The 56,239-nt window shown below is 71.8% G+C and carries 50 protein-coding genes and 1 pseudogene (2 of these 51 cut by a window edge); 29 read left to right on the top strand and 22 right to left on the bottom strand.

The window, feature by feature from the left end:
* On the top strand, window positions 1-857 hold the 3' portion of the coding sequence (locus OHB00_RS17485; RefSeq protein ID WP_406435829.1) for an NAD-dependent epimerase/dehydratase family protein. 1 nt of this gene lie to the left of the window's left edge; the window shows 857 of its 858 coding nt (coding positions 2-858); only part of the start codon is in view: it crosses the left edge, with 2 bases visible at window positions 1-2; the stop codon is at window positions 855-857.
* A 125-nt stretch (window positions 858-982) separates the two neighbouring features.
* Here the strand turns inward: OHB00_RS17485 and OHB00_RS17480 are convergent, their stop codons facing one another.
* The 4 genes from OHB00_RS17480 to OHB00_RS17465 all read right to left on the bottom strand — a co-directional run bounded on the left by OHB00_RS17480 (window position 983) and on the right by OHB00_RS17465 (window position 4,988).
* On the bottom strand, window positions 983-2,239 hold the full coding sequence (locus OHB00_RS17480) for an MFS transporter (protein ID WP_406435828.1): 1,257 nt from the start codon (window positions 2,237-2,239) through the stop codon (window positions 983-985).
* Window positions 2,236-3,561 carry a GH1 family beta-glucosidase gene (locus OHB00_RS17475; protein ID WP_406435827.1) on the bottom strand — a complete coding sequence of 442 codons (1,326 nt, stop codon included), beginning with the start codon at window positions 3,559-3,561 and terminating at the stop codon, window positions 2,236-2,238. The genes OHB00_RS17480 and OHB00_RS17475 overlap by 4 nt, the downstream gene beginning before the upstream one ends.
* A gap of 71 nt (window positions 3,562-3,632) precedes the next feature.
* Window positions 3,633-3,899 carry a protealysin inhibitor emfourin gene (locus tag OHB00_RS17470; protein ID WP_406435826.1) on the bottom strand — a complete coding sequence of 89 codons (267 nt, stop codon included), beginning with the start codon at window positions 3,897-3,899 and terminating at the stop codon, window positions 3,633-3,635.
* A gap of 21 nt (window positions 3,900-3,920) precedes the next feature.
* Window positions 3,921-4,988: a M4 family metallopeptidase gene (locus OHB00_RS17465; protein ID WP_406435825.1), complete on the bottom strand. Its 1,068-nt coding sequence runs from the start codon at window positions 4,986-4,988 to the stop codon at window positions 3,921-3,923.
* A gap of 370 nt (window positions 4,989-5,358) precedes the next feature.
* Here OHB00_RS17465 and leuA point away from each other — a divergent pair, with 370 nt between their 5' ends.
* From leuA to OHB00_RS17425, 8 genes are all read left to right on the top strand, one after another.
* Complete coding sequence (gene leuA / locus OHB00_RS17460; RefSeq protein ID WP_406435824.1) at window positions 5,359-7,080, top strand: 2-isopropylmalate synthase; 1,722 nt, start codon at window positions 5,359-5,361, stop codon at window positions 7,078-7,080.
* A 185-nt stretch (window positions 7,081-7,265) separates the two neighbouring features.
* Window positions 7,266-7,961, top strand: a complete 696-nt coding sequence (locus OHB00_RS17455) for a TerB family tellurite resistance protein (RefSeq protein ID WP_406435823.1) — start codon at window positions 7,266-7,268, stop codon at window positions 7,959-7,961.
* Window positions 7,962-8,209: 248 nt separating this feature from the next.
* Complete coding sequence (locus OHB00_RS17450; protein WP_406445827.1) at window positions 8,210-9,385, top strand: exo-alpha-sialidase; 1,176 nt, start codon at window positions 8,210-8,212, stop codon at window positions 9,383-9,385.
* Between the two features lie 326 nt (window positions 9,386-9,711).
* Window positions 9,712-11,337, top strand: a complete 1,626-nt coding sequence (locus OHB00_RS17445) for an ABC transporter substrate-binding protein (protein WP_406435822.1) — start codon at window positions 9,712-9,714, stop codon at window positions 11,335-11,337.
* A gap of 4 nt (window positions 11,338-11,341) precedes the next feature.
* Window positions 11,342-12,301 carry an ABC transporter permease gene (locus tag OHB00_RS17440; protein WP_406435821.1) on the top strand — a complete coding sequence of 320 codons (960 nt, stop codon included), beginning with the start codon at window positions 11,342-11,344 and terminating at the stop codon, window positions 12,299-12,301.
* Window positions 12,298-14,340, top strand: coding sequence for a dipeptide/oligopeptide/nickel ABC transporter permease/ATP-binding protein (locus OHB00_RS17435; RefSeq protein WP_406435820.1), 2,043 nt, complete (start codon window positions 12,298-12,300; stop codon window positions 14,338-14,340). The genes OHB00_RS17440 and OHB00_RS17435 overlap by 4 nt, the downstream gene beginning before the upstream one ends.
* Window positions 14,337-15,338 (top strand): oligopeptide/dipeptide ABC transporter ATP-binding protein, encoded by a 1,002-nt coding sequence (locus OHB00_RS17430; protein ID WP_406435819.1) that lies wholly within the window; start codon window positions 14,337-14,339, stop codon window positions 15,336-15,338. The genes OHB00_RS17435 and OHB00_RS17430 overlap by 4 nt, the downstream gene beginning before the upstream one ends.
* A complete protein-coding gene (locus OHB00_RS17425) occupies window positions 15,335-16,261 on the top strand; it encodes a dihydrodipicolinate synthase family protein (RefSeq protein ID WP_406435818.1) in 927 nt (308 codons plus the stop codon). Before OHB00_RS17430 ends, OHB00_RS17425 begins: the two co-directional genes overlap by 4 nt.
* A gap of 35 nt (window positions 16,262-16,296) precedes the next feature.
* Here OHB00_RS17425 and OHB00_RS17420 read toward each other — a convergent pair whose 3' ends face one another.
* Complete coding sequence (locus OHB00_RS17420) at window positions 16,297-16,869, bottom strand: class I SAM-dependent methyltransferase (protein ID WP_406435817.1); 573 nt, start codon at window positions 16,867-16,869, stop codon at window positions 16,297-16,299.
* A gap of 56 nt (window positions 16,870-16,925) precedes the next feature.
* Here OHB00_RS17420 and OHB00_RS17415 point away from each other — a divergent pair, with 56 nt between their 5' ends.
* The 7 genes from OHB00_RS17415 to OHB00_RS17385 all read left to right on the top strand — a co-directional run bounded on the left by OHB00_RS17415 (window position 16,926) and on the right by OHB00_RS17385 (window position 21,826).
* Window positions 16,926-17,735, top strand: coding sequence for an AraC family transcriptional regulator (locus OHB00_RS17415; RefSeq protein WP_406435816.1), 810 nt, complete (start codon window positions 16,926-16,928; stop codon window positions 17,733-17,735).
* A 72-nt stretch (window positions 17,736-17,807) separates the two neighbouring features.
* Window positions 17,808-18,023, top strand: a complete 216-nt coding sequence (locus OHB00_RS17410) for a hypothetical protein (protein ID WP_406435815.1) — start codon at window positions 17,808-17,810, stop codon at window positions 18,021-18,023.
* Between the two features lie 49 nt (window positions 18,024-18,072).
* Entirely contained in the window at window positions 18,073-18,198 is a 126-nt protein-coding gene (locus OHB00_RS17405) for a hypothetical protein (protein ID WP_406435814.1), read from the top strand.
* Entirely contained in the window at window positions 18,195-18,944 is a 750-nt protein-coding gene (recO, locus tag OHB00_RS17400) for a DNA repair protein RecO (protein ID WP_406435813.1), read from the top strand. The genes OHB00_RS17405 and recO overlap by 4 nt, the downstream gene beginning before the upstream one ends.
* Before the next feature lie 30 nt (window positions 18,945-18,974).
* The gene (locus OHB00_RS17395) at window positions 18,975-19,826 is read left to right on the top strand and encodes an isoprenyl transferase (RefSeq protein ID WP_406435812.1); all 852 of its coding nucleotides are present in this window, start codon (window positions 18,975-18,977) and stop codon (window positions 19,824-19,826) included.
* Window positions 19,827-19,912: 86 nt separating this feature from the next.
* Complete coding sequence (locus OHB00_RS17390) at window positions 19,913-21,265, top strand: histidine-type phosphatase (RefSeq protein WP_406435811.1); 1,353 nt, start codon at window positions 19,913-19,915, stop codon at window positions 21,263-21,265.
* Window positions 21,266-21,289: 24 nt separating this feature from the next.
* Window positions 21,290-21,826, top strand: coding sequence for a YcxB family protein (locus OHB00_RS17385; RefSeq protein WP_406435810.1), 537 nt, complete (start codon window positions 21,290-21,292; stop codon window positions 21,824-21,826).
* A 1-nt stretch (window position 21,827) separates the two neighbouring features.
* Here the strand turns inward: OHB00_RS17385 and OHB00_RS17380 are convergent, their stop codons facing one another.
* The 4 genes from OHB00_RS17380 to OHB00_RS17365 all read right to left on the bottom strand — a co-directional run bounded on the left by OHB00_RS17380 (window position 21,828) and on the right by OHB00_RS17365 (window position 24,946).
* On the bottom strand, window positions 21,828-22,250 hold the full coding sequence (locus tag OHB00_RS17380) for a Fur family transcriptional regulator (RefSeq protein ID WP_406435809.1): 423 nt from the start codon (window positions 22,248-22,250) through the stop codon (window positions 21,828-21,830).
* Between the two features lie 61 nt (window positions 22,251-22,311).
* Window positions 22,312-23,214: a metal ABC transporter permease gene (locus OHB00_RS17375; protein WP_406435808.1), complete on the bottom strand. Its 903-nt coding sequence runs from the start codon at window positions 23,212-23,214 to the stop codon at window positions 22,312-22,314.
* Entirely contained in the window at window positions 23,214-23,978 is a 765-nt protein-coding gene (locus OHB00_RS17370; RefSeq protein ID WP_406435807.1) for a metal ABC transporter ATP-binding protein, read from the bottom strand. The genes OHB00_RS17375 and OHB00_RS17370 overlap by 1 nt, the downstream gene beginning before the upstream one ends.
* Window positions 23,979-23,989: 11 nt before the next feature.
* Entirely contained in the window at window positions 23,990-24,946 is a 957-nt protein-coding gene (locus OHB00_RS17365; protein WP_406435806.1) for a metal ABC transporter substrate-binding protein, read from the bottom strand.
* A 162-nt stretch (window positions 24,947-25,108) separates the two neighbouring features.
* Between OHB00_RS17365 and OHB00_RS17360 the strand changes: the two genes are divergently transcribed.
* On the top strand, window positions 25,109-26,491 hold the full coding sequence (locus OHB00_RS17360; RefSeq protein ID WP_362334123.1) for a glycine--tRNA ligase: 1,383 nt from the start codon (window positions 25,109-25,111) through the stop codon (window positions 26,489-26,491).
* Window positions 26,492-26,640: 149 nt separating this feature from the next.
* On the opposite strand, the gene OHB00_RS17355 is transcribed toward OHB00_RS17360, so the two are convergent.
* Both OHB00_RS17355 and OHB00_RS17350 read right to left on the bottom strand, forming a co-directional pair.
* Window positions 26,641-27,771, bottom strand: a complete 1,131-nt coding sequence (locus OHB00_RS17355; RefSeq protein WP_406435805.1) for an endonuclease/exonuclease/phosphatase family protein — start codon at window positions 27,769-27,771, stop codon at window positions 26,641-26,643.
* A 163-nt stretch (window positions 27,772-27,934) separates the two neighbouring features.
* A pseudogene (locus OHB00_RS17350) lies at window positions 27,935-28,617 on the bottom strand (chitinase); the annotation flags it as partial.
* Window positions 28,618-28,682: 65 nt separating this feature from the next.
* On the opposite strand from OHB00_RS17350, the gene OHB00_RS17345 reads away from it, so the two are divergent.
* Together OHB00_RS17345 and OHB00_RS17340 are read left to right on the top strand one after the other, a co-directional pair.
* Window positions 28,683-29,693, top strand: coding sequence for an aldo/keto reductase (locus OHB00_RS17345; RefSeq protein WP_406435804.1), 1,011 nt, complete (start codon window positions 28,683-28,685; stop codon window positions 29,691-29,693).
* Between the two features lie 35 nt (window positions 29,694-29,728).
* Window positions 29,729-30,316, top strand: a complete 588-nt coding sequence (locus OHB00_RS17340; protein ID WP_406445825.1) for a TetR family transcriptional regulator — start codon at window positions 29,729-29,731, stop codon at window positions 30,314-30,316.
* On the opposite strand, the gene OHB00_RS17335 is transcribed toward OHB00_RS17340, so the two are convergent.
* The gene (locus OHB00_RS17335; protein ID WP_406435803.1) at window positions 30,303-30,713 is read right to left on the bottom strand and encodes a hypothetical protein; all 411 of its coding nucleotides are present in this window, start codon (window positions 30,711-30,713) and stop codon (window positions 30,303-30,305) included. The genes OHB00_RS17340 and OHB00_RS17335 overlap by 14 nt on opposite strands.
* Before the next feature lie 197 nt (window positions 30,714-30,910).
* On the opposite strand from OHB00_RS17335, the gene OHB00_RS17330 reads away from it, so the two are divergent.
* Window positions 30,911-31,045, top strand: coding sequence for a hypothetical protein (locus tag OHB00_RS17330; RefSeq protein WP_406435802.1), 135 nt, complete (start codon window positions 30,911-30,913; stop codon window positions 31,043-31,045).
* A 132-nt stretch (window positions 31,046-31,177) separates the two neighbouring features.
* Here the strand turns inward: OHB00_RS17330 and OHB00_RS17325 are convergent, their stop codons facing one another.
* Window positions 31,178-31,396 carry a hypothetical protein gene (locus OHB00_RS17325; RefSeq protein WP_406435801.1) on the bottom strand — a complete coding sequence of 73 codons (219 nt, stop codon included), beginning with the start codon at window positions 31,394-31,396 and terminating at the stop codon, window positions 31,178-31,180.
* A gap of 340 nt (window positions 31,397-31,736) precedes the next feature.
* On the opposite strand from OHB00_RS17325, the gene OHB00_RS17320 reads away from it, so the two are divergent.
* Complete coding sequence (locus OHB00_RS17320) at window positions 31,737-33,992, top strand: SpoIIE family protein phosphatase (RefSeq protein WP_406435800.1); 2,256 nt, start codon at window positions 31,737-31,739, stop codon at window positions 33,990-33,992.
* A 21-nt stretch (window positions 33,993-34,013) separates the two neighbouring features.
* Here the strand turns inward: OHB00_RS17320 and OHB00_RS17315 are convergent, their stop codons facing one another.
* On the bottom strand, window positions 34,014-35,441 hold the full coding sequence (locus tag OHB00_RS17315) for an MFS transporter (RefSeq protein ID WP_406435799.1): 1,428 nt from the start codon (window positions 35,439-35,441) through the stop codon (window positions 34,014-34,016).
* 101 nt (window positions 35,442-35,542) lie between these two features.
* Here OHB00_RS17315 and OHB00_RS17310 point away from each other — a divergent pair, with 101 nt between their 5' ends.
* Window positions 35,543-36,448: a helix-turn-helix transcriptional regulator gene (locus tag OHB00_RS17310; RefSeq protein ID WP_406435798.1), complete on the top strand. Its 906-nt coding sequence runs from the start codon at window positions 35,543-35,545 to the stop codon at window positions 36,446-36,448.
* A 118-nt stretch (window positions 36,449-36,566) separates the two neighbouring features.
* On the top strand, window positions 36,567-36,908 hold the full coding sequence (locus tag OHB00_RS17305; protein WP_406435797.1) for an SCO4225 family membrane protein: 342 nt from the start codon (window positions 36,567-36,569) through the stop codon (window positions 36,906-36,908).
* Window positions 36,909-36,948: 40 nt separating this feature from the next.
* Here the strand turns inward: OHB00_RS17305 and OHB00_RS17300 are convergent, their stop codons facing one another.
* Window positions 36,949-38,400, bottom strand: coding sequence for an MFS transporter (locus OHB00_RS17300; protein ID WP_406435796.1), 1,452 nt, complete (start codon window positions 38,398-38,400; stop codon window positions 36,949-36,951).
* A gap of 109 nt (window positions 38,401-38,509) precedes the next feature.
* Here OHB00_RS17300 and dusB point away from each other — a divergent pair, with 109 nt between their 5' ends.
* On the top strand, window positions 38,510-39,652 hold the full coding sequence (gene dusB / locus OHB00_RS17295) for a tRNA dihydrouridine synthase DusB (RefSeq protein ID WP_406435795.1): 1,143 nt from the start codon (window positions 38,510-38,512) through the stop codon (window positions 39,650-39,652).
* Window positions 39,653-39,755: 103 nt separating this feature from the next.
* Here dusB and OHB00_RS17290 read toward each other — a convergent pair whose 3' ends face one another.
* From OHB00_RS17290 to OHB00_RS17280, 3 genes are all read right to left on the bottom strand, one after another.
* Entirely contained in the window at window positions 39,756-41,327 is a 1,572-nt protein-coding gene (locus tag OHB00_RS17290) for a sulfatase-like hydrolase/transferase (protein ID WP_406445823.1), read from the bottom strand.
* 876 nt (window positions 41,328-42,203) lie between these two features.
* Window positions 42,204-44,141 (bottom strand): glycogen debranching N-terminal domain-containing protein, encoded by a 1,938-nt coding sequence (locus OHB00_RS17285; RefSeq protein WP_406435794.1) that lies wholly within the window; start codon window positions 44,139-44,141, stop codon window positions 42,204-42,206.
* Window positions 44,142-44,205: 64 nt separating this feature from the next.
* Window positions 44,206-45,678, bottom strand: coding sequence for an MGH1-like glycoside hydrolase domain-containing protein (locus OHB00_RS17280; RefSeq protein ID WP_406435793.1), 1,473 nt, complete (start codon window positions 45,676-45,678; stop codon window positions 44,206-44,208).
* 120 nt (window positions 45,679-45,798) lie between these two features.
* Here OHB00_RS17280 and OHB00_RS17275 point away from each other — a divergent pair, with 120 nt between their 5' ends.
* The 3 genes from OHB00_RS17275 to OHB00_RS17265 all read left to right on the top strand — a co-directional run bounded on the left by OHB00_RS17275 (window position 45,799) and on the right by OHB00_RS17265 (window position 50,647).
* Window positions 45,799-47,019, top strand: a complete 1,221-nt coding sequence (locus OHB00_RS17275) for an ROK family protein (protein ID WP_406435792.1) — start codon at window positions 45,799-45,801, stop codon at window positions 47,017-47,019.
* Window positions 47,020-47,439: 420 nt separating this feature from the next.
* Window positions 47,440-50,160 carry a pyruvate, phosphate dikinase gene (ppdK, locus tag OHB00_RS17270; protein ID WP_406435791.1) on the top strand — a complete coding sequence of 907 codons (2,721 nt, stop codon included), beginning with the start codon at window positions 47,440-47,442 and terminating at the stop codon, window positions 50,158-50,160.
* A 265-nt stretch (window positions 50,161-50,425) separates the two neighbouring features.
* Window positions 50,426-50,647 carry a hypothetical protein gene (locus OHB00_RS17265; RefSeq protein WP_365791150.1) on the top strand — a complete coding sequence of 74 codons (222 nt, stop codon included), beginning with the start codon at window positions 50,426-50,428 and terminating at the stop codon, window positions 50,645-50,647.
* Between the two features lie 311 nt (window positions 50,648-50,958).
* On the opposite strand, the gene OHB00_RS17260 is transcribed toward OHB00_RS17265, so the two are convergent.
* Window positions 50,959-51,687 carry a rhomboid family intramembrane serine protease gene (locus tag OHB00_RS17260; protein WP_406435790.1) on the bottom strand — a complete coding sequence of 243 codons (729 nt, stop codon included), beginning with the start codon at window positions 51,685-51,687 and terminating at the stop codon, window positions 50,959-50,961.
* Between the two features lie 311 nt (window positions 51,688-51,998).
* On the opposite strand from OHB00_RS17260, the gene OHB00_RS17255 reads away from it, so the two are divergent.
* Entirely contained in the window at window positions 51,999-53,162 is a 1,164-nt protein-coding gene (locus tag OHB00_RS17255) for an alpha-hydroxy-acid oxidizing protein (RefSeq protein ID WP_406435789.1), read from the top strand.
* A gap of 282 nt (window positions 53,163-53,444) precedes the next feature.
* Window positions 53,445-54,011, top strand: a complete 567-nt coding sequence (locus OHB00_RS17250; protein WP_406435788.1) for a YciI family protein — start codon at window positions 53,445-53,447, stop codon at window positions 54,009-54,011.
* Between the two features lie 16 nt (window positions 54,012-54,027).
* Here the strand turns inward: OHB00_RS17250 and OHB00_RS17245 are convergent, their stop codons facing one another.
* The 3 genes from OHB00_RS17245 to OHB00_RS17235 form a co-directional block, all read right to left on the bottom strand.
* Window positions 54,028-54,966 carry an aminoglycoside phosphotransferase family protein gene (locus tag OHB00_RS17245; protein ID WP_406435787.1) on the bottom strand — a complete coding sequence of 313 codons (939 nt, stop codon included), beginning with the start codon at window positions 54,964-54,966 and terminating at the stop codon, window positions 54,028-54,030.
* A gap of 75 nt (window positions 54,967-55,041) precedes the next feature.
* Window positions 55,042-55,815, bottom strand: coding sequence for an SDR family NAD(P)-dependent oxidoreductase (locus OHB00_RS17240; protein ID WP_406435786.1), 774 nt, complete (start codon window positions 55,813-55,815; stop codon window positions 55,042-55,044).
* A gap of 62 nt (window positions 55,816-55,877) precedes the next feature.
* Window positions 55,878-56,239: the 3' portion of a TetR/AcrR family transcriptional regulator gene (locus OHB00_RS17235; protein ID WP_406435785.1), read on the bottom strand. 223 nt of this gene lie beyond the right edge of the window; only the last 362 of its 585 coding nucleotides appear in the window; its start codon lies off the right edge, out of view; it ends in the stop codon at window positions 55,878-55,880.

Below are 56,239 nucleotides of genomic sequence, written 5' to 3'. Positions count from 1 at the left end.
TGATCACTCTTGTCACCGGTACGACCGGGCAGGTGGGGCGGCGGTTCGTCCCCCGGCTGATCCAGCAGGCGCAGGCGGATGAGCGGGTACGGGTGCTCGTGCGGGACGCGGCCCGGGGCGAGCCGTTCGCCGTGCTGGGCGCCGAGGTCGTCGTCGGCGATCTGCGGGACGAGGATGCGCTCGGCAAGGCCGTCGCCGGGGTGGACGCCGTCGTGAACGTCGCCGCCGCCTTCCGCGGGGTGCCGGACGAGGAGGCCTGGGCCGTCAACCGGGACGCGGCCGTGGCCCTGGGGAAGGCCGCGGTCTCAGCCGGGGTACGGCGGTTCGTGCAGGTCAGCACCGGGAACGTGTACGGCACCGGACGCGGCCGGCCGCTGACCGAGGACGACGAGAGCCGGCCCGGCGGTGAGATGTGGGGTGCGTACCCCGAGTCCAAGGCGGCCGCCGAGCGGGAGCTGCTCGCGCTGGCGGGCGGCATGGAGGTGCGGATCGGGCGGCTGCCGTTCGTCTACGGCGAAGGGGACCCGCACATCGCGAACGCGATGCCCTGGGCCGCGCGCTGGGCCCCCGCGCAGCGGCTCCAGATGGCCCACCACGCGGACGTCGGGCAGGGGCTGATGCGGCTCCTGTACGCCCCCGCGGTGAACGGCCCGGTCTACAACATCGCCGACGACGCACCCGTCACGACCGTGGAACTGTACCGGCTGGCCGGCGTCGAGCCGCCCGAGGACCTGTCCACCCATACCGACCGCGACCCATGGCACGGGATCATGTCGAACCAGAAGATCCGCCGGGATCTCGGCTTCCGACCGATCTACCCGAGCGCCTGGACGGCCTGGGACGCCGGAGCCCTGTAGGCCGCGCGATGCGTCGTCGGTCGGCTGCGGCGCCGTCGTGGCCGGTCGCGCAGTTCCTCCCCCAGCCTTCGGGCGGGGGTACCCCCAGCGCCCCTTTCGGGGCGCGCTGCCGGTGCCGGACGTGTTCAGTCGACCCCTCTGATCCGCCGCACCAGCCACGCCCCCGCCAGTCCGATCACCGCCGCCACCAGGTACAGGACCCGGTAGCCGCCGAGGTAGGTGACGATCGGCGCGGCGAGGGCGGGGGCCGCGACCTGCGGCAGGGCGTTGGCGACGTTGATGACGCCGAGGTCCTTGCCGCGGTCCAGGGCCTTCGGCAGGACGTCGGTCATCAGCGCGAAGTCCACGGAGGTGAACACCCCGAAGCCGATGCCCAGCACCGCCGCGGCCACGATCGCCCCCGGCCAGGTCTGCCACACCGACAGCAGCGCCGTCGCCACCGCCATCAGCATCCCCGACCAGATCACGAACGGCTTGCGGCGGCCCGTCCGGTCGGACCAGACCCCGCCGACCACGACCGTCGCCATCAGCGTCAGCCCGTTGACGGCGGTCAGGATCAGCACGCCCTGGTCGGGATCGGAGTAGTGCAGGCGGTCGCGGAGGTAGTAGAGCAGGTAGAGCAGGACCAGCGCGTTGCTGAGGTTGATCAGGAAGCGGGTCAGCCACGCCCAGCCCAGGTCGGGGTGGCGGCGCGGGCTCAGCCAGAAACCGGCGAGGAAGCCCCGCCAGGACCACTCCGGCCGGTCGTCCGGTGCCAGCCGCAGGTCCGGGTGGCGCAGCACGTACGGCAGGACGCCCAGCGCCGTGAACACCGCGCACGCCACATAGCCCGCCCCGACGCCCCCGGCGGCCGTCGCCAGGCCGGTGCCGCCGACCACGCCCAGGATCTGCGCGGCCCCCAGCCAGCCGCCCACCGAGCCCCGCTGAAGTCTCGGCACCCGGTCCGGCACCGCCGCCGTGACCGCCGCGAACGCCGCGTTCAGGGTCAGCTGGACCAGGCACCAGCCCAGCATCATCGTCCACATGCCGCCGGCGCCCGCGAGGAGCAGCAGGGACAGCGCCCCGCCCCCCGTACCGGCGACGATCCACGGCGTACGGCGGCCCCAGCGGGACGTCGTACGGTCCGACAGGGCGCCGAAGACCGGGTTCGCCGCGAGGGACGCCACCGCGCCGACGCCGGTCACCCACGCCAGCATCGTCTCCTTCGACATCCCGGAGCCGGGCGCGAAGTCCTTGGCCTGGGAGGCGAGCAGGATCTGCAGGGGGCCGTACCAGCCCACCCAGATCGCCCCGTTGGCGAGACTGAGCGCCGACGTCCAGCCCCGCCCCACCCGCTCGACCGGCTCCGCCAGGGCGGCGGCGGGCTCCCGGAGGGTCGTCATCTCTGCGCCCGCAGGACGTCCCGGTACCAGGTGTACGACGACTTCGGGGTCCGGGCCTGCGTCGCGTAGTCGACGTGGACCAGGCCGAAGCGGCGCGCGTACCCCTCGGCCCACTCGAAGTTGTCGAGGAGCGACCAGACGAAGTAGCCGCGCACGTCCACCCCGGCCTCGACGGCCCGGTGCAGCGCCCGGATGTGGCCGTCCAGGTAGACGATGCGGTCCCGGTCGTCGACGCCCTCGTACGAGCAGCCGTTCTCGGTGATGACGACCGGCGGGAGCCGGTCGCCGTAACGGTCCCGGAAGCCGGTGAGGAGTTCCGTCAGCCCGTCCGGGACGACCGGCCAGCCGAAGTCCGTCACCGGGACGCCCTCGATGTCCTGGACGGAGAAGGGGAGTTCCGCGGGGAGGGTGAGCCCGCCGAACTCGATCTCGGTGCCCTGCGGGGCGCCGACCTTCGTCGGGGCGTAGTAGTTGACGCCGTACCAGTCGAGCGGCTCGGCGATCACCTTCAGGTCGGCGGCGACATCGCCGGGCATCAGGTCGCCCATGCCGTCCGGGTACTCGCCGAGCAGGACGGGCTCGGCGAACAGGCGGTTGAGGAGGAGGTCGTAGAAGGCGGCCGCGTCCAGGTCCGGCTGGTCCCGGGAGGCCGGCCAGGTCGGGCCGTGGGAGTTGGCGATGCCGATGTCGGCCGCGCCGGCCGCGCGCAGCGCCCGTACGGCCAGACCGTGCGCGAGGAGCTGGTGATGGGCGACCGGGAGCGCGTCGAACATCAGCTGCCTGCCGGGGGCGTGGGCGCCGAGGGCGTGGCCGAACAGGGTGTGTTCGGCCGGCTCGTTGAGAGTGATCCACTTCTTGACGCGGTCGCCGAGCCGGTCGGCGACGGTCGAGACGTGGTCGGCGAAGCGGGACGCCGTGTCCCGGTCCAGCCAGCCGCCGTGCTCCTGCAGTGCCGTCGGCAGGTCCCAGTGGAAGAGGGTCGGGACCGGCCGTACGCCCGCCGCGCACACCTCGTCCACCAGGCGGTCGTAGAAGTCCAGGCCGCCGGCCGAGCGCACCCGCGGCCAGGAGACGGAGAAGCGGTACGCGTCCACGCCGAGGCCGGCCAGGAGCGCCACGTCCTCGCCGTGCCGGTGGTAGTGGTCGCAGGCCACCGCCGCCGTGGAGCCGTCCTTGATCCGGCCCGGCTCCGCCTCGAACACGTCCCACACGGACGGCTCGCGCAGGTCGGCCGCGCCCTCGATCTGATGGGCCGAGGTCGAGACTCCCCAGAGGAAGCCGTCGGGGAAGCGGGGGATCGGATGGACCGCGTCTGTCGCCATGGCCGGGATCATCCTTACCCCCGGTAACGTAAGTCAACGCCCGGGCGTGAACTACCCGTCACGGACCCCGGTCACGCCCCTTCCTTCAACACTCGTGAGATCAACTCGCGTTGCTCCTCGGACAGCTGCGGATCGGCCGCGTACGCCGTCCGGCCGTCCACCGTGATCTCGTACGCGAACCCGTCCGGCACCCCCGGTGGCGGTGTGTCCCGGCCGGTCGCGAGCGCGCGCTCGGCCAGGGCCTGCCACTCGGCGGCGTCGGGCCGGTCCGAGGTGTCCACCTCGGACCGGCGCTCGATGCCCGCGAACCCGCCCGTGCGCCTCACCTGAATACGCATGGGTCCCTGTGTAGTACGGATTCAGGCGGCCTGCACCCCCACCTGGGCCCACGCCTTGAGAGCCGCCTCGCTCTCCTCGCCCGCCCCGTAGCGGGCCTTGGCCGCGGCGGCCGTGAGCTTCGCGAAGTCCACGAACGTGGCGTCCGACCGCAGTTCACCGCCGGTGAGCACGTCGTACCAGATCTGCCCGGCCCGCTCCCAGGCGTTGCCGCCGAGGACGGTGGCGAGCAGGTAGAAGGCGTGGTTGGGGATGCCGGAGTTGATGTGCACACCGCCGTTGTCCCGGCTGGTCCGCACGTAGTGCTGCATGGTGGCCGGCTGCGGGTCCTTGCCGAGGCGGGGGTCGTCGTACGCCGTGCCCGGGGCCTTCATCGAGCGCAGCGCCACACCGTGCACGCCGGGGGCGAGCAGGCCCTCGCCGATCAGCCAGTCGGCCTGGTCGGCGCTCTGGCCGAGCGAGTACTGCTTGATGAGCGAGCCGAAGACGTCGGAGACCGACTCGTTGAGGGCGCCGGACTGGCCGTAGTACTCCAGGTTCGCGGTGTACTGGGTGACGCCGTGCGTGAGCTCGTGGCCGATGACGTCGACGGAGCTGGTGAAGTCGGTGAAGATCTGGCCGTCGCCGTCGCCGAACACCATCTGGTCGCCGTTCCAGAACGCGTTGTCGTAGTCGACGTCGTAGTGCACGCTCGCGTTCAGCGGCAGGCCGTCGCCGTCGATGGAGTCGCGCCCGTACGCCTTCAGGTACAGCTCGAAGGTGGCGCCGAGACCGGCGTAGGCCCGGTTGACGGTGGCGTCCTGGCCGGGCTCCGAGCCCTCCTGGCGGACCTCGGTGCCGGGGAGGTCGGTGCGGTGGCCGGCGTCGTAGATCGTGCGGTGGGGCGCGCTGTCGGCGGTGGCCGGGGTGGCGGCGGCCGCCAGGGTGCGGACCGCGGTCACGCGGCGGCGGGTGCGCTGGGCCGAGTCGTGCTGGAGGGTGCGCAGCGCGGAGTCGGCGAGTGCCTGGTCCTCGTGGGTGGCGAGGTGGTCGAGGATGTGCGGCGGCACGATGGTGCAGAAGACGGGCCTGTAGCCCCCGTTGGTCGTCATGCTCCACGATTGCACTGCGTTAGCCCCGTGTCACTAGGGGCGAGCATGATTGGTGAAAAATGCGGATGCTCCTGCCGTGGATGGTTGCGCTGTGTTATTCAGCGCGGGCTGTGGGGGGCTGGTCGCGCCCACGCGGCGGAGCCGCACATGTCACAGCCCCGCGCCCCTGACGGGCGCTGTGGTCCCGCATGCTGATACAGAACCGCTTCGTCATGAGGGCTCGGTTACAGTTGCGTGCATCATGCGTTTCGGGCTGCTTCTTCTTAGCTGCCGCGGCGAGGGCCTGTAGTCCAGGTCGACTCCCTCCCCGCGGAGCTTCGCGTTGCGTCGTCGGCCGTCCTTCCGGACACCCACTAGGAGCCCCGTCATCATGGCGAACCGCCAGCAGCCCAGCACCATGCCGATCCACAAGTACGGCCGGTACGAGCAGGTGGACATCCCGGACCGCACCTGGCCGGACAAGCGGATCACCGTCGCTCCCCGCTGGCTCTCCACCGACCTGCGGGACGGCAACCAGGCCCTGATCGACCCGATGTCGCCCGAGCGCAAGCGCCGGATGTTCGACCAGCTGGTCAAGATGGGTTACAAGGAGATCGAGGTCGGCTTCCCCGCCTCCGGTCAGACCGACTTCGACTTCGTGCGCTCGATCATCGAGGAAGAGGGCGCGATCCCCGACGACGTCACGATCTCCGTGCTGACCCAGGCCCGCGAGGACCTGATCGAGCGGACCGTGGAGTCGCTGAAGGGCGCCCGGCGGGCCACCGTCCACCTGTACAACGCGACCGCTCCGGTGTTCCGGCGCGTGGTCTTCCGCGGTTCCAGGGACGACATCAAGCAGATCGCCGTCGACGGCACGCGGCTGGTGATGGAGTACGCGGAGAAGCTGCTGGGTCCGGAGACCGAGTTCGGCTACCAGTACAGCCCCGAGATCTTCACCGACACCGAGCTGGACTTCGCGCTGGAGGTCTGCGAGGCGGTCATGGACGTCTACCAGCCGGGTCCGGGCCGCGAGATCATCCTCAACCTGCCGGCCACGGTGGAGCGGTCGACGCCGTCCACGCACGCCGACCGCTTCGAGTGGATGCACCGCAACCTCTCCCGCCGCGAGCACGTCTGCATCTCCGTCCATCCGCACAACGACCGCGGCACCGCCGTAGCCGCCGCCGAGCTGGCGCTGATGGCCGGCGCCGACCGCGTCGAGGGCTGCCTGTTCGGGCAGGGCGAGCGCACCGGCAACGTCGACCTGGTCACCCTGGGCATGAACCTGTTCTCGCAGGGCGTCGACCCGCAGATCGACTTCTCCGACATCGACGAGATCCGCCGCGTGTGGGAGTACTGCAACCAGATGGAGGTCCACCCGCGCCACCCGTACGTGGGCGACCTGGTCTACACGTCCTTCTCCGGCTCCCATCAGGACGCCATCAAGAAGGGCTTCGACGCCATGGAGGCCGACGCGGCCGCGAAGGGCGTCACCGTCGACGACATCGAGTGGGCGGTGCCGTACCTGCCGATCGACCCGAAGGACGTCGGCCGCTCCTACGAGGCGGTCATCCGGGTCAACTCGCAGTCCGGCAAGGGCGGCATCGCGTACGTCCTGAAGAACGACCACAAGCTGGACCTGCCGCGCCGGATGCAGATCGAGTTCTCGAAGATCATCCAGGCCAAGACGGACGCCGAGGGCGGCGAGGTCACCGGCGCCGACATCTGGGCGGTCTTCCAGGACGAGTACCTGCCGAACCCGGACAACCCCTGGGGCCGGATCCAGGTCCGCACGGGTCAGTCGACCACCGACACGGACGGCGTGGACACCCTCACCGTCGAGGCGACCGTCGACGGCGAGAACACCGTCCTGACCGGCTCCGGCAACGGCCCGATCTCCGCGTTCTTCGACGCGCTGCAGGGCCTGGGCATCGACGTACGTCTGCTGGACTACCAGGAGCACACGATGAGCGAGGGTGCCTCCGCGCAGGCCGCCTCCTACATCGAATGCGCGATCGACGGCAAGATCCTGTGGGGTATCGGCATCGACGCGAACACGACGCGTGCGTCGCTGAAGGCGGTCGTCTCCGCCGTCAACCGCGCGGCGCGATAACCCCTCTGACCGGCGGTTTCGGGGCCCTGATCAGCTCTCGTGGCGATCAGGGCCCCGTCGTTTCCCGGCCAACACGACGTGCAGGTCACGGACAGGTCTCGTACGGGGTACTGACTCCGGCTCCTCCATGTGGCTAACATCACGCCAGCGGTGGCGATGTTGCCACGGCGTTACGGAGGTGCGACGTGCTGCCAGTACGGGGACGAGACTGCCGAACCGCCAGGCCTGCCCGCATTCTGGGCACCCGCACCGCATGGACACCCGTCGGCGACGGCGAGTTCTTCTGCCCCGGCTGCGGCGGCGACCGCAACTACCAGCGGCTCACCGGCCGTCGCCGCTTCACCCTGCTCGGCGTGCCCGTGCTGCCGCGCGGCACCACCGGCCCGGTCGTGGAGTGCGCCGCCTGCCGCCACCACTACGGCACGGACGTCCTCGACCACCCCACCACCGCCCGCTTCTCGGCGATGCTCCGCGACGCCGTGCACACCGTCGCCCTCGCCGTCCTCGCCGCGGGCGGCACCTGTGCCCGTGCGTCCCTGGAGGCGGCGGCGGGCGCGGTCCGCGCGGCCGGCTTCGAGGAGGCCACGGAGGACCAGCTGAGCGCGCTGGTCGAGGCTCTCGTCGCCGACACCGGCCGGGTCTTCGAGCAGCCGTACCGGGCGAGTCTGGCGATAGAGCTGCACGAGGCCCTCGACCCACTGGCCCCGCATCTCGCCCCGGTGGGCCGCGAGGCCCTGCTCCTCCAGGCGGCCCGGATCGCACTCGCCGACGGCCCCTACACCAACGCCGAACGCGAGGTCCTCGGCACGGTCGGCGCGGCCCTGACCATCTGTGCCGACGACGTGAGCCGACTGCTCGCGGCGGCCCGCCTGCCGTCCTGACCTCCTGCCGTCCGGCAACCCGCCCAACCGACCTGAGCCGCGGCCGCCCGAGGCGAGGCGGCGGCGCCGAGCCGGACCGTCCCGAGGTGTTCTCGGCCCGGGGACGGCCGGCCGACCTGCCGCTCACCGGACCGGCGCCGACCACGGTGGAGCTGACGGTGTGCCAGAACATGTGACCCGTTCAGCCGTTGTGGGGGTGCGGTGCGGGTGGGTGGGCGGACCATGGGAGGGTGAGCCATGTGTCTTCTGTGACCCGTGCGAGCCGGATCTCCCTCGCCGCCGCCCTGCTGCTCGGGGCGTTCACGGTCGAACCGAGGGCCTGGGCGGCCGGCTGCGAGTCGTCCGTACCGTATGTCTCCGGCGAGGGCGGCTACGCCCAGTACCGCATCCCGGCCGTCGTCCGCACCCCGCGCGGCACCCTGCTCGCCTTCGCCGAGGGCCGACACACCACCACCGGCGACAGCGGTGACATCGACGTCGTGCTGAGACGTTCCAGCGACGGCGGCTGCACCTGGGATGCGCTCCGGGTGGTGACCGACGGCCGGGGGGACACCCGCGGCAACCCGGCGCCGGTGGTGGACCCGAGGAGCGGCCAGGTCGTCCTGGTGACCTCGTACAACGACGGCTCGGTGAGCGAGGCGCAGATCATGCGCGGCCAGGTCACCGAGGCCCAGAGCCGCCGGGTGTACGTGCAGCGCAGCGGCGACGACGGCCGCCACTTCACCGGCCCGCACGAGATCACCGCCCACGTGAAACCTTCCGGCTGGCGCTGGTACGCCACCGGACCCGGGCATGCCGTCGCGCTCACCCGGGGACCGCACCGCGGCCGCCTGGTCGTCGCCGCCGACCACTCCGCCGCCCCCCGGGCCGGCTCCGCGGACACCGGCCGGGAGGCCAAGTACTACGGCGGTCACGCGATCTACAGCGACGACGGCGGCCTCAGCTGGCACCTCGGTTTCGTCGACGACTCCTACACCGGTCACGACAACGCCAACGAGACCACGGCCGCCCAACTCCCGGACGGCCGCCTCTACTTCAACGCCCGCGACCAGAACGGCTCCAGTCCCGGCAACCGCCTGGAGGCCTGGTCGAGCGACGGCGGCGAGACCCTGGACGCCGCCTACACCGTCCAGCCGACCCTCGCCAGGGTCCCCGTGGTCGAGGGCTCGGTCCTCCAACTCGGCGGCGTGGACGAACCGTTGCTCTTCTCGGCCCCCTCGGTCCCGACGGCCCGCAGGTCCATGGCCCTGTGGGCCAGCACGGACGAGGGCATCACCTTCGGCAGACTCCGCACCCTGTCCGACCACAAGGCCGCCTACTCCGACCTGGTCCAGGTGGACAGGAGGACAGTGGGCGTGCTGTACGAGACGGGCACCAGGACGGCGTACGACACGATCGAGTTCCGCCGCGTCACGGCACCTTGAGGCCCATCGCGCTCGGCGGGCGGTGGTCCGGGCAGTGGTGGTCACAGGCCGGGGAAGACGGCATGGCCCGCTGCCTCGCAGCGGCCGGCTCGGGCGCGCTTCGGGGCCGCGAGACTCATCTCTGAGGCCGGCTTCCGCGCGGAGGGCGCGGGGGTTGCCCCATGGGCGCTCAGAGTCATGACCTCCACCCGCGCGGCGCCATTGGTCCCACCTCTGACGGTTTACGCCATTCGCGCGCCTTGTCTTGACCGCCCCCTAAGCCTTTCCTATGGTCGCGCTGGAACACCGGACGTCCGACGTCTCCTTTCCCCCACGCTGGAGGCACCGTGCGCGACGAGGCGACCCACGGCCACGGCAGCGGCCGCAGGACGTTCCTGAAACACGCCGGCGCACTGGGCGCGGCCGCCTCGCTGACGTCCCTGCCGACGCTGACGGCGTGCGGCCCCAAGTCCACGATCGACCTCGGCGGCAACGGCTCCGACCGCACCCTCACGGCCGTGATCGGCTACGGCAACGACGGCAGCTGGGACCCCACCCAGACCGCGTCCGCGTTCGCGATGGCCGCCAACAACCACATCTACGAGGGCCTCGCCGACACCGATCCGATCACCCGCGCCCCCTACCCGGCGCTGGCGACCCGGCTGCCCGCCGACGCACACGCCACCACCTGGCGGTTCACCCTGCGCCCGGGCGCCACCTTCCACGACGGCAGGCCGGTCACCGCCGACGACGTGGTCTTCGTCTTCGACCGGATCCTCGACCCGGGCACCCAGACCCTCGCCCAGGGCTTCTTCGCGAGCTGGCTCAAGGAGGCCCGCAGGATCGACGCCCGGACCGTCGACCTGGTCCTCAGGTTCCCCTTCCCGGACGGGATCGCCCGCCTCACCCTCGCCAAGATCATGCCCAAACACGTGTTCTCCCGGCCCGGCGCCTGGGACGACGCGATCAGGGGACTGGCGATCGGCTCCGGACCGTACCGGCAGACCGCACACCACCCGAAGTCGAACACGACCTTCGCCGCGTACGACCGCTACAACGGCCCCCGCGCACCCGCCTTCCGGCGGATGAACTGGCTGACGATCGTCGACGCGGCCTCACGCGTGGCCAGGATCTCCGGCGCCGGCGCCGGCGCGCAGATCTCCGACAACATCCCCTACGCCAACATCCCGCGCCTCGAACAGGGCGGTCTGTCGGTCGGCGGCGGCGCCGGGATGAACAACGCGTTCCTGATGTTCAACACGGAGCACAGACCCTTCGACGACGTCCGGGTCCGCCAGGCCCTGCACTACGCCATCGACAAGGAGAAGATCGTCGAGGTCGCCCTCAAGGGCCACGGAAAACCGGCGAGTTCGTTCCTGAACGAGACCAACCCCGCCTACCGCAGGGCGAAGACGGTCTACGACCACGACCCCGACAGGGCGAAGGCGCTCCTGAAGGCGGCCGGAGTCAGCGGCCTGAAGGTCGACATCCTCGCTGTCGACGTCAGCTGGCTCGTCGACTGCCTGCCCACCATCAAGTCGTCCTGGGACGCGATCGGCGTCGCCACGACCCTGTCCCCGCAGGAGACCACGGCCGTGTTCACCAAGATGGACCAGAAGCAGGACTACCAGGTCGTCGCCGCCGTCTCGAACCCCAACCAGTTCGGCCTCGACGCCGACCTGATCATGCACTACAACTACGGCCCCGAGAACCTCTGGACGGGCTACGCCCGCTGGTCCGGCAACGCTGTCGCGAAGCGGCTCTTCAAGGACATGGACGCGGCCACCCGCGAACCGGACCCGGACAAGAAGAAGGCGATGATCCAGGAGTACATCGACGTCGTCGCCGAACAGGCCGTCCTCTACCCGGTCGTCCACAACGAGCTGATCACCGCCTGGGACCCGCGCAGACTCACCGGCATAAGGGCCCAGCCCTACCCGGGCATCAACGTCCTCACCGCCAAGTGGACCTGACGGCATGACCGCCGTCCTGCGCATCGTGCTGCGCCGCACCGCCCTGCTGGTGCCGCTGCTGCTCGGCATCGCCCTGTTCGTGTTCCTGGTGATGCGCTTCTCCGACGTCGACCCGGCGTCCGCGTTCTTCCAGGGCGCCAACCCCACCCCGCGGCAACTCCACGACTTCCGCGAGCGCAACGGCCTCCTCGACCCGCTGCCCCTGCGCTACGTCCACTTCGTCGGCGGCCTGCTCCACGGCGACCTCGGCACCAGCGCCCTCACCCGCACCCCGGTCCTCGACCAGGTCCTCACCGCCCTGCCGCTCACCCTCCAGCTGACCTTCCTGGGCCTCGGTATCGCCGTCGTCCTGGCCCTCGTCGCGGGTGTGACAGCCGCCATCCACCGGGACCGCCGGCCGGACCAGGTCATCCGCGTCCTCTCCCTGGTCGGAGTCGCCGCCCCCGCCTTCTGGCTGGCGCTGCTGATGATCCAGTACCTGGTGGTCGACCGCGGCTGGTTCCCGGCCGGCGGCTACATCAACCCCGAGGACTCCGTCACCGGCTGGCTGAGAACGATGGCGCTGCCCGCCCTCGCGCTCTCCCTGCCGGTGGCCGCCCAGCTCACCCGGATCGTCCGCACCTCGGTGGTCGAGGAACTCGACAAGGACTACGTCCGCACCGCCATCGGCAACGGCCTGCCACCCCACGTCGTGGTCGGCCGTAACGTCCTGCGCAACGCCCTGGTCAACCCCCTGACCGTGCTCGGTCTGCGGGTCGGCTACCTGCTCGGCGGCGCCGTCGTCATCGAGACCGTCTTCGCCCTGCCCGGCATGGGCAAGCTGATGATCGACGCCGTCCAGAACGGCGACCCCGCCGTCGTCCAGGGCGTGGTCCTGACCACCGCCACCGGCTTCGTCGTCGTCAACCTCGTCATCGACATCCTCTACCTCCTGGTCAACCCGCGCCTGAGGGAGGCGACATGACGACGTTCACCCGCGCGGCCCTCACCACCGCCCTCGCCCGGCCCGGCGTACGACTGCGCAGGCTGCCACCGCTGTCGAAGGCGGCCCTCGCCTTCCTCACCGTGATCGTCCTGGTGGCGCTGTCCGCCCCCCTGCTCGCACCCGACGACCCCCTCGCCCAGCAGGCCCCCGTCGACGGCACCGGCCACCCCTGCGCGGACCACTGGATGGGCCAGGACAGCCTCGGCCGGGACATCCTCAGCAGGCTGATGTACGGCGCCCGCTGGTCCCTCGCCATCGGCCTCGGCGCGACCGGCCTCGCCCTGGTCGCCGGGGCACTGCTCGGTGCCCTCGCGGCGACCTCCCGCAAGGCCGTCGACGAGACCCTGATGCGCTGCCTGGACGTGGTGATGGCGTTCCCCGGCATCGCCCTGGCAGCCGTCCTGGTCGCCGTCTTCGGCGGCGGCATCACGGTCCTGGTCTGCGCGATCGCCTTTCTCTTCACCCCGCCGGTGGCCCGGGTCGTCCGCGCGAACGTCCTCGACCAGTACGGCGAGGACTACGTCACCGCGGAACGCGTGATCGGCGCCCGCACCCCGCACATCGTCGTCCGCCATGTGGCGATCAACTGCCTCGCCCCCATCCTCGTCTTCTGCACCGTCCAGGTCGCCGAGGCCATCGTCTTCGAGGCGTCCCTGTCCTTCGTCGGCGCGGGCGTGCGGCCCCCCGACCCGTCCTGGGGCAGCGTCATCGCGGACGGCAAGAACATGGTCCTGACCGGCGGCTGGTGGGCGACGCTCTTCCCCGGCCTGCTGATCCTCCTCACGGTCCTCTCCCTGAACATCCTCTCCGAGGGCGTGTCGGACGCGTGGGCGTCACCGGCGGGGAGGGAGACCGAGCCGGCCCCGGACCCGGTCGAGGCGCCCGAGCCGGGGGAGGTCCTGGAGCTGCCCTCCTTGACCGAAGCGGCCGACCGGCTACGGCGGCGTGCCCGGCCCCTGCCCTCCCGGGAGGGACCGCCGGTCCTGTCCGTGGAGAACCTCACGATCGCCTTCCCGGACCGCCACCGGGGCGTGCAGATCGTGAACGGCATCAGCTTTGACATCCACCCGGGTGAAGTCCTGGGCCTGGTGGGGGAGTCGGGCTGCGGAAAGTCCCTGACGGCCCTGACGATCATGGGCCTGCAACCGAAGACGGCGAGGGTGACGGGCGAGATCCTTTTCGACCCACGGGACTGGAGCGCCCCCTCGGGGGCGCGGGGCCGTACTGAACATGCGGCTACCGCCGCGCGGGCGCGACCAGCCCCCACCCACCCGTACCCGCCCCTCGACCTCACCACCCCCCACCGCCGCCTGCTCGGCCACGAGATCGCGATGGTCTACCAGGACGCCCTGTCCTCCCTGAACCCCTCCATGACCATCAACGCCCAGCTCAAGCAGCTCACACGGCGCGGCGGCCACCGCACTCCGGCCGAGCTCCTCACCCTCGTCGGCCTCGACCCCGGTGGCACGCTCCGCAGCTATCCCCACGAACTCTCCGGCGGCCAGCGCCAGCGCGTCCTCATCGCGATGGCGCTCTCCCGCGACCCCCGCCTGATCATCGCCGACGAACCGACCACCGCCCTGGACGTCACCGTCCAGGCCCAGGTGATGGAACTCCTCCTCCGCCTCCGCGAGGAACTCGGCTTCGCGCTGGTCCTCGTCTCCCACGACCTCGCCCTGGTCGCGGACGTCACCGACCGGGTGGTGGTGATGTACGGCGGCCAGATCGTCGAGACCGGTGTCACCGCCGAACTCGTGGGGACCCCGACCCACCACTACACGCGCGGCCTGCTCGGCAGCGTGCTGTCGCTGGAGTCCGGGGCCGAGCGGCTGACCCAGATCAGCGGCGTGGTGCCGTCCCCCGCCGACTTCCCGGCGGGCTGCCGCTTCAGCGACCGCTGCCCGGCGGCGAGCGAGGTCTGCCGTACGACGCCACCGGCCCTCGTCGGCACCCCCACCCACACCGCGGCCTGCCACCACCCGGCCGCCGACCTGGTGAGCACGGAGGCGGTGTCATGAGCGCGGTGGAGCTGACCGGCGTCCACGTGGTCCACCGGGCCCGCGGCGGGGGCGTGTTCGGCCGGGACCGGGTGTACGCGCTGACCGGCGCCGACCTCACCGTGGCGCCCGGCGAGACGGTCGGCGTGGTCGGCGAGTCCGGGTGCGGGAAGTCGACGCTGGCGAAGGTGCTGGTCGGCATCGAGCGGCCGACCGCCGGCACGGTCACCTTCCACGGCCGCGACCTGTGGACGATGCCGCCGGCCGAACGCCGGACGACCGTCGGCGCGAGCACCGGCATGGTCTTCCAGGACCCGTCGACGGCCCTCAACCGCCGGCTGCCCGTCCGCCGTGTCCTGCGCGACCCGCTGGACGTCCACGAGCGCGGCACGAAGGCCGAACGGGAGGACCGGGTACGGGAGCTGATGAGCCTCGTCGGGCTGCCCCGGGCGCTCGCCGAGGCCCTGCCCGGCCAGCTCTCCGGCGGCCAGCGCCAGCGCGTGGCGATCGCCCGCGCCCTCGCCCTGGACCCCGACCTGGTGGTCGCCGACGAGCCCACCAGCGCCCTGGACGTCTCGGTCCGCGCCCAGATCCTCAACCTCCTCCTGGACCTGCGCGAACGCCTGGGCCTCGCCCTGGTCTTCGTCTCCCACGACATCCAGACGGTCCGGCGGATGAGCGACCGGGTGATCACCATGTACCTGGGCCGGATCGTCGAGGACACCCCGGCCGCCGACGTCACCGGCCACGCCCGGCACCCGTACACCCGGGCCCTGTTCTCGGCCGCCCCGGGCCTGCTGAACCCGGTCGACCCGATCCCGCTCAGCGGTCCGGTGCCCTCGGCGACCCGGCCGCCGTCCGGGTGCCCGTTCCGTACCCGGTGCTGGCGGGCGGACGACGAGTGTGCCCTCCGCATGCCTGACTTCACGGCCGCGTCACGGCCCGGCCACCGCTACCGCTGTCACCATCCGTTGGAGGAGGACCAGCCGAACCACCGCCTGCCCAGGGAGACCCGATGACGCTTCCCACCCCGCTGACCGGTGTCGTACCGCCCGTCTGCACGCCCCTGACACCGGACCGCGAGGTGGACGTCCCCTCCCTGCGCAGGCTCGTCGACCATCTGACGGGGGCCGGGGTGGACGGCCTGTTCGTGCTGGGCTCGACGTCGGAGGTGGCGTACCTGACGGACCGGCAGCGCCGGCTGGTCACCGAGACGGTGGTCTCCCACGTGGCCGGCGGGGTCCCGGTCCTGGCCGGCGTCATCGACATGACCACCCCCCGGGTCCTGGACCATGTCGCGTCCGTCACCTCGGCGGGCGCGGACGCGGTCGTCGTCACCGCCCCCTTCTACACCCGCACCCACCCCGCCGAGACCGCCCGCCACTTCCGCCTGGTCGCCGACCGGTCCCCGGTGCCGGTGATCGCGTACGACATCCCGGCCGCCGTCCACACCAGGCTCCCCGCCGGCCTGGTCCTGGAACTGGCCGCCGACGGGGTGCTGGCCGGGCTGAAGGACTCCAGCGGCGACCTGGCGGGCTTCCGTGAGGTCGTCACGGGCAGCAGGGGCCTGGCCGGCTTCAGCGCCCTGACCGGGTCCGAGCTGACCGTCGACGCCGCCCTCGCGCTGGGCGCCGACGGGGCGGTGCCGGGCCTCGCCAACGTCGACCCGGACGGCTACGTACGCCTGCACCGCCTCTGCCGCGCGGGCGACTGGGACCGGGCGCGGGCGGAACAGGAGCGGCTGTGCGGCCTCTTCCGGATGACCGGTGCCGGGGACCCGGCCCGGATGGGCGGCAGCTCGGCGGGGCTCGGGGCCTTCAAGGCGGCGCTGCACCTGCGCGGGGTGATCGACTGTCCCGCCACGGCGGAGCCCCAGGTGCCCCTGTCGCAGGAGGAGACCGAGTGCGTGGGCAAGTTCCTCGCCGGCGCGGGGCTGCTGTAGGGTCCGGCGCCCGGGGCAGGGCGCCGGCCGTCCGGTCAGGGACGCCGGCCCCGGAACCGCAGTCTGCGGCCCGTCGGGTGTCCGGTCACCGTCACGTCCGTGAGGCCCGCCCGCTCCAGCCGCGCCGGCAGGGTCGCCGGGTCCAGCGCGGTCATCGTGTCCCCGATGTGCAGCAGCCGGAAGCGCAGACTCGACCGGCTGTCGCTGCCCGCGAACCAGCCGCCCGGCCGCAGCACCCGCCGCGCCTCGGCGAACAGCCGGTCCTGGTGCTCGGGCGTCGGGACGTGGTGCAGCATCGTGAAGCAGACGACGGAGTCGAACGAGGCGTCCGGGAACGGCAGTTGTGCGCCGTCGCCGTGCAGGACGCGGGCCCGGTCGCCCCAGGTGCGCTCCAGCAGCGCCACCGTCCCGGCGTCGATCTCCACCGCTGTCAGCCTCGGCACCGTCTCCACGAGGACGCGGAGGTTCGCGCCGTAGCCCGGTCCGATCTCCAGGACGTCGTCGCCGAGTTCCACTCCGGCCAGCGACCAGGGCAGCAGCTGCTCCCTGGTCCGCTGCGCCCACTTCTCCGAACTGCAGATCCTCTGGTGTACGCGGTTCATCGGCATGCCGTCGACGCTAGGCCCGGCGGCCCGATGTCCACCACGGGCTAGGCTGCCGACCCATGTCGCGGAACGGACACGGACTCGGGGACGCGTACCTGTACGACGCGCTGCCCGGCACGGGGATCCTCGTCGGCCACTTCGTGATGCCCCGCGGCACCTCCTTCGCCGCACACCGGCACCCCGTCCACCAACTCCTGTGCGCGACACGGGGGGTGCTGCGCGTACGAACCGAACACGGGGTCTGGCTGCTGCCCCCGGCCCGCGCCCTGTGGATCCCGGCCCAGGTGCCGCACATCACCGAGTCGCAGGGCGACGCCGTCATGCGCGGCGCCTTCGTCGGCCCCGAGAGCTGCCCCGGCATCGACTGGTCCGAGCCGACCGTGGTCGCCGTCACCCCGCTGCTGCGGGCGCTCGTCGACCACCTGGTCCGCACCGACCTGGCGCCCGGCGCCCGCGCCCGCGCGGAGGCGGTGCTCCTCGACGAACTGCGTCCGCTGCCGGTGACCAGCGTGTCGGTGCCGCTGCCGGAAGATCCGCGGGCCAGGGCCGTCGCCGAGGCGCTCGGGCGGGACCCCGCCGACGGACGTCCGCTCTCCGAGTGGGGGCGGCAGGCCGGTGCCAGCGCCCGGACCCTGGCCCGGCTGTTCACCGCCGAGACCGGGCTGGGCTTCGGGCAGTGGCGGGAGCGGCTGCGGATGCAGTGCGCGATGCCCCTCCTCGCGACCGGGCTGCCCCTGGAGGCGGTGGCCCACCGGGTGGGCTACGCCTCCGCAAGCTCCTTCGCCGCCGCCTTCCACCGGCTGGTGGGGGTCACGCCGCGCGCCTACTTCCCGGCCGGAGGCCCCGGGACAGACTCCGGCCGAGTCTAGGCACGCAGCGCCACATCGGTGATGCGAAGCGTGAAATTCCCAGGGGCGGGGGAGCCAGCTGAGGTGAACGCGATGAACCTCCCCATCGGCTCCTGTGCCGTCGACACCCGCACCGGACGGCTGGGCATCGTCATGGGCCACGAGGGTCCCTACGTGCAGTTGCGGCCGTACGGGGGAGGCCGGGAGTGGGACGCGCACCCGGACGCCGTACGCGTCGCCACCCAGGCCGAACGGCTCAGCGCGGCCACCGCCCACGCCAACGCCCGCAGCCGCGGCGAGGCCCCCTGAAGCCTCCCTTGCCCGCCGGCCCCTCCCGGCGGCAGGGCAGAATAGGCCCATGAGCCTGTTCCGCGACGACGGCATCGTGCTGCGCACCCAGAAGCTGGGCGAGGCGGACCGGATCATGCTGCGGCCATGCGGGGGGCGACCCCCGCACCCCCAGCCGAGGGCCGGTGCGGCATGAGTCTCTTCCGCGACGACGGCATCGTGCTGCGCACCCAGAAGCTGGGCGAGGCGGACCGGATCATCACGTTGCTCACTCGTGGGCATGGGCGGGTGCGGGCCGTGGCTCGGGGGGTGCGGCGGACCAAGTCGAAGTTCGGGGCCCGGCTGGAGCCGTTCTCCCATGTCGACGTGCAGTTCTTCGCCCGGGGGAGCGAGCTGGTCGGGCGTGGGCTGCCGCTGTGCACGCAGAGCGAGACCATCGCGCCGTACGGCGGCGGCATCGTCGCCGACTACGCGCGGTACACCGCCGGGACGGCCATGCTGGAGACCGCCGAGCGGTTCACCGACCACGAGGGCGAGCCGGCCGTGCAGCAGTACCTGCTGCTCGTGGGGGCCCTGCGGACCCTCGCCCGGGGCGAGCACGCCCCGCATCTCGTCCTCGACGCCTTCCTGCTGCGCTCCCTCGCCGTCAACGGCTACGCGCCCAGCTTCGACGCCTGCGCCAAGTGCGGCATGCCCGGCCCGAACCGCTTCTTCTCGGTCGGCTCCGGCGGCACCGTCTGCGTCGACTGCCGGGTGCCCGGCAGCGTCGTACCCTCCCCGCAGACCCTGGTTCTGCTCGGCGCGCTGCTTACGGGAGACTGGGAGACCGCGGACGCGGCCGAGGCACGGTACGTCCGGGAGGGCAGCGGGCTGGTGTCCGCCTATCTGCACTGGCACCTGGAGCGCGGGCTGCGCTCGCTCAGGTACGTAGAGAAAAGCTAGCGAGAAAAGCCAGAGGGAGACGAGAAGCACATGGTCGTACGCGGGATCCTGGGGCGTCAGCGCCGCGAGTACCAGGCGCCGGAACCGCACCCGTCCGGCGCCCGCCCGCCGAAGCTCCCGGGCGAGCTGGTCCCGGGCCATGTGGCCATCGTCATGGACGGCAACGGCCGCTGGGCGAAGGAGCGCGGGCTGCCGCGCACCGAGGGCCACAAGGTCGGTGCCGAGCAGGTGCTGGACGTGCTGCAGGGCGCGATCGAGATCGGCGTCCGCAACATCTCGCTGTACGCCTTCTCCACCGAGAACTGGAAGCGCTCGCCCGAAGAGGTCCGCTTCCTGATGAACTTCAACCGCGACTTCATCCGCAAGTCCCGCGACCAGCTCGACGGACTCGGCGTCCGGGTGCGCTGGGCGGGCCGGATGCCCCGGCTGTGGAAGTCGGTCGCCAAGGAGCTCCAGGTCGCCCAGGAGCAGACCAAGGACAACGACCGGCTCACCCTGTACTTCTGCATGAACTACGGCGGCCGTGCCGAGATCACCGACGCGGTGCAGTCGATCGCCGAGGAGGTGAAGGCGGGCCGCCTCGACCCGTCGAAGATCACCGAGAAGACCCTGCAGAAGCACATGTACTACGGCGACATGCCGGACGTGGACATGTTCCTGCGGCCCAGCGGCGAGCAGCGCACCTCCAACTACCTGATCTGGCAGAGCGCTTACGCGGAGATGGTCTTCCAGGACGTCCTGTGGCCCGACTTCGACCGCCGCGACCTGTGGCGGGCCTGCGTCGAGTACGCCTCCCGCGACCGGCGGTTCGGCGGGGCCATCCCCAACGAGGAACTGCTGGCCATGGAGGGCCGCACGGAGGAGGACCCGTCCGGCATCTGACGGCCACCCGCCGTTCATGAGGGCCGTCGAGGATGCGGAAGATCCACCCCGGCCACCCCCGGTCTCCCGCCACTGGAACGGTCCTCATGAAGCGCGTCATCCCCGTCCTCTCGCTCGGCGCCCTGCTCCTGACCGCGCTGCCCGCGCACGCCACGGACACCGGGCCCGCCCACCGCGACAGCTACGGCACCAAGGCCGTGTACTCCCCGGGCCAGAACCCGCGCACCTACCAGCAGCCGCCCGCCGGCTACACCGCCGTCTTCACCGAGAACGTCTCCCGGCACGGTTCCCGCTCCGCCACCGACGGCGAGGACGGCGACACGGTCCTCGCGCTCTGGAACCAGGCCCGCGCCGACGGCCAACTCACCGCGCGCGGCAAGAAGTTCGGCCCGGACGTACAGGCCCTCGAAGCGGCCATGAGCGCGATCGGGTACGGCAACCTCAGCGACCGCGGCAAGGACGAACTCCGCGCGACGGCGGTCCGCCTGGAGAAGCGCCTGCCTTCTCTCTTCTCCTCCATCGCCGCGAACGGCGAGAAGATCGACGTCGTCAGCTCCGGCCAGGGCCGCGCGGTCGACAGCGGTACGGTCTTCTCCACCGCCCTCACCGACGCCGACCCGGCGCTGAAGGCTTCGCTGGGGACCGCCCGCGTCGACAAGAACCTCCTCTACTTCCACAAGTCGGCCGGCGGCGCCGACTACCAGAAGTGGCTGGCGAGCGACGAGCGTCTCGCCGCCACCCTGAAGTCGGTCACCGACCAGCCGGCCTCGCACAAGGCGGCGGCCCGGGTCCTCGGCAGGATCTTCAAGCCGGCGTTCGTGCAGCGCATAGTGGACGGCGAGTTCGCCGCCACCGCCGACGACCTCACCGCCGCGACCGCCGTCTACAACCTCTACGCCATCGCGCCCGCGATGAGCGAGGAGAGCCCGGACGGCGACGGCTGGGACTTCGACCGCTACATCGCCCCGCGCGACGCGGCCTGGTTCGGCTACCTCAGCGACGCCGAGGACTTCTACGAGAAGGGCCCGAGCTTCTCGGACAGCGACATCACCTACAAGATGGCCCAGCCCCTCCTCGACGACTTCTTCGACCAGGTCGAGGCGGAGAAGGCCGGCACCAGCGACCTCGGCGCGGAACTCCGCTTCACCCACGCCGAGGAGATCATCCCGCTGGCGGCCCTGATGCAGCTGCCCGGCAGCGAGAAGGCCGCCACCCCCGGTACCGACTACACCTACGCCGACAACTCCTGGCGCGGCGCCGAGGTGGCCTCCCTCGCCTCCAACATCCAGTGGGACGTCTTCAAGAAGGGCGACGACTACCTCGTCCGCATGCTCTACAACGAGAAGGAGATCGCCTTCAAGGCGGGCTGCAAGCCCATCGCGAAGCACAGCAAGTTCTACGACCTGAACGAGCTGGAGAAGTGCTTCGACCGGAACTGACCTGCGCCGGTACTATCCCGCCTCATGGTCATGAACATGGGGTGGGACGCCGGGCAGGGCGTGGTGGAGCTTGCCTACCGGCACGTCGTGGGGGACTTCCAGGGGGCGCTGCGGGAACGCGAACGGTTGCGGCGGCGGAGGTGGCTACGGCGCTGGGCCGTCGGTCTCATCGCGTTCGCCTTCGTGCTGAACGCCTCGCTCTCGGTGGCGGGGCGCGAGAAGCCCGACTGGTTCCTGCTGATCCTCATGCCCCTGGCCGCGGCCCTGCTGTTCTTCACACCCCGGCTCCAGGCCCGCGCCTTCCTCAAGCTCGCCGCCCGCAACGGCGCGTTCCGCGCGACCGTGTCGGACGCCGGGGTGACGGTGGCCACCGACAACAGCACGACGTCGGTCAACTGGTCCGCGCAGCCCCGCTATCGGGAGACGAAGGACGCCTTCATCACCTACAGCGACGACAAGAACGCCTCGTGCTTCACCGTGCTGCCCAAGCGGGGCCTCACGGACCCCGGCGACACCGACCGGCTGCGCGCGATCCTCGACCGGCACCTCACGCGCGGATAGCTCAGCAGCCCTCCGCGGCCCCGGCGCACTCCGCGCACGTGCCGAAGATCTCCACGGTGTGCGCGACGTTGACGTAGCCGTGCTCGGCGGCGATGGCCTCGGCCCACTTCTCCACCGCCGGGCCCTCCACCTCCACCGCCTTGCCGCAGGCTCTGCAGACCAGGTGATGATGGTGCTCGCCCGTGGAGCAGCGCCGGTACACCGACTCGCCGTCGGACGTGCGCAGGACGTCCACCTCGCCGGCGTCGGCGAGGTTCTGGAGCGTGCGGTAGACCGTGGTCAGACCGACCGAGTCGCCCTTGTGCTTGAGCATGTCGTGCAGTTCCTGCGCGCTGCGGAACTCCTCGACCTCGTCCAGGGCCGCCGCCACGGCTGCCCGCTGACGGGTCGAGCGGCCCTTCACGGGCGGTCCAGCGGTCGTCACCGGTTGCCTCCTCACGTCACTGCCTCTGCCGGGCCATTGTGCCAGCCCGGGCTGAGGGCGTTCAGACGCCGATCTCGTCGGCGGCCTCCCTGGTGGCCGGAATCGCGCACTCCGCAGGATCCCCGGCGGGCCGTCGCGCGGCGGCCGCGCGGGCGCGTCGGCGGGCCAGCGGGGCGGCCAGCACGCTCAGCGCGACGAACGCGGCGATGGTCAGCAGCACGATCGTCGCGCCCGGCGGGACGTACTGGTAGTACGACGTGATCGTGCCCCCGATCGTCACCGTCACACCGATCGCGACGGCGATCGCGAACGTGGCGGCGAAACTGCGGCTCAGCTGCTGGGCCGCGGCGACGGGGACGACCATGAGGGCGGAGACCAGCAGCAGGCCGACCACCCGCATCGCGACCGTCACGGTCACCGCCGCGGTGATCGCGGTCAGCAGGTTGAGCGCCCGCACCGGCAGGCCGGTCACCCGCGCGAACTCCTCGTCCTGGCTCACCGCGAACAGCTGCCGGCGCAGGCCGAGGGTGACGAGGAGAACGAAGGCCGCCAGCAGGCAGATCGCGGTCACGTCCGATTCGGACACCGTCGACAGCGAGCCGAAGAGGTACGACATCAGGTTGGCGTTGGAGCCGCCCGGCGCGAGGTTGATCAGCATCACACCGCCGGCCATACCGCCGTAGAAGAGCATGGCGAGGGCGATGTCGCCGCGGGTACGGCCGTACCAGCGGATCAGTTCCATGACGACGGCGCCCAGGACGGAGACGGCCGTCGCCATCCAGACGGGGGAGGCCGAGAGCAGGAAGCCCAGCCCCACACCCGTCATCGCCACATGGCCGATGCCGTCACCCATCAGGGCCTGGCGGCGCTGGACCAGGTAGATGCCGACGGCGGGGGCGGTGACGCCGACCAGGACGGCGGCGAGCAGGGCCCGCTGCATGAAGGCGTAGTTCAGGAAGTCCATCAGCTCAGCAGTCCCGTGCGCAGTGACGTGTGCTCGTCGTGGGGGTGGACGTGGTCGTGGCCGGGCAGGGCATGCTGGCCGACGGCGCGCGGCGGCGGGCCGTCGTGCAGGACGCAGCCGTCGCGCAGGACCACCGCGCGGTCGATCAGGGGCTCCAGCGGGCCCAGTTCGTGGAGGACGAGGAGGACCGTGGTGCCCTGCCGCACCTGCTCGCGCAGGGTTCCCGCGAGGATCTCCTGGCTGGCCAGGTCGACGCCCGCCATCGGCTCGTCCATGATCAGCAGCTCGGGCTCGGCGACCAGCGCGCGGGCGATCAGCACCCGCTGGTGCTGGCCGCCGGAGAGCGCCTCCACGTTGTCCTTGGCCCGGTCCGCCATGCCGACCAGGCCGAGGGCGTGCCGTACGGCCTCGTGGTCGGCCCGGCGGAAGAGGCCGAAGCGGGTGCGGGAGAGGCGGCCTGCGGAGACCACCTCGGTGACGGTGGCGGGGACGCCGCCCGCGGCGGTGGTGCGCTGCGGGACGTAACCGACCCGGGACCAGTCCCGGAAAGTGCGGCGCGGGGTGCCGAAGAGTTCGATCTCGCCGCCGCTCGCCGGCACCTGGCCGATGATCGTGCGGATCGCGGTCGACTTGCCGGAGCCGTTCGCGCCGAGCAGGGCGACGACCTCGCCGCGGCGCACGGTCAGGTCGATGCCCCGCAGCACGGGGCGCGAGCCCAGCTCGGCGGTGACCTCGCGCAGTGATATGACGGGCTCGCCGGTCATCTCGTCTCCCGTCACTTGGTGCCCAGTGCCTGCTGGAGCGCCTTGAGGTTGGCTTCCTGGACGGCGAAGTAGTCCTTGCCGCGGGACTTGCCGGTGATGCCCTCGATCGGGTCGAGGACGTCCGTCTTCAGGCCGGCGTCGGCGGCGATGGTCTTGGCGGTCTTGTCGCTGACGAGCGTCTCGTAGAACACGGTGGTGACGCCGTCGGCCCTGGCCATGGTCTCCAGGTCCTTCACGCGGGCGGCGCTCGGCTCCGACTCCGGGTCGAGGCCGTTGATGGCCTCCTCGGTGAGGCCGTAGCGCTCGGCGAGGTAGCCGAAGGCCGCGTGGGTGGTGACGAAGACCTTGGACTTCGTGTGCGCGAGGCCGTTCTTGAACCGGGTGTTCAGGTCGTCCAGCTTCTTGACCAGGGCCGCGGTGTTCTTCCGGTAGTCGGCCGCGTGGTCCGGGTCGGCCTTCTCGAAGGCCTTGCCGACGCCCTCGGCGACCTGGGCGTAGCGCACCGGGTCGAGCCAGATGTGCGGGTCGAGGCCGGAGAGCTCCTCGTTCTTGGAGGTGTCGTGCGAGGCCGCGTGGCCGCCGACCTCGTTGCCGTGCTTCTCCAGGGTGGTCAGGGAGGCGGCGTCGATCTTGGTCTTGACGGAAGACTGGGCGACCGCGGCGTCGACGGAGGGCTGGAGGTTCTTGAGGTAGAGGACCGCGTCGGACTTCTCCAGGCCGACGATCTGCCTGGGGCTGATCTCCAGGTCGTGCGGTTCCTGGCCGGGCGAGGTGAGACTGGTGACGTGGACGTGACTGCCGCCGATCCGATCGGCGAGGAAGGCCATCGGATAGAACGACGCGACGACGTCGAACTTCCCGGTCTGGGCCGCCGTGGCGGCGCCGCCACAGGCCGTGAGGGTCGCTATGCCGAGTGCGGTGACGGTGGTCGCGGCGGCCGCGGGTATCAGGCGGCGTCGTACGTTCATGAGAGTCATTTTCAACAAACATGGAAACCGTTGTCAACAAGCTTCGGTAGGAGGTCGGTAAGGGGAACCGATTTGGTTGAGGGGGAGGCCCCGCCGGTACGCTGAAGCATTCGCTGTGAAGCGTCTCGCTTCGTCGCCCGTCGTCGTAATGAAGAGAGCACCGTGGCCGCCGACAAGATCGACACCATCGTCAGCCTGAGCAAGCGCCGAGGCTTCGTATTCCCGTGCAGTGAGATCTACGGCGGTCAGCGTGCCGCCTGGGACTACGGGCCGCTGGGTGTCGAGCTCAAGGAGAACCTGAAGCGCCAGTGGTGGCGCTACATGGTGACGTCGCGCGAGGACGTGGTCGGTATCGACTCGTCCGTCATCCTGGCCCCCGAGGTCTGGGTGGCCTCCGGTCACGTCGCCACCTTCACCGACCCGCTGACCGAGTGCACCGCCTGTCACAAGCGGTTCCGCGCGGACCACCTGGAGGAGGCCTACGAGGCCAAGCACGGCCGCCTCCCGGAGAACGGCCTGGCGGACGTGAACTGCCCCAACTGCGGCAACAAGGGCCAGTTCACCGAGCCCAAGCAGTTCTCGGGCCTGCTCTCCACCCACCTCGGCCCGACCCAGGACAGCGGCTCCGTCGCCTACCTGCGCCCCGAGACCGCCCAGGGCATCTTCACCAACTTCGCCCAGGTGCAGACCACTTCGCGCCGCAAGCCGCCGTTCGGCATCGCGCAGATGGGCAAGTCCTTCCGCAACGAGATCACGCCCGGCAACTTCATCTTCCGCACCCGCGAGTTCGAGCAGATGGAGATGGAGTTCTTCGTCAAGCCGGGCGAGGACGAGAAGTGGCAGGAGTACTGGATGGAGCAGCGCTGGAACTGGTACACCGGCCTGGGCCTGCGCGAGGAGAACATGCGGTGGTACGAGCACCCGAAGGAGAAGCTCTCCCACTACTCCAAGCGCACCGCTGACATCGAGTACCGCTTCCAGTTCGGCGGCAACGAGTGGGGCGAGCTGGAGGGTGTCGCCAACCGCACCGACTACGACCTCGGCGCCCACTCCAAGGCCTCCGGCCAGGACCTCTCCTACTTCGACCAGGAGGCCGGGGAGCGCTGGACGCCGTACGTCATCGAGCCGGCGGCCGGTGTCGGGCGCGCGATGCTCGCGTTCCTGCTCGACGCGTACGTCGAGGACGAGGCGCCGAACGCCAAGGGCAAGCTGGAGAAGCGCACGGTGCTCCGCCTGGACCACCGCCTGGCCCCGGTCAAGGTCGCGGTCCTGCCGCTGTCCCGCAACCCCGAGCTGTCCCCGAAGGCCAAGGGCCTCGCCCAGGCGCTGCGGCAGAACTGGAACATCGAGTTCGACGACGCGGGCGCGATCGGCCGCCGCTACCGCCGCCAGGACGAGATCGGTACGCCGTACTGCGTGACCGTCGACTTCGACACGCTTGAGGACAACGCGGTGACGGTCCGCGAGCGCGACTCGATGAAGCAGGAGCGGGTCTCGCTGGACCAGATCGAGGGTTACCTCGCCGGGCGCCTGCTGGGCTGCTAGGTCCGCGGCCCTTACGCCTTCTCGCGCACCCTCCCACCCGACTCGGTCGGCTGGGAGGGTGGGCGTTTCGGGGGCCGGCGAGGTCGGCCGACCTCAGGGGCGCGGGGAACTGCGCGATCGGCCCCCACCGGCCCGCGGGGAACCGGTGTTCACAGGTCCAGGTCCACGTACAGCGCCGCGTGGTCCGACGCCTCCGTCAGTTTCGACGTCACCGTGTCGAAGGACTTGACGCCGTGCGCGAAGATGCCGCGGGTCTCCAGGCCCACGTGCTGGACCCCGTGCCACAGCGGCGGCGGCAGCAGCAGGTAGTCGATCTTGTCCTGGAGCCGGGTGCACGGCTCGTGCGTGCCGGGCTCCCCGTGGTAGGACGGGTGGCTCATGACGTCGCGCAGACCGGTGGCCAGCAGCTGTGCCACCGCATCGCTCTCCGGGTCGTCGTTGAGGTCTCCGGCGACCATGACGTGCGGGGTGCGCTCCGCCGCCTCCCGGTAGATCTCCGCGACCCGTCTGGCCTGGGCCAGCCGCAGCTCGGGGTCGTCACGGAACTTGCTCTTGAGATGGTTGCCCAAGATCACCAGCGGCGTTCCGTTCAGCTGGATCTCGAACTCGGGGCAGTCACGGCTGAACAGCCGGTCGGCCGGGTGGTCCGGATCGGTGTCGAAGAGGTGGGACCGGACGGACGTGATCGGGTGCCGGCTGAGGATCCCGATGTCGATGCCCCGGGGGTCGTTGCCGTCGATCAGCAGGTTGTACGGGTACGGCCGTCTGCCCAGCGCGTCCGCCAGGACCTGGGTGTTGAAGCGCTCCAGCGTGAGCCGGTCCTCGACCTCCACGGTCAGCAGGATGTCGGCGTCGACCTCCGCGACCACCCGGCCGGTGTTCCGCACCATGCTCATGTCGAGGTCGTCCTGCGCGAGTTCGGCCCAGCCGGTCCACGAGCCCCGGCCGGTGGCCGTGATCTCGACGTGTGGGGTCTTCGGCGGCCCGGACGTCTCGAAGAGCCCGGTGTGCTTCCCCGGGCGGGACTGGTTGATGACGATCGGCGGCGGGCCCTTCGGGTCCGGGTGCTTCGGGTCGTCGATCTCGTACGCCCGGTACGTCGTGATGATCCGCGCGATCTCCGCCTTGTCGGCGTCCGAGTACGTCGGCAGGTCGAGAGTGGCGACCAACTTGTCGAAGTCGGCGATGACTTGCTCCCGGTCGGCCGGATTCTCCAGACGGAAGGCCGTGGGCCGGCGGAAGAGGTTCTCCATGTTGAACGTGGCGATCCGGATGCTCATGCGGGCCTCCTCGGCGGCGCGAGAGCACCGGAGGGCAACGGCCGGCGGCAGGCGCCGCCGGTGACTGCTCGCCGGCAGTTCCATTCTCGGAGCTCGACCGGGGTCTGTCGAACGGAGAGCCGGGGCGGCCGCGCCGCCCGGCCGCCCCGGCGCCGAGGAGGGCTCAACGCCCTTGGAGCGCCTTCACGTTGTCACCGAAGGTCCAGTTCTTCGAGCCGTCCCAGTTGACCGACCAGGTCATCAGGCCCTTGAGGGATGTGCCGTAGTGCTTCGAGGCCTGGGGGACCAGGGACGGTGACAGGGGGCCGTCGCCCGCCCCGGACTGCGCGGGCAGGCCCGGGACCTGCTTGTCGTAGGGGACCCTGATCGTCGTGTCCTGCACGATCACCCCCTTGTCGAGGCAGTCGGTCTGCGCGGTGAAGCCGGCGACCGTGCCGGCCGGTTGGGAGTTGCCGGAACAGCCGTACATGCTGCCGTTGCAGTACTGCGTGTTCAGCCACCACAGCCGGCCGTTGTCGGCGTACTTCTTGATGACGGGCAGGTACGCGCCCCAGATCGAGCCGCAGGTGACGCTGCCTCCGGTGACGTACGCCGTTCCCGGGGCCATCGTCAGGCCGAAGCCGGACGGCATCCGGGCGAGGATGCCGTCGATGACGCGGATCAGGTCGGCCTGGGACACGGAGAGCCGGGTGATCGAGCCGCTGCCCACCAGACCGGCGGGTGGACGCCGTTGGCGGCGCCGTCCCAGTTCTGCCAGTAACCCTGCAGCACCGTGCCCGCGGGGCGGGACCTGACCGCGCAGGCGCACCGTGCGGCGGAGCATGCGGTTCCTCCCGGTGGAGGTGCGGTGCTTGACGACTATGGAATGACAGATATTGAAATCTGTCAGCTGTCATGCCAGGGTGGAGGTCATGACGATTCAGACCCGCTCCCTCGGATCCACCGGCCCGCAGGTCTCCGCCCTCGGTCTCGGCTGCATGGGCATGTCCGGTATGTACGGCGAGGCGGACCGTGCCGAGTCCATCGCGACCATCCACGCCGCCCTGGAGGCCGGTGTGACCCTGCTCGACACCGGCGACTTCTACGGCATGGGCCACAACGAACTCCTGATCAGCGAGGCCCTGCGCACCGCCCCGGCGGCCCTGCGGGAGAACGCGCTGCTCAGCGTGAAGTTCGGCGCCCAGCGCGGCCCGGACGGCGCCTGGCACGGCTACGACGCGCGCCCGGCCGCCGTGAAGACCTGGGCCGCCTACTCCCTCCAGCGCCTCGGCGTCGACCACATCGACGTCTACCGCCCCGCGCGGCTCGACCCGAACGTGCCGATCGAGGAGACCGTCGGCGCGATCGCCGAACTCGTCGAGCAGGGATACGTCCGCCACATCGGGCTGAGCGAGGTCGGCGCGGAGACCATCCGCAGGGCCGCCGCCACCGCCCCGATCGCCGACCTCCAGATCGAGTACGCGCTCATCTCCCGGGGCCCCGAGCGGGAGATCCTGCCCACCCTGCGCGAGCTGGGGATCGCCGTCACCGCGTACGGCGTGCTCTCCCGCGGACTGATCTCCGGCCATGTCCAGGCCGACCAGGGCTTCGCCGCCGCCGACTTCCGCGCCCACTCCCCGCGTTTCCAGGGCGAGAACCTCCAGCACAACCTCACGCTGGTCGAGTCCCTGCGCAAGATCGCCGAGCAGAAGGGCGTCTCCGTCGCCCAGATCGCCATCGCCTGGGTGCTGTCCCGGGGCGAGGACATCGTGCCGCTGGTCGGCGCCCGCACCCGGGAGCGGCTCGGCGAGGCGCTGGGCGCCCTGGACGTGGCCCTGGACGCGGCCGACCTCGCCGCCATCGAGGCCGCCGTACCCGCGGACGCGGCGGCCGGCGAGCGGTACGCCCCCGCGCAGATGGCGATGCTCGACAGCGAGCGCTGATCGCGGCGCCGGGTACCGTCTAGGCCATGGCAGCGATGTCCCCGACCCCGGCCCTGACCGCCGAGCGCATCCTTGAGGCGACCGAGGAGGTGCTGCGCCGGCACGGCCCGGCCAAGGCCACCGTGGTGGACGTGGCCCGCGCGCTCGGCGTCAGCCACGGCAGTGTCTACCGGCACTTCCGGACCAAGGCGGCGCTGCGGGAAGCAGTGACGAAGAGGTGGCTGGACCGCACCTCGGAACAGCTGTCCGGCATCGCCGCCGGGGCGGGGGACCCGCGGGCCCGGCTGCGTGACTGGCTGCGGGCCCTGTTCGAGGCGAAGCGGCGCAAGGCGGGCGCCGACCCGGAGCTGTTCGCCACCTACATGGTGCTGGTCGACGAGAACGGCCCGGCGGTCACCGGGCACATCGCCGATCTGACCGGCCAGCTGACCGGGATCATCGGGGACGGGGCCGGGACGGGTGTCTTCACCGTGCCCGACCCCGCCGTCGCGGCCCGGACCGTCTTCCAGGCCACCGACCGCTTCCACGATCCGCGCTATGCCCGCGAGTGGGAGCGGCCGGAGGCCGAGGCGGACTTCAGGGCGCTGGTGGAGCTGCTGCTGCGGGGCCTCAGCTCACGTTGACCGTGACGGCCGGGGAGTAGACCTTCTTGCCGACCGCCGAGACCCGCAGGTGCTCGTTGCCCACGGTGTTCAGCTTGGCGGTCAGCGAGTAGGTGTTGCCGCTCTTGGTCTTCGTGGTCGCCTTGAGCGGGATCCACTTGCCGCCCTTCTGGTGCTGGAGCACCAGGGGCCATCCGGTCTTCAGCCCCTGGGTCTTGCCGGAGAAGGTCACCGAGCCGCCGGCGTGGACCGAGGTCGCGCTCGCCTTGATGGTGATCGAGGCCATGGCGGACGGGGACGGGCTCGGCTTCGGCTTGGCCTCGGCGGCGAGCGCGCCGGCGCCCCCGGCCGACAGCAGGGCCAGGGAGAGCGTGCCGGCGGCGAGAGCCCGGGAGATCTGACGCTGGATGGTGTGCATGGATGTGCTCCTGTCGGGGGACGACGGGGACCACTCCAGGCTTGGCCGGGTCGGACCCCGCAGCGACCCGGACGGCCCTGCCCGGGCGGCCGGCGCCGCTCCTGGTTTCGGTAAAGTCCGCAGGTGGCAATGGGTGCCCTGACCTCGTGGTTCGCATCCGGAAGCTCACCCGAACGGCGTAATGCGCGCGCTGTGCCGTGACCCGCCAGACGTCCCGCATCAGCGGGGTCGGCGCCGGGCTCGTCATGGCCGCCCGGGTCAGCAGGACCGTGACCGTGCCGGGGACCGGGACGAGATGCGCGGTGGTGCCGGTGCCGCCGACCCAGCCGTAGCGGCCGGGCACCGACCAGGGATCGGCCGGGGTGGGTCGACCTGGCCGCCGTCACCCCAGCCCTGGCCCTCCAGGAAGACGCCGGCGTGCTCCCGATGGGCCGCCGTCAGGTGGTGGGGGGGGCGGCGGAAAGTCATCGCGAGGGCTGGGTGCCCGCGGGGTCCACGGTGGCCTGGTGGGCCTCGGCCAGATGCTCCTGGGCCTTCAGCCAGGGCAGGAACTGGGCGCCCTTGCGCCAGCCGCAGGTGTCGCACGCGATCACGCGCTGCACACCCGTGCGCTGCACCCGGACCACGTGTTCCCGGCCGTGCTGGTCCCAGCGGCTGACCTTGCTCTCGTCGATCTGCGACATGACGCCTCCGGAGGCTGTGCCCGGTCTGCTGTTCCGTCTGCTGTCTCGGCACGTGTCGACGGCGGGTCGACGGCAAGGAGTGTGCAGCAAGACCAACATCAACGGGGATTTCTTCACCGGGTTTTGGCGAGGACGCGCCCGGAGTTCACACGGCGGACCGGGCCCCGCCACGCCGGCCGGCCGGAGGTCCGGGCGCCCCCGGGGCGCCTTTTGCCCGTTCCCGTCCCAACCGTCGGATCATGAGCCGGACTTGGTGTACCGGTGGAAACCCTGGACAGGGAATTGACCCTGGCTCAAGATGAAAGCGACCTTGTGAAGCGGCCACCGGCACGGAGAGGCGATGCTGCCGGATCCTCAACGTTTCCTGGCCGTTGCCGGCCGCCGGATAGCCCGCGCCGAGGGCGGCGCTCAGGCCGTCCGTGAGCTGTACCGGGCGACGATCCCGGACCTTGCGGACGGGATGTTCGTCTACCTCGGCGACCGGTCGCCGGACCGGTCGGAGCCCGAGCACCTGGAGTTGGACGGGGTGCCCGCCGAACTCGGCGGCGTCATGGGCGGGATGCCCCCGCAGTCGAGACCGGTGGCGCCCGACGGCGCGCTCGCCGCGGTCCTGCGGTGCGGCAGGGCGCGCGGCCGCGGGTCGGACGACATGGACAAGGCCCTTCACGAACTCCTGGGGACGGCGATCCGGCTCCCGCAGGGGAACCGGGTCCTGCTCGCCCCGCTGCGCGCCTGCGACGCCGTCGTGGGCGTGGCGGTGTTCCTGCGGCGCCCGGACCGGGAGGACTTCGTGGAGGACGACATCGCCCTGGCCGACGCGCTGTCGGCGCAGACCGCGCTCGGCGTGCGCGAGGACGCCCCCGGCGCCGGGCCGCCCGCCGCGCCGAAGGCCCCGGACGAGGACCGGCTGCGCTACGTCGGCGCCGCCACCCGGCGGATCGCCCGCGGCTTCGACACCGACGAGATCGTGCTCGGCCTGTGCCGGGCCGCCGTACCGACGTACTCCGACGCCGCCCTCGTCTACCTGCGTGATCCGCTGCCCGTCGGCGACGAACGCCCCACCGGCCCGGCCGTGCTGAGGCTGCGCCGCACCGACCGGCTCAAGGGCCCCGGCGCCGAGGGCCTGGTCTGGCCCGCGGAGACGGTGGACGACGAGCAGGACGACCTGGACGCCTCCGACTGGAGCGAGGTGGTGCCCGGTGGCGCCCTCGCCGAGGTGCTGCGCGGGGTCCGGCCGGTGTTCGCCGACACCCCGCCGACCCGCGCCGCAATGGGTGAACTCATCGGCGCGGACAGCGCGTTGAACGACTGGCTCGGCTCGCACGCGATCCTCGCCCCGCTGCGCGGCCGGCGCCGGGTCACCGGCGCGGTCGTCTTCCTGCGCCGCCCCGAGCGGCCGGCGTTCGAACCCGCCGACCTGCTGGTCGCCGCCCAGCTCGCCACCCACACCGCGCTCGGTGTCGACAAGGCCGTGCTGTACAGCAGGGAGGCCTTCATCGCCGACCGGCTCCAGCGCGCCATGCTGCCGCAGACGCTGCCCCGGCCCACCGGCGTCCGGCTGGCCTCCCGCTACCTGCCCGCCGCCGAGACGGCGCGCGTCGGCGGTGACTGGTACGACGCCATCCCGCTGCCCGGCAGCCGGGTGGCGCTGGTCGTCGGCGACGTCATGGGCCACTCCATGACCTCGGCCGCCGTCATGGGCCAGCTGCGCACCACCGCGCTGACCCTGGCCGGCCTCGACCTGCCCCCGCAGGAGGTCCTGCACCACCTCGACGAACAGGCCCAGCGGCTCGGCACCGACCGCATGGCCACCTGCCTGTACGTCGTCTACGACCCCGTCTCGCACCGCATGACCATCGCCAACGCCGGCCATCCGCCGCCGATCCTGCTGTACCCGGGCGGCAAGACGGAGGTCCTCACGGTGCCGCCGGGCGCCCCGATCGGCGTCGGCGGCATCGACTTCGAGGCGGTCGAGCTGGACGCCCCCACCGGGGCCACCCTGCTCCTCTACACCGACGGCCTGGTGGAGTCCCGGCTGCGCGACGTGTGGACCGGCATCGAGCAACTGCGTGAGAAGCTCGCCGCCACCGCCCAGCTGACCGGGCCCGACCGGCCGCCGCCCCTTGAGGCCATGTGCGACGAGGTGCTGGACATGCTCGGGCCGGGCGACCGGGACGACGACATCGCGCTGCTCGCCGCCCGGTTCGACGGCATCGCGCCGAGCGACGTGGCGTACTGGACGCTGGCGCCGGAGGTGGGCGCCCCCGGCCGGGCCCGCCGGCTCACCCGGCAGGCCCTGGCCGGCTGGGGCCTTGAGGACCTCACCGACACCGCCGAGCTGCTGGTCAGCGAGATCGTCACCAATGCCGTACGGCACGCGACCCGCCCGATCAGCCTGCGGCTGCTGCACACGGACGTGCTGCGCTGCGAGGTCGGCGACGACGTGCCGCAACTGCCGAGGGTGCGCCAGGCCAAGGCCACCGACGAACACGGCCGCGGCCTCTACCTGGTGCACCGGCTGGCCCGGCGCTGGGGCACCACCCGCCTCGGCACCGGCAAGATCGTCTGGTTCGAACTGGGCGGTGGCGGCGGGTAGTCCGCGGAGCACGGGGGCAGGTCAGCTCACGGTGCGGGGCAGCCGCAGGCTGAGCAGGCCGGTCAGCACCACCAGGCCCAGCTGCACCAGCAGGGTGGTGACGAGGGCGTCCCGCATGCCCTGGTGCGGGACCAGGGAGAGGAACAGGGTGCCCAGGGTGGCCACGCCGAGGGCGAGCGCGGACTGCTGGGTGGTGACCATCACGCCACTGCCCACCCCGGCCCGCGCGGGCGGCACCTCCGACATCACCAGGCGCAGCACGTTGGGGAGTTGCAGGGCCTGACCGGCACCGGCGACCGCGACCCCGGGCAGCAGCCCGGCGAGGTCCAGGTGCGGCCAGTCCCGCCACGCGGCGAGCACGATGAGGACGATGCCGATCCCCTGGATCACGGACCCGGCCGACACCACCCGGCTGCCGTACCGGGCGATCAGCCGCGGCCCGGCGAGCGAGACGAACAGGAAGACGACCGCCATCGGCGCGAGCGCCAGCCCCGCGGGGACCGGACCCAGGTGCTCGCCGCTCTGCAGGGCCACGGCGATCACGAACATGAACCCGCTGAACCCGATCGAGAACGGCAGCATCAGCACCAGACCCCGGCGCAGTGAGGCGAGCTCGAACAGGCTCGGCGGGACCAGCGGCGTACGGCCCGCGCGGTCGGCGCGGCGCTCCACGGTGTAGAAGGCGACGGCCACGCCCGGGAACGCGGCCAGCGACAGCCAGGTCCACAGCGGCCAGCCCGCCGCCCGGCCCTCGGTGAGCGGGGCGAGGAGGGTGAGCAGCGAGACGGCGAGCAGCACGGTCCCGGGGCCGTCGACGGGCTCGGGCTTCTGCGACCGGGTCTCCGGCACGAACCGCGCCCCGAGCACCAGCCCGACGACCACGACCGGCACGTTGACCAGGAACACGGAACGCCATCCCGTCCCCGCGATGTCGGCGGCGACCAGCACCCCGCCGAGTATCTGCCCGGCGACCATGGACAGGCCCGCGGTGGCGCCGTACAGGCTCATGGCGCGGGCGCGGCGGCCGCCGCTGGTGGCGGCCTGGATGGTGGCGAGGACCTGCGGGAGCATCGCGGCGGACGCGGCACCCTGGGCGACCCGGGCGGCCACCAGCGACCAGGCGCTGGGGGCGAGCCCGCAGGCCAGCGAGGTCAGCCCGAACGCGGCCATGCCACCGAGGAAGAGCCGGCGGCGCCCGAACAGGTCGCCGAGCCGGCCGCCGAGCACCAGCAGTACGGCGTAGGCGACGCCGTACCCGGCGACGACGAGTTCCAGGACCGCCTCGCCCGCGTGCAGGTCGGCGCCGATGGTGGGCAGGGCGACGTTGACGATGAAGAAGTCGATGAGAGGGAGGGCGGCGGCCAGCAGGACGGTGAACAGTCCGGGGCCGCCGAGCGCCGGTGGCGCGGAGGGGGACCGTACGGTCGCGGTGGTGACGGTTTCGGTCATGCACCCGAGCCTGCGGCCTTGCTCAGACTGGTACCAGAGTCTCCTTGTCCTGGTAGCGGAAGTACCTGGCAACAGGATCGGCGGCACGGCAGGCTGGAACCATGACGACGACGGCGCAGGAGAAGACGAACCTCGGTCCGACGGCGGCCCCGGCCCGGGGTGCGGACATCCGGCGGCACGAGCTGGCCGCGTTCCTGCGCAGCCGCCGTGAGCGGATCACCCCGGAGGAGGTGGGCCTGCCGCGCGGCACCCGCCGCCGCACCCCCGGCCTGCGCCGCGAGGAGGTCGCGCAGCTCTCCGCGGTCGGCGTCACCTGGTACACCTGGCTCGAACAGGCCCGGGACATCCAGGTCTCCGTCCAGGTCCTGGACGCCCTCGCCCGCACCCTCCGGCTCGACGGCAGCGAGCGCGCCCACCTCTTCCAGCTGGCCGAAGCCGTCGACCCGACCCCGGCCGCGAGCTGTACGGGCGTCACCCCGGCCCTGCAGGAGATACTCCGGGCCCTGGAACCCCTGCCGGCCTCCGTCCAGAACAGCCGATACGACATCCTCGCCTACAACCGCACCTATGCCCGCCTGATGGGCGACCTCGACGCGGTTCCGCCCGAGGACCGCAACAGCATGATCCTCGTCTACACCCACCCCGAGTGGCAGCGCTCCATCGTGCACCTGGAGGAGACCCGCCGCCTCATGGCCGCGAAGCTCCGCGCGTCGATGGCCGGCCATCTCGCCGAGCCGGCCTGGAAGATGCTGGTCAAGCGCCTGAGCGCGGAGTCCCCGGAGTTCCGTGAGAACTGGGAGCGCTACGAGGTGATGGACCTGCGCGCCAGGACCAAGGAGTTCCTCAACGCGCACGTCGGCCGCCTCACCCTGGAACACACCGACCTGTTCCTGAACCAGGCGTCCGGGGCGCGGATGGTCACCTACGTCCCGGCGGACGACGAGTCACGGCAGCGCCTGGAGCAGCTGTACGACCTGGCGTGCGCGCAGCAGCAGCCGAACTCCTGACCGGGGCAGGGGAATTCGTTCGCACAACTGAGTACCCGTACTCAGGACCGGGGCGCGGTCCTTCCCCGACGATGCAGGCAGGCAGCGGAATCGACGACCGGTCACGGGGGAGACGACGATGGAATCCGGCCCGGCCCGCACCCTTGTCCGGCTGATGCTCACCAACCGCCTGTCGGTGGCCTACCTCGGCCTGGTCGCCGTGGTCATCGCCAAGGCCACCGCCGACTCCGTCCACGCGGACGACCACGGCGCCGACTACGCCTGGCTCTGGCCGCCCCTGGTCACGTTCCCGGTGTTCCCGCTGGTCTCGGCACTCGGCAGGACGGCCTGGCGCGCGGACACCCCGGACTGGTTCTTCATCACCACGGTCGTCGTCTCGGCCCTGCTGCAGTCCCTGGCCCTGGGCGCCCTGCGCCAGGCCGTCCTCGCCCGGCACCGCCGCTCGCTCCGTTCCTGCTGACGAACGGGACGGAGGGGAGCGGCCGTTCGCCGGACCGCCCCTAGACCCGCTGCGCCGCCCCGACGGCCTCGCGGATCTCCGGTGACTCCAGGCGCTGCGCGGCCCGCTCGGCGGTGGCGCGGGCCCAGCGGCCGTTCGTCACCGCGCCCAGGAGCAGGACCGCGAGGCCGCAGCCGGCCAGGATCCACCAGCCGGGGCGGGCGGCGGTCACGAACTCGTCGGCGTACGACGAGGAGCCGATCCCGGAGGCCAGGACCGCGCCGACCACCGCGACGCCCAGGGTCTGGCCCAGCTGGCGGCTGGTGGAGGCGACCGCGGCGGCGACGCCGGCCTGGGACCTCGGCATGCCGGAGACCGCCGTGTTGGTGATCGGGGCGTTCACGAAACCGAAGCCGATGCCGAAGAGGACGTAGCCGACGAAGAGGGTGGTGTCCGAGGTCTCCGCCTCGAACGCGGCGAAGAGGACGGCGCTGGCGGTCATGGCGATGCCGGCGATCACCAGCGGCAGGCGCGGCCCCCGGCTGCCGACCAGGCGGCCCGCCAGCGGCGCGCACAGGAACATGGGGACCGCCATCGGCAGCATCCACAGGCCCGCGTGCAGGGCGTCGAGGCCGCGCACGTTCTGCAGGTAGAGCGTGGACAGGAACAGGAAGCCGCCGAGCGAGGCGAACGCGCTGATCGCGGTCACGGTGGCGCCGCTGAACGGCGCGGAGCGGAAGAAGCGCAGGTCGATCAGGGGTTCGTCGCGCCTGGGCTCGTACCGGAGCAGGCCCAGCAGGGCGGCGAGGGCCACCGCGGCGAAGGGGAGGACCGTGCCCGTGCCCGCCGTCGGCGCCTCGATGATCGCGTAGGTCAGCGAGCCGAACAGGGCGATGACCAGGACCTGGCCCACCGGGTCGGGGCGGCGGGCCTTCGGCGCCCGGGACTCCGGTACGAAGCGCAGCGTCAGCAGCACGGCCGCGAGGCCCACCGGGATGTTGACCCAGAAGATCGCGCGCCAGCCGACGGACTCCACGAGCAGGCCGCCGACCAGCGGTCCGGCGGCCATGGATATGCCGACCACCGCACCCCACACCCCGATCGCGCGGGCCCGCTCACGCGGGTCGGTGAAGGTGTTGGTGATGATCGACATGGCGACCGGGTTGAGCATCGAGCCGCCCACGGCCTGGACCATGCGGAACGCGATCAGCGAGTCGAGGTTGGGCGCGAGGGAGCAGAGCAGCGAGCCGATCGAGAAGACGACCAGGCCGGTCATGAAGACCTTCTTGCGGCCGACCCGGTCGCCGGTCGAACCGGCGAGCATCAGCAGCGAGGCCAGGACCAGCGTGTACGCGTCGATCGTCCACTGCAGCCCGGCCGTCGAGGCGTGCAGCTCGCGCTGCATTGACGGCAGGCCGACATTGAGGGCGGTCGTGTCGAGACTCACGATGAGCAGGCTCATGCAGCAGATCGCGAGGACGAGCATACGGCGGCGGGGACTGAGCTCGGGCATGGTCCTCATCGTACGCCCGTTTCGATAGTGCGTCTAACTAATGAGTATTACAGGATCACGGCCAGGTGATCACGGCCGAGCACCGCGCGGCGTACGGGACAATGGGGGAATGCCCGAGCCCACGTCCTCCCTCCAGATCGGCCCGCACACCGTCCGCCCGCCGGTCGTCCTCGCCCCCATGGCGGGGATCACCAACGCGCCCTTCCGGACCCTGTGCCGAGAGTTCAGCGGCGGTAAAGGGCTGTTCGTCAGCGAGATGATCACGACGCGGGCCCTGGTCGAGCGCAACGAGAAGACCATGCAGCTGATCCGCTTCGACGAGAGCGAGCAGCCCCGGTCCATCCAGCTGTACGGCGTCGACCCGGCCACCGTCGGCAAGGCCGTCCGCATGATCGCGGAGGAGGGCCTGGCCGACCACATCGACCTGAACTTCGGCTGCCCGGTCCCGAAGGTGACGCGCAAGGGCGGCGGGTCGGCGCTCCCGTACAAGCGGAACCTGCTGCGCGCGATCCTCCGCGAGGCCGTGTCCGGCGCCGGCGAGCTGCCCGTCACCATGAAGATGCGCAAGGGCATCGACGACGACCACATCACCTACCTCGACGCCGGCCGGATCGCCGTCGAGGAGGGCGTCACCTCGATCGCCCTGCACGGCCGCACCGCCGCCCAGCACTACGGCGGCACCGCCGACTGGGAGGCCATCGCGCGCCTGAAGGAGCACGTCCCGGAGATCCCCGTGCTCGGCAACGGCGACATCTGGTCGGCCGAGGACGCGCTGCGGATGGTGCGGGAGACGGGCTGCGACGGGGTCGTGGTCGGCCGCGGCTGCCTGGGTCGCCCATGGCTGTTCGCGGACCTGGTCGCGGCCTTCGAGGGACGCGAGCAGGAGATCCTCAAGCCGTCCCTGCGCGAGGTCGCCGACATCATGGTCCGGCACGCCACCCTGCTCGGCGAGTGGCTCGGCGACGAGTCCAAGGGCGTGGTCGACTTCCGCAAGCACGTCGCCTGGTATCTGAAGGGCTTCGCGGTCGGCAGCGAGATGCGCAAGCGTCTCGCCATCACCTCGTCCCTGGCGGAACTCCGCGCCGGACTCGACGAACTGGACCTCGGCCAGGCCTGGCCCGCCGGCGCCGACGGGCCCCGCGGCCGTACGTCCGGCAACAACCGGGTGGTGCTGCCGGACGGCTGGCTCAAGGACCCGTACGACTGCGCGGGCATCGGCGAGGACGCCGAACTGGACACTTCCGGGGGCTGAGCGCCGCGCCCCGTGAGGGGCGCGGCGCCGTGTCCGGCATGTGGCCACGCCGCGCGGGCGCGACCGGCCACGACGGTGCATCGCGGCACGTCCCGCGGAGCGTTCAGTTGGTCTTCGGGTGCGGGGTGGAGCCGTACGCCGTCAGGAACTTGTCGCGGAACGCGCTCATCTTCCACACCGGGGCGCTGTGCGCCGGGCGCAGACCGTCGGTCCAGTTCCAGGAGTTGATCGCGTCCAGCACCTTCGGGTCCTTGGCGACGATCGAGACCGGCACGTCGCGGCTGGCGTGGTTGCCGCTGACCCGGGCGATCGGCTGGTGGTCGCCGAGGAAGACGAGCACCGTGTTGTCGTTGCCGTAGCGCTGCAGCCACTGGGTGAGCGCGGTCACCGTGTACTGCACCGACTTGCCGTACTCCTGCCGGGACTTGGTGGTGTCGGCGATGACGTCCGACGCCTTGTTGCCGGCCTTCTCGATGGCGTTGAAGACCGAACCGTCGCCCAGCTGGTCCCACGGCACCATCTTCGGGATCGGCGCCCACGGCTGGTGGCTGGAGGTCAGGATCAGGAACGACATCCGGGACTTGCCGTCGGCCGGCTTCCTGCTGTGCACCCGGTCCTGGAACTGCTGGAGGGCGTACTGGTCCGGCATGGTCGACCAGCTGAACTTCGGTCCCTTGTAGCCGAGCTGGAAGGCGTTGTAGACCTTGTCGAGGCCGTAGAAGCTCTGCTCCGGCCAGCCCTTCTGGATGCCCGGCATCACACCGACCGTGTCGAAGTCACCGGTCTTCTTGAAGGCCTTCGTCAGGCTCAGGTGATCACTGGCCATGACGGTCCGGTAGCGCTGCTGGTTGCTGACCCACAGCCCCGACATGGTGGTGGAGTGACCCAGCCAGCTGCTGCCGCCGTACGTCGCCGACGTCAGCCAGCCGCTCTTCGCCGCGTAACCGGCCTTCTTCAGCATCGCCGTCTGCGCGTCCAGCGTCTTGTCGACACCGGGCGCCTCGATCGGGTCCTCGATCGCGCTGCGGCCGTAGCTCTCGATGAACGTGAAGATGACGTCCTTGCCGCGCAGGTCCGGCAGCAGCTGGTCGCCCGGGGTGTTCCCGAAGGCGTCCACCTTGGCCACCTTCTGGAACTCCGCCTCGTCGTGAAGGGTGTCCTTCACCTGACGGGCCTTGACCTCCAGCGCGGTCGCGGTGCTGTCGGCGGCGAGCGGCACGCCGCCGGCCAGCTGGACGCCGAAGGAGGAGCAGGTGATCCAGACGACACCGGCGATCAGAGTGCCGCGAGTGGCCCGCCCGGGATGCCGGGCGAGCAGATCGCTCAGCCGGACCGTCGCCAGCGCGAGCAGCACGCACAGCAGCAGCACGAGGACGACGGCACCGACGCTGACCGCGAGGGTGGCCGTCCGGCCCAGCGTGTCCTCCAGGTACGACTCGGCGTCGCCGAGCAGGCTCCAGTCCAGGATGGCGTTGAAGCTCCGGCCCAAGTACTGCTTGAACCCCATGTCGAGGGCGTTGACCAGGGTCAGCGCGCCGAGTACGACGCCGAACACCGAGGCCAGCACGGTCCGGGGCCGCCGGGGCAGCGCCAGCGCGACGGCGGCCGCGATGATCCCCTCGGACGGCAGCCGCACGAACTTCGCGGGCCCGAACGCGACGACGGTGTTCGGCATCACCAGGGCCCCGACCACGAGCGCGGCACAGAGCACGGTGACGCCGATCGACAGCACGGAGGCCGCGGTGGGATGCGCGTCCCGCCAGGCCTCCCGCCGCTCCCGAACCCGCCCGCTCCAGGCGGCCCACCCACGCCGACGGGGACGGGGGACGTCCGGGGCGGGGGTGGGGGTGCTCTCGGAAGCCGGGGCGGACTCGGGTTCGGCTTCGACTTCGGCCGCTGCTTGGGGTTCGGCTTCGCTCTTGGGGCCGGCTGCGGACTCGGCGGTGGCGGGGTCGCTCTCCGGGTCGGCTATGGACTCGGCGGCGGGTTCGGGGCCGGGGTCGGCTGTGGACTCGGTGGCGGGTTCGGGGCCGGGGTCGGATTCGGTGGCGGCTTCCGTCGTGGCCTCGGCTCCCGCGGCTGCTTCGGGTAGGGCGTCGGTCGATTCGGTGGCGGACGACGGCTCGGCCTCCGTGGGCTCGGCGACGGCGGCCGAGCCGGGTACCGGGGCCTCGGCGGCGGGCTCGGGCGTCCCGGAAGCCGCTTCCTGGCCGGACTTCGGGGTCTCGGACTCCTCCGGCAGGGTTTCGCGTTCGGACGGCCCGGACGGCGTGTCCGATGGCTGGCGAATGCTCGTGTGCTGGGACAACCCGGAGGTCCTTCCGTGCGAGACCCGTGAAACGGAAACGGCGGGTCGACGCTGGAGAGGCCTGGACCCGACAACTTCCCGTACGGCTCACACTTGGGCCCTGTTCAGGCCTTTCGGCAAACACCGGGCAAACACAGCACAGGTCGGCGGGAGGCGCCCCGAAGGGGCGCGGGGCCGTGTCAGTGTGCGGCTCCGCCGCGTGGGCGCGACCAGCCCCCGCACACCCGCACCCGGCCGACCCCCCTACGCACCCCCCACGGCAGTGAGCAGCGCCAACGGCGCCGCCGCCGACCGCGACTCCCGCACGCACGCATGCGGATACGGCACCGGCTCCGGATGCGAGTCCCTCCCGTACCCGGCCAGCACCTCCGGCAGCCGGTGCCCGCCCGCCGTGGCCGCGTCCACCAGCCCGTGCGCCACGGCCCGCGCCTCGTCGTGCAGCCCGTACCGGGCCAGCCCCAGCGCGATCAGCGCGTTGTCGTGCGGCCACACCGACCCGCGGTGGTACGACAGCGGGTGGTACGCCGCCTGCCCCGCGGCCAGCGTCCGCACCCCCCACCCCGAGAAGAAGTCCGGTTCCAGCAACCGCCGCCCGACCATCTCCCCGTACTCCTTGTCCAGCAGCCCGGACCACAGCAGATGCCCGGCGTCCGAGGCGAGCGCGTCGACCTGGCGCCCCTCCCCGTCAAGGGCCAGCGCGGGGAAAGCGGCCTCCCGCATCCAGAAGTCCTGCTGGAACCGGTCCCGCAGATCACCGGCGGCCTGCTCCAGGAGCGCCGCGTACGTCTCGTCGGCCCACGCGGTCCGCGCCACCCACGCCGTCCGGCGCAGCGCGTCGTACGCGTACCCCTGCGCCCCCGCCGCCATCACGGTCCCCATCGGCCGGCCGCCGTCGGCGGAGCAGATCGCGCCGGGGGAGTCCTTCCAGTTCTGGTTGGCGAGGCCGCCCTTGTCCGCGCGGTAGACGAGATAGCCGCGCGAGGTCAGCCCGCCGTGGTCGAGCATCCAGCCGACGGCCGCGCGCGCGTTGCGTTCCAGCCGCCGGGCCATGCCCAGGTCCCCGGTCTGCTCGACGTACGCGCCCAGCAGGATCAGGAACAGCGGTGTCGCGTCGACCGACCCGTAGTAACGCCCGTACGGCACCTGCCCGAAGTGGGCCAGCTCGCCGTGCCGTACCTCGTGGACGATCTTCCCGGGCTGGGCCACGGAGTGCGCGCCGGTCTCGGTGGCCTGGGTGGCGGCGAGGGCGGGGAGGGTGGCGGCGGCCAGGTGCGGGCGGTAGGGGAGGGCGAACAGGGAGGTGAGGAGGGCGTCGCGGCCGAGCAGGGTGAGGAACCAAGGGGCCCCGGCCGCCGGGACCTTGAGCTCCTCGCCGTCCGGGCCTGTGGCCGGCACCTGGAGGGTGGCGAGGTCCGCGAGGCCGCGGGCGCAGGCCGCCGCCAGCTCCGGCCAGCCCGTCGGGAAGGCCACGCCCTCGACGAACTCGCCCTCCAGTACGAGGAGTTGCCGGTTCAGCGCGGCCGGGTCGCGAGGCACCCGCAGCGCCCGTTTGTCGCCGTGCGGACGCGCCATCACCCGTACCAGCAGTTCGACGGTGCCGTGCGGTCGCAGTTCCAGCGTCCACACCAGCCGGCGGGCGCCGGTGCCGGTCTCCTCCACGCCGTCGGGGGCCGGTTCGGCGGTGATCGTCGTACAGGACCGCCACTCGCCCCGGCGGTAGCCGAACTCCAGCCCGTCGTCGAGGGTCTGGCGGGAGCGGACGGCGCCGGACTTGGTGTAGGTGCGGTGGTCGGCGCGGAGTTCGAACTGGTCGGTGAAGTCGGCGTCGGCGGTGATCGCGAGCCGGAGCGTGGTCGGTACCGGGCGGTTGCTGGTGACCCGCAGGGACTCCACGAACGAGCCGTCGCCGACTGCCTGTTCCCGGAAGAGCGTGTGCGCGGGCGGTTCCTGGCGGCCGCCGCGCGGGACCAGGGCACAGCGTGTGCCGTCCCCGTCGCCGACCGGGGTGAGCACCTCGGGCAGCGCCCCGTCGATCGTCAGCTGCCAGCGGCTGAGGTGCCGGGCGTCCCGTACGAATAACCCGTCCGGGGAACCGCCGCCCCGCACGCCGCTGATGTCGCCGCGGTCGTCCACGGCCGCGAACGTCGTGCCGTGCACGAGCAGATGATGCCGGTCCGCCATCCCCGGTCCCCTCCTTCGTCCCTCTGGTCGAACGTGCGGTGTCCGCCGAGGACACCTCGTTTTGTCAGCTCTTGTCCAGGTTTTGACGTTCGCTGTGCAGCACTTCGTGTGGTGCCTCGTGCGGTGCGGCGTGCCGCTGGTGGTGCAGGTCCAGCGCGAGCGCCGCCGTCCAGCTGAACCCGGTCGCGCCGCACGCCGCACCGGTGTACGGGTCGACGTACTCGGCGAACCCGCTCGCGTCGGCCGTCCGCACGATCGCCTCGGCGAGCGCGTCCGCCCGCTCGCGCTCGCCGTGCTCGCGCAGCCCCCGCTCCAGCAGCCAGCCGGTGTTGCACCAGGCGGGCCCGCGCCAGTACCGGTGCGGGTCGAAGGACTCGCCGAGCAGGTCGTAACTGGGCACCAGACGGGCACCGGTGCCGAAGTGCGGGCCCTCCAGCGTGCGCACGAGCGCGGCGACGATCTCCCGGGGCAGCCCGGGAAGGAGCAGCGGGATCAGCCCGCTGATGCCGCGCTCGGGGATCAGCCCGCCGCCCTCACCGCCCTCGCCGTCCCGCAGGTCCCGGCAGAGGAACATCTCCCTCTCCGGGTCCCACAGCCGGTCCACCAGCGCGGTCGTCAGCCGCTCGGCCCGCGCGTGCCGGGCCGTGCCGGTCGCCCCCAGCTCCCGTGCGATGCGGGCGAGGGCGTGCTCGGAGGCGACGAGCAGTGCGTTGAAGGCGGGGTCCTCGACGGCGAAGTCCCTGATCCGGTCGGTGTATCCGGCGTCCCGGTAGTCGGCCGCGAGCCGCACGTACCGCCCGTAGTCGACATCGGTCGGCCGGTCCTCGGCGGCGCCGTGGTCCAGGTCGGCGCGGCGGAAGGAGCGCGCCGGGGCCGGGGTGACCCGGGCCAGCGGTGCGTCCCAGCAGGGGCTGTTGTCCATGCCCTGCTCCCAGGGGTGGACGACGGACGCCAGGCCGCCCCCGCCCAGGTCGCGCCGGTGCAGCAGATAGCGGTGCCAGGCGGCGAGCCGCGGGTAGACGCCGGGCAGGAAGCCGCGCGCCCGGGACAGGCCCGGGTCGGCGAGGTGCACCAGCCAGGCCGCCAGCGCGTGCACCGGTGGCTGCACGATCCCGGAGGTCTGTACGGTGCGCGGGGCGCCCGCAGCGCGCCCCGCGGTCGAGGAGCGCCAGAAGTCGGGGCTCGGGAAGTACGCGTCGAGGGGCACGGAGGGGTTGAACACGATGTGCGGGATCCGCCCGTCGCCCCACTGGGCGGCCAGCAGCGTCTCCAGCTCCGTCTGCGCGCGCAGGGGCGAGAGGTGCCTGAGGCCGATCGCGATGAACGCCGAGTCCCACGACCACTGGTGCGGATACAGGCTCCGGGAGGGCACGGTCGAGCTGCCGGTCCAGTTGTCGTCGAGCACCCGTGCCGCTCTGACGTGCAGGGACCGTCCGGCGCTCGCGGCGGTGCCGGCGGAGGTGGCGTGGCCGGGCGGCGGATCGTATGCAATGCGTCGATCGAGCGACTGGGTGGTGAGCTGGGCAGTGCGATCCACTCGGGACTCCCCGAAGACGTCCGGCCGACCGGGTTTGGTAGTGGCTACCGTAGGGTTACGTCTATTTAACACGCAAAACTCAATATGTAATGCAAGCTTGAGAAACACAAGGGGGTGCGCATGACCGGACGTCCCGGCAGGACCGGCAAGGGCGGCGGACAGGCGAGCGCCGGCGATCTGCTCGAACTGGTGCGCAGCGGACGGGCCGTCACCCGTGGCGCCCTCCAGCAGGCCACCGGGCTCTCCCGCGCGACCGTCGGTCACCGCCTGGACCGGCTGTTCCGCGCGGGCTGGCTGCGCGAGGGAGCCGGCGGCCCGGTCGACTCCCCGCTGGGCGGACGTCCCTCCATCACCCTCGAATTCGACGACTCGCACGCGGTCGTCCTCGCCGCCGACCTGGAGACCCGCCACGCCCGTGCCGCCGTGCTCTCGCTCACCGGCGAGATCCTCGCCGAGCACTCCGGCACCCTGGTCATCCAGGACGGCCCGGACGCCGTGCTCGGCGACCTCGGCCACTGGTTCGCCGAGTTGCTGGAGAAGGCCGGCCGCCGCGCCAGGGAGGTGTGCGGGATCGGCCTCGCGGTGCCGGGACCGGTCGACATGGAGACCGGCCGGGTGGTCCAGCCGCCGATCATGCCGGGCTGGGACGGCTACGACATACGGGCCCGCCTGGCCAGGGCGTTCACGGAGCACGCGGGCGCCCCGCCGGTCCCGGTCCTGGTGGACAACGACGCGAACCTGCTGGCGTACGGGGAGCAGCGCACCGGCTACCCGGACTGCTCGGCGTTCGTCCTCGTGAAGGTCTCGACGGGTATCGGCGCCGGTGTCGTCATGGACGGCTCGGTCTACCGGGGCATCGACGGCGGCGCCGGGGACATCGGCCACATCCGGGTGGGCGCGGACGCGCAGTGCCGCTGCGGTTCGTACGGCTGTCTCGCCGCGGTCGCCAGCGGCGGCGCGGTGGCCCGGCGGCTGGCCGCGGCCGGGGTGCCGGCGGCCTCCGGTGCGGACGTGCGCGACCTGCTCGCCTCGGGCCATCCGGAGGCGGCCGCCCTGGCGCGGGAGGCCGGCCGCGTGGTCGGAGACGTGCTGGCGACGGTCGTGACCCTGCTCAACCCGGGTGTCCTGATGATCGCGGGCGACCTGGCGGGCACCCCGTTCCTCACCGGCGTGCGCGAACTGCTCTACCAGCGGGCGCTGCCCCGCTCCACCGCTCACCTGGACGTCGTGACCTCGCGGCTGGGTGAGCGGGCCGGGCTGATCGGGGCGGGGGCGCTGGTCGTGGAGCACCTGTACGCGCCGGAGCGGGTGGAGGAGCGGTTGCTGGCGCTGGGCGTGTGACCGGCGCGTTTCGGGCGCGTTCGGGTGTCCGCCGTCGCGTCCGCATGGTGAACTCGGGCGGTCTGTGGCAGCGTGATTCTCGCCACCCTTGATAAGGGTTGTGCTCAGATGAGCGGATCATGGGCGACTGCACTTCTCCAAGGGGTGGCACTGGGTGCCACCCCTTGATCGTTCATCGATCGAAATCAGACGTGCAGTATCCCTGCTCATCTGAGCGGAAAGGTGCGGTGTTGAGCGGTCTTGCGTTCAAGAAGTGAAAACACAAACCGGTCTCCGCTTGCCAAGCTTTGACTTTCGATCCGGTGGCGGACGACGGGTTACGGGCGCATGACACGCAAGTAGACGTACCCAGGCGCCTTCGATCTGGGTATGTTCCTGGCCGTCAGGGCAGCCACCGAGTCTTCCAGGGAGTCGAGACCCGTGTCGGAAAACAAAGAACCCCACGTCGCGAAGTTCGTCTACGACTTCACCGAGGGAAACAAGGACCTCAAGGACCTCCTGGGTGGCAAGGGCGCGAACCTCGCCGAGATGACCAACCTGGGGCTTCCCGTTCCCCCCGGCTTCACGATCACGACGGAAGCCTGCAAGGTCTACCTCGACAGCGGCGAGGAGCCCACGGCACTGCGTGACGAGGTGAGTGCACACCTCGACGCCCTCGAAGAGCGGATGGGCAAGAAGCTCGGCCAGGCCGACAACCCGCTCCTGGTCTCGGTCCGCTCCGGCGCCAAGTTCTCCATGCCCGGCATGATGGACACGGTCCTGAACATCGGCCTCTCCGACAAGTCCGTGCAGGGCCTCGCCAAGCAGGCCGGCGACGACCGCTTCGCGTGGGACTCCTACCGCCGCCTCATCCAGATGTTCGGCAAGACGGTCCTCGGCGTCGACGGCGAGCTCTTCGAGGAGGCCCTGGACGCGGCGAAGGAGGCCAAGCAGGTCACCGTCGACACCGACCTGGAGGCCGCCGACCTCAAGAAGCTCGTCACCAAGTTCAAGAAGATCGTCAAGACCGAGGCCGGCCGGGACTTCCCGCAGGACCCGCGCGAGCAGATGGACCTCGCCATCAAGGCGGTCTTCGAGTCCTGGAACACCGACCGCGCCAAGCTCTACCGCCGCCAGGAGCGCATCCCCGGCGACCTCGGCACCGCGGTCAACGTCTGTTCGATGGTCTTCGGCAACCTCGGCCCGGACTCCGGCACCGGCGTCGCCTTCACCCGCGACCCCGCCTCCGGCCACCAGGGCGTCTACGGCGACTACCTCCAGAACGCCCAGGGCGAGGACGTGGTCGCGGGCATCCGCAACACGGTCCCGCTGGCCGAGCTGGAGAACATCGACAAGAAGTCGTACGACCAGCTGATGCAGATCATGGAGACGCTGGAGAACCACTACAAGGACCTCTGCGACATCGAGTTCACGATCGAGCGCGGTCAGCTGTGGATGCTTCAGACGCGGGTCGGCAAGCGCACGGCGGGCGCGGCCTTCCGGATCGCGACCCAGCTGGTGGACCAGGGCCTGATCGACGAGACCGAGGCCCTCCAGCGCGTGACCGGCGCCCAGCTCGCCCAGCTGATGTTCCCTCGTTTCGACGAGCAGGCGAAGGCCCAGCAGGTCGGCCGTGGCATCGCCGCCTCGCCGGGCGCGGCGGTGGGCAAGGCGGTCTTCGACTCGTACACGGCGGTGAAGTGGTCCCGCTCGGGCGAGAAGGTCATCCTGGTCCGCCGCGAGACCAACCCCGACGACCTCGACGGCATGATCGCCGCCGAAGGCATCCTGACCTCCCGGGGCGGCAAGACCTCGCACGCGGCCGTGGTCGCGCGCGGCATGGGCAAGACCTGCGTGTGCGGCGCGGAGGACCTGGAGGTCGACACCAAGCGCCGGCGCATGACCGTACCCGGCGGCCACGTCGTCGAAGAGGGCGACGTCATCTCCATCGACGGCTCGTCGGGCAAGGTCTACCTGGGCGAGGTCCCCGTCGTACCCTCCCCGGTCGTCGAGTACTTCGAGGGCCGGATGCACGCGGGCGCCCAGGACGCCGACGAACTGGTCGAGGCCGTCCACCGCATCATGGCCTTCGCGGACCGCAAGCGCCGGCTGCGCGTGCGCGCCAACGCCGACAACGCCGAGGACGCCCTGCGCGCCCGCCGCTTCGGCGCCCAGGGCATCGGCCTGTGCCGCACGGAGCACATGTTCCTCGGCGACCGCCGCGAACTGGTGGAACGCCTGATCCTGGCGGACACCCAGGAGGACCGCGAGGAGGCCCTCAGCGCCCTTCTCCCCCTCCAGAAGAAGGACTTCGTCGAGCTCTTCTCGGCGATGGACGGCCTCCCGGTCACGGTCCGCCTCCTCGACCCGCCGCTGCACGAGTTCCTCCCGGACATCACGGAGCTCTCGGTCCGCGTGGCCCTCGCCGAGTCCCGCCAGGAACCCCACGAGAACGAACTCCGCCTCCTCCAGGCGGTCCACCGCCTGCACGAGCAGAACCCGATGCTCGGCCTGCGCGGCGTACGCCTCGGCCTGGTCATCCCCGGGCTGTTCACGATGCAGGTCCGCGCCATCGCCGAGGCCGCCGCCGAACGCAGGAACGCCAAGGGCGACCCGCGCGCCGAGATCATGATCCCGCTGGTCGGCACGGTCCAGGAGCTGGAGATCGTCCGCGAGGAGGCCGACCAGGTCATCGCGGAGGTGGAGGCGGCGACGGGCACGAACCTGAAGCTGTCGATCGGCACGATGATCGAACTGCCGCGAGCGGCCCTGACGGCGGCCCAGATCGCGGAAGCGGCCGAGTTCTTCTCCTTCGGCACCAACGACCTGACCCAGACGGTCTGGGGCTTCTCCCGGGACGACGTCGAGGCCTCCTTCTTCACCGCCTACCTGGAGAAGGGCATCTTCGGCGTCTCCCCCTTCGAGACGATCGACCGGGACGGCGTCGGCTCCCTGGTGGCAGCGGCGGCCAAGGCCGGGCGCGCCACCCGCCCGGACCTGAAACTGGGCGTCTGCGGCGAACACGGCGGCGACCCGGAGTCGGTCCACTTCTTCCACGAGGTGGGCCTGGACTACGTCTCCTGCAGCCCGTTCCGGATCCCGGTGGCCCGCCTGGAGGCAGGCCGGGCGGCCACCGAGTCGACGGGCAGCGACCACCGCTGACCCCGTCGGGAACCCCGTGAACCCCGGGTCCGCCGTCCGTCCCCGACCCTCAAGACCGATGGACGGCGGCCCCGGCACGCAAAAGAGGGGCGGCACCCGTGCGGGGGTGCCGCCCCTTCGTGTACCCGGTTACCGCGGTGGAAGTATTTGCCGGGGCTTCATCGAGAGTTGAAACAGCAGGTCAGAGGCAGGATGCAGGGTTTTTCCGGTGGATCTGTGCCGACGGCCACAGCGGACGAGGGCCAAGCTGGGCTCATACTGAGTCATGACTAAGCCCGCGGCACCGAAGCGTCATCTGCCCACCAGCCCCTTCAAGGCCCCCGTCACACCGGCTCCCAAGCACTTCGCGATGGGCGACCAGGTCACGCATGACGTGTACGGCCTCGGCCGGGTCATCGGCGTCGAGGACGGAATCGCCGCGCTCGTGGATTTCGGCTCGGCGCAGATGCGGATCCTGAGTCCGTACGCCAAGATGACCAAGCTCTAGGACCGTTGTGCCTGGGGACCTGTAACGAAAGGCAGAATCTCATCGACGCCACCTCGCTGTTCTCCGCCCTGGAAGGGCAGCCCAGCCGTCCCACCGCGGTGTCGCCGCCTCCGACGACCCAGCCCTTCCACGCCCCGGACTTCGGAGAGGACGAGCTCCTCTGGTCCGGGGACGCACCGGAGCCCGACCCGGGCACGCCTGCGGGGCGGTCCGTGGCCGCCTAGTCAAGCCGTCGTCCAGCCCCGTTCACGGTCGTTCAGGCGAGCACCGGCTGCGGCCGTGGACGTGGACGTGGGCGGACGCCCTGCCGGTCAGAGCAGGCCGAGGTCGTCGAGTTCCTTGTAGAGGTCGGCGCGCGGCGAGCCGGGACGCGGCTGTGCGCTGCCGCCGGCGGCGGTACGCGGGGCGATGCCGCCGGTGGCCGCCCGCGGCGCGCGGCGGTCGCGGAAGAGCCAGGCTCCGGCCACGCCCCCGAGCAGCCCGCCGAGGTGACCGAGCCAGCTGACGCCCGGTGTGCCGGGCACGGCCACGGTGAGGAGGTAGGCGAAGGACGCTCCCATGACGATCCCGATCAGCGTGTCGATCAGGTGCCGGTCGAAGAGTCCCCGGACGACGACGTAACCGAGGTACCCGAAGATCAGGCCGCTGGCGCCGACCGTCGCCACGTCGCCGCGCTCGAAGAACCACACCACCAGGCCGCTGCTCGCCGCGATCAGCAGGGTCAGTCCGAGGAACCGCACCACGCCCCGGTAGGCGGCGAGGAAGCCGAAGACGAACAGCGGGCCGGAGTTGCTCTCGATGTGCGCCCAGCTCCAGTGCAGCAGGGGCGCCACCAGGATGTCCGGCAGGGTGCCGACGTCGCCGGAGACCACCGCGTGGTCGCGGGAGAAGGCGTAGTGGTCGGAGTAGTTGGCCAGCTGCAACAGCCAGACGACGGCGAGCAGGCCGAACATCACGAAGAACGCCTTCCGCGCCTCCGCGATCATCTGCTCGGGACTCGTCGGCACCGCTGCGGGCCGGTCCTTCTTCAACGCACCCATGGGCAGGCTCCCCCTCGCACGGCTGTCGCGTCCCCACCACGGCGCACTTTACGACGGCGCCGGGCCACCGTGACCGGGTCGACGCCCAGAGCGCGGCCGAACTCGGTCCAGGAGCCGCGCGGGCTCAGCTGCAGCGCGTTGATCAGCGCCACTCCTCCTCGCTCAGCAGGCCCGGAGCTGCGGCAGCGTCCTGCGTCTCTCCGCCTGCTGGGCCGGAATCCTGCGTTTCGGTGCCGTTGTGCGCCACTCTTCCCTTGTGGACCTCCAGGTGCCCGCACCTCGCGGGCGCAGTCGTGAAGAAGGGCCGGGTCATGGCGTTCGCCGACTACCAGAACGAGATCTACCTCGACGGGCTGCGCGGAGTGGTGCCGCCGTTCCCGATGTCGTACGCCGATCTGGAGCCGTTGGCCCTGGCCGCGCTGCCCCCGTCGGTGCGCTCCTACGTCGCGGGCGGCGCCGGCGACGAGCGGACGCAGCGGGCCAACGTCAGCGCGTTCGAACGCTGGGGGCTGATGCCGCGCATGCTGGTCGGGGCCAGGGAACGGGACCTGTCCGTCGACCTGTTCGGGATGCGGCTGCCCTCGCCGCTGTTCATGGCCCCGGTGGGGGTGATCGGGCTGTGCGCGCAGGACGGTCACGGTGACCTCGCCGTCGCCCGCGCCGCGGCCCGTACCGGCGTGCCGATGGTCGCCTCGACGCTCACCGTCGACCCGCTGGAGCAGGTGGCCGGCGAGTTCGGCTCCACCCCGGGGTTCTTCCAGCTCTACACCCCCACCGACCGGGAGCTGGCCGAGAGCCTGGTGCACCGGGCCGAGAAGGCCGGGTTCAAGGGGATCGTGGTCACCCTGGACACCTGGATCACTGGCTGGCGGCCCCGCGACCTGAGCACCAGCAACTTCCCGCAACTGCGCGGGAACTGCCTGGCCAACTACACCAGCGACCCCGTCTTCCGCGCCCTGCTCGGCGGCCGCGGCCCCGAGGAGGACCCGCAGGGCACGGTCGCGCTCTGGGCGGGGATCTTCGGCAACCCGCTCACCTGGGCCGACCTGCCCTGGCTGCGGTCGATCACCGATCTGCCGCTGATCCTCAAGGGCATCTGCCACCCCGAGGACGTCCGCCGCGCCAAGGACGCCGGCGTGGACGGCGTCTACTGCTCCAACCACGGCGGCCGGCAGGCCGACGGCGGCCTGCCCGCCCTCGACGCGCTGCCGGGGGTGGTCGAGGCCGCCGACGGCCTGCCGGTCCTGTTCGACTCCGGGGTCCGGACGGGCGCCGACATCATCAAGGCGGTCGCGCTGGGTGCGACGGCGGTGGGCGTCGGCCGTCCCTACGCGTACGGTCTCGCCCACGGCGGTGAGCCCGGCCTCGTTCACGTCCTGCGCGCGCTGCTCGCCGAGGCCGACCTGATCATGGCCGTCGACGGCTACCCGGCACTCGCCGACCTCACCCCCGAGACGCTGCGCCGCGTCGCCTGACCGGGGCGGACGGTGCACCGCCGCTGAACAGAACCGACGGAACATGTACAGCACGCCCGGTCGGTACGGTGTGCCCATGGGCGTGACCCGAGGGGACACCCGCCGCCGCGAGCGGGTGCGCGCGGCGGCGCTCACCGTCTTCGCCACGTTCGGCTGTCGCAAGACGGGGTCGGCCAGGCCGGTCTCCGCGGTCATGACCATGACCTGCCCACCGAGGGCCTCAGCGCGGCCGGGAACAACCGGGTTGAGGTGCTGGGGCGTTCTGGGTGAGGCTGCTGGGTCATGGAGTTCTTCTGCTACCACCGTGACCGGGTCGGCTCCGTGGCGTTGCGTGCGGAGTTGGCGGAGGACCACTGGGCCTACATGGACCGCTACGCGGCCGGGCTGATCGCTCGGGGGCCGACGTTCGGTGCGGGCGGTGAGGTGCCGGCCGGCAGTGTGCACATCGTCGACCTGCCCGCCCCCGCCGCCGCCCGCGCGTTCGCCTTCGACGAGCCCAACTACCAGGCCGGCGTGTACCGGGACGTTCTGCTGCGGCGGTGGCGCAACCTGCTGGGGCGCACCATGTGGGAGTTCCCCGGCGGCCGCACCGGCGGCAACCGGTACCTGGTGCTCGGCCTGGGACCGGCACCTGCCGCCGGTGCCGTCGCCGGTCCCGGCCTCCCGCCCGGCACGGACCACGACGACCTGATCGCCTTCGGCCCGCTGCTCTCCGACGACGGCACCGCCTGGGTGGGCACGGCGGCCCTGGTGCGGGCCCCGGACCGGGACCGGGCGCGGGCCGTGCTGGGGGCGGTGCGGTACGCGGATGTGGAGGTGCACGACTGGGAGTTCGGCGGGCGCCGGTGACGGGACGAACCGACGTCTAGACGACCAGTGACTCCGCCAGCCGGTCCGCGAACTCCGTGACGCGGTCCAGGCGTGGGCCCGTGCGTGCGATGCGGAAGCCGTGCCGGCGGCCCCAGAACGCCGTCTGGACGGCGTGGAACTGGGCCCAGCGGCAGACGCGTTCGCGGTCGAGTTCCGCCGCTTCGGCGAAGACGTCCAGGAGGCGGCGGGCCGTCCTCTGGAGATCGTCGGCGCGCATGAGGTTCAGGGCGCGGGACTTGAGGAGGGTGCCGCCGTCGTACGCCGGGTCGCCCGCACAGCCCTTCGGGTCGACGGCCAGCCACGGCTCCCGGTCCGCCCGCAGGATGTTGCGTGCGTGCAGGTCGCCGTGGACGAGGGTGTCCGGCTGGGTCCGGCCCAGTTCACGGGCGGTGGCGACGGCCGCGTCCAGTGCGCGGGGCGGCAGCGCGTGGGACAGTTCGGCGGCGTCCTCGCGCAGCTGCGCCGCCCACGCGTCGGCGTGGTCCCGCAGCCGGGGCAGGCCCGGTGGGGCCGGGACGGCGAGGCGGCGGTTCAGGCGGCCCGCGATCGCCATCACCGTCTCGTCGGCGGGCTCCAGCGCCGCCAGCGTCGTCAGGTGGGCCCGCTCCAGGAGAAGGGCGAAGCGGGCGTCGTCGCGCCGGTGCAGGCGGACCGCGCCACGGCCCGCCCAGGCCTCGAACGCGTCCGGTTCGTGCACGTTGCCGGGGTGCGGGAAGGACACCTTGAGGACGCGGGGGCGGGCGGCGGGCCCGGTCCCCTGCCGGACGGGGACGATCACCCCGACACCGCCGTGCGTCACCTCGCCGTCGGGTGCGCACTCCCAGCGCTCCAGCAACTCCTCGACCACCGCGGGGAGTCCGGCGATCCATGCCGCTCCGCGGTCTCCCTCGCGCTCGACGGTGCCCCGTACCAGCGCCTCCGGAATGCCGATCACCCTGGCACCCTACGCGCCGTCCGGTTCGCGCGGCGTACGACCGAGGTACCTGTACGGCCCGGACGGCCCGTACGGTCACAGGGAGCCGCCGCTGTCCACCACCAGGTCCGTTCCCACCACCGACGCCGCGGCGTCGGAGGCCAGGTACAGCACGGCCGCCGCGATCTCCCGCGTCGACGAGACACGGGCGAGGGGGAGGGCGGTCCGCACCCGCTCCGCGCGGTCCTGTTCCGTCTCGCCCGCACGCAGGGACATCGGCGTGGCCGTCGCCCCGGGGCTGACGACGTTGATGCGGACGCCGTCCCGGATGTGGTCCAGCGCCGCGCCCCGGCTCAGGGCCGTCACCGCGGCCTTCGTCGCCGAGTAGGCGGCGGCGCCGGGGGAGGTGGTGTGGCTGCCGAAGGTGGAGGAGACGGTGACGATCGCACCGCCCGCCGGCTGGGTGCGCATCCGGCGGATCTCCGCCCCCAGCGCCAGGTGCACCCCGGTGACGTTGACCGCCAGCTGCTCGTGCCAGTCGGCCTCCGGGAGGTCGGCCAGCGGGGCGCCGCCCCGGAAGATCCCCGCGTTGTTCACCGCCACGTCCAGCGAGCCGAAGTGCCGTACGGCGGCCGCCACCAGCGCCTCCGCGTCCCCCGCCCGCGCCACGTCGGCCGGCACCGCCAGCGCCTCGCCGCCCGTCTCCTCGATCAGCGCGGCCGTCTCCTTCAGGGGCGCCTCGCGACGGCCCGCCACGACCACCCGCGCGCCCTCCGCCGCGAACGCCAGGGCGACGGCCCGGCCGATCCCGCTGCCGGCGCCCGTGACCAGTGCCGTACGACCCGGGAAACGTTCCCCAGTGGCAGTCATGCGTGAGCCTCCTTTTCTTGAACGATCGGTTCAGTATCAGGTCAAAAAAAGAGCCGCATCCTTCAGTCCAGGAGCCGCAGTGCCTGTTCCGCCGCGTCCCGGACCCGGGCCGGTTCGGCCGACGCCTTGCCCACCAGCCGCAGGCCCTGGAGCAGTACCAGCAGGGTGCGGGCGAGGGCCAGCGGGTCGCGGCCGGCGGGCAGCTCGCCCTGGGCCCCGGCCCGGACCAGGGCGGTGTGCAGGACCGTCTCGACGCGGTCCCAGTTCTGTTGGACGCTGCGGGCCGCCGCCGGGTCGTGCGGGGCCAGTTCCGCCGCCGTGTTCGTGACCAGGCAGCCGCGCAGGCGCAGGTCGTCGGCGGCGGACTCGTCGGCGTACTGCCGTACCAGCGCGCGGACGGCCGGGAGGACCGGCCCCGGCTGGG

The organism is Streptomyces sp. NBC_00631 (genome assembly GCF_045206895.1).
Lineage (GTDB): Bacteria > Actinomycetota > Actinomycetes > Streptomycetales > Streptomycetaceae > Streptomyces.
Note: the sequence above shows the minus strand (reverse complement) of the source record. Positions and strands in the feature narration are given on the sequence as shown.

What these genes read in the sequence shown, in the direction of transcription:
- OHB00_RS17480 (WP_406435828.1), bottom strand. Translation starts at nt 2,239, where the DNA reads ATGACGACCCTCCGGGAGCCCGCCGCCGCCCTGGCGGAGCCGGTCGAG.
- OHB00_RS17475 (WP_406435827.1), bottom strand. Translation starts at nt 3,561, where the DNA reads ATGGCGACAGACGCGGTCCATCCGATCCCCCGCTTCCCCGACGGCTTC.
- OHB00_RS17470 (WP_406435826.1), bottom strand. Translation starts at nt 3,899, where the DNA reads ATGCGTATTCAGGTGAGGCGCACGGGCGGGTTCGCGGGCATCGAGCGC.
- OHB00_RS17465 (WP_406435825.1), bottom strand. Translation starts at nt 4,988, where the DNA reads ATGACGACCAACGGGGGCTACAGGCCCGTCTTCTGCACCATCGTGCCG.
- leuA (WP_406435824.1), top strand. Translation starts at nt 5,359, where the DNA reads ATGGCGAACCGCCAGCAGCCCAGCACCATGCCGATCCACAAGTACGGC.
- OHB00_RS17440 (WP_406435821.1), top strand. Translation starts at nt 11,342, where the DNA reads ATGACCGCCGTCCTGCGCATCGTGCTGCGCCGCACCGCCCTGCTGGTG.
- OHB00_RS17435 (WP_406435820.1), top strand. Translation starts at nt 12,298, where the DNA reads ATGACGACGTTCACCCGCGCGGCCCTCACCACCGCCCTCGCCCGGCCC.
- OHB00_RS17430 (WP_406435819.1), top strand. Translation starts at nt 14,337, where the DNA reads ATGAGCGCGGTGGAGCTGACCGGCGTCCACGTGGTCCACCGGGCCCGC.
- OHB00_RS17425 (WP_406435818.1), top strand. Translation starts at nt 15,335, where the DNA reads ATGACGCTTCCCACCCCGCTGACCGGTGTCGTACCGCCCGTCTGCACG.
- OHB00_RS17420 (WP_406435817.1), bottom strand. Translation starts at nt 16,869, where the DNA reads ATGCCGATGAACCGCGTACACCAGAGGATCTGCAGTTCGGAGAAGTGG.
- OHB00_RS17415 (WP_406435816.1), top strand. Translation starts at nt 16,926, where the DNA reads ATGTCGCGGAACGGACACGGACTCGGGGACGCGTACCTGTACGACGCG.
- OHB00_RS17410 (WP_406435815.1), top strand. Translation starts at nt 17,808, where the DNA reads ATGAACCTCCCCATCGGCTCCTGTGCCGTCGACACCCGCACCGGACGG.
- OHB00_RS17405 (WP_406435814.1), top strand. Translation starts at nt 18,073, where the DNA reads ATGAGCCTGTTCCGCGACGACGGCATCGTGCTGCGCACCCAGAAGCTG.
- recO (WP_406435813.1), top strand. Translation starts at nt 18,195, where the DNA reads ATGAGTCTCTTCCGCGACGACGGCATCGTGCTGCGCACCCAGAAGCTG.
- OHB00_RS17395 (WP_406435812.1), top strand. Translation starts at nt 18,975, where the DNA reads ATGGTCGTACGCGGGATCCTGGGGCGTCAGCGCCGCGAGTACCAGGCG.
- OHB00_RS17390 (WP_406435811.1), top strand. Translation starts at nt 19,913, where the DNA reads ATGAAGCGCGTCATCCCCGTCCTCTCGCTCGGCGCCCTGCTCCTGACC.
- OHB00_RS17385 (WP_406435810.1), top strand. Translation starts at nt 21,290, where the DNA reads ATGGTCATGAACATGGGGTGGGACGCCGGGCAGGGCGTGGTGGAGCTT.
- OHB00_RS17375 (WP_406435808.1), bottom strand. Translation starts at nt 23,214, where the DNA reads ATGGACTTCCTGAACTACGCCTTCATGCAGCGGGCCCTGCTCGCCGCC.
- OHB00_RS17370 (WP_406435807.1), bottom strand. Translation starts at nt 23,978, where the DNA reads ATGACCGGCGAGCCCGTCATATCACTGCGCGAGGTCACCGCCGAGCTG.
- OHB00_RS17365 (WP_406435806.1), bottom strand. Translation starts at nt 24,946, where the DNA reads ATGAACGTACGACGCCGCCTGATACCCGCGGCCGCCGCGACCACCGTC.
- OHB00_RS17355 (WP_406435805.1), bottom strand. Translation starts at nt 27,771, where the DNA reads ATGAGCATCCGGATCGCCACGTTCAACATGGAGAACCTCTTCCGCCGG.
- OHB00_RS17345 (WP_406435804.1), top strand. Translation starts at nt 28,683, where the DNA reads ATGACGATTCAGACCCGCTCCCTCGGATCCACCGGCCCGCAGGTCTCC.
- OHB00_RS17340 (WP_406445825.1), top strand. Translation starts at nt 29,729, where the DNA reads ATGTCCCCGACCCCGGCCCTGACCGCCGAGCGCATCCTTGAGGCGACC.
- OHB00_RS17335 (WP_406435803.1), bottom strand. Translation starts at nt 30,713, where the DNA reads ATGCACACCATCCAGCGTCAGATCTCCCGGGCTCTCGCCGCCGGCACG.
- OHB00_RS17325 (WP_406435801.1), bottom strand. Translation starts at nt 31,396, where the DNA reads ATGTCGCAGATCGACGAGAGCAAGGTCAGCCGCTGGGACCAGCACGGC.
- OHB00_RS17320 (WP_406435800.1), top strand. Translation starts at nt 31,737, where the DNA reads ATGCTGCCGGATCCTCAACGTTTCCTGGCCGTTGCCGGCCGCCGGATA.
- OHB00_RS17315 (WP_406435799.1), bottom strand. Translation starts at nt 35,441, where the DNA reads ATGACCGAAACCGTCACCACCGCGACCGTACGGTCCCCCTCCGCGCCA.
- OHB00_RS17310 (WP_406435798.1), top strand. Translation starts at nt 35,543, where the DNA reads ATGACGACGACGGCGCAGGAGAAGACGAACCTCGGTCCGACGGCGGCC.
- OHB00_RS17305 (WP_406435797.1), top strand. Translation starts at nt 36,567, where the DNA reads ATGGAATCCGGCCCGGCCCGCACCCTTGTCCGGCTGATGCTCACCAAC.
- OHB00_RS17300 (WP_406435796.1), bottom strand. Translation starts at nt 38,400, where the DNA reads ATGCCCGAGCTCAGTCCCCGCCGCCGTATGCTCGTCCTCGCGATCTGC.
- dusB (WP_406435795.1), top strand. Translation starts at nt 38,510, where the DNA reads ATGCCCGAGCCCACGTCCTCCCTCCAGATCGGCCCGCACACCGTCCGC.
- OHB00_RS17290 (WP_406445823.1), bottom strand. Translation starts at nt 41,327, where the DNA reads ATGCCGAACACCGTCGTCGCGTTCGGGCCCGCGAAGTTCGTGCGGCTG.
- OHB00_RS17285 (WP_406435794.1), bottom strand. Translation starts at nt 44,141, where the DNA reads ATGGCGGACCGGCATCATCTGCTCGTGCACGGCACGACGTTCGCGGCC.
- OHB00_RS17275 (WP_406435792.1), top strand. Translation starts at nt 45,799, where the DNA reads ATGACCGGACGTCCCGGCAGGACCGGCAAGGGCGGCGGACAGGCGAGC.
- OHB00_RS17265 (WP_365791150.1), top strand. Translation starts at nt 50,426, where the DNA reads ATGACTAAGCCCGCGGCACCGAAGCGTCATCTGCCCACCAGCCCCTTC.
- OHB00_RS17260 (WP_406435790.1), bottom strand. Translation starts at nt 51,687, where the DNA reads ATGGGTGCGTTGAAGAAGGACCGGCCCGCAGCGGTGCCGACGAGTCCC.
- OHB00_RS17255 (WP_406435789.1), top strand. Translation starts at nt 51,999, where the DNA reads ATGGCGTTCGCCGACTACCAGAACGAGATCTACCTCGACGGGCTGCGC.
- OHB00_RS17250 (WP_406435788.1), top strand. Translation starts at nt 53,445, where the DNA reads ATGGAGTTCTTCTGCTACCACCGTGACCGGGTCGGCTCCGTGGCGTTG.
- OHB00_RS17240 (WP_406435786.1), bottom strand. Translation starts at nt 55,815, where the DNA reads ATGACTGCCACTGGGGAACGTTTCCCGGGTCGTACGGCACTGGTCACG.